Annotated in this window: 52 protein-coding genes, 1 tRNA gene and 2 pseudogenes (1 of these 55 only partly in view); 27 read left to right on the top strand and 28 right to left on the bottom strand. The window is 70.0% G+C overall.

Annotated elements, in window-relative coordinates; genetic code table 11:
* Positions 1-308, bottom strand: partial view of a hypothetical protein gene (locus tag ACZ69M_RS42595; RefSeq protein WP_382181972.1) — the 5' portion only. It extends 127 nt beyond the left edge of the window; the window shows 308 of its 435 coding nt (coding positions 1-308); it begins with the start codon at positions 306-308; its stop codon lies beyond the left edge, outside the window.
* A gap of 200 nt (positions 309-508) precedes the next feature.
* Positions 509-1,366: a 16S rRNA (cytidine(1402)-2'-O)-methyltransferase gene (gene rsmI / locus ACZ69M_RS42590; protein WP_382034787.1), complete on the bottom strand. Its 858-nt coding sequence runs from the start codon at positions 1,364-1,366 to the stop codon at positions 509-511.
* A gap of 94 nt (positions 1,367-1,460) precedes the next feature.
* Here rsmI and ACZ69M_RS42585 point away from each other — a divergent pair, with 94 nt between their 5' ends.
* Positions 1,461-3,200, top strand: a complete 1,740-nt coding sequence (locus ACZ69M_RS42585) for a dolichyl-phosphate-mannose--protein mannosyltransferase (protein WP_470058607.1) — start codon at positions 1,461-1,463, stop codon at positions 3,198-3,200.
* A gap of 123 nt (positions 3,201-3,323) precedes the next feature.
* Here ACZ69M_RS42585 and ACZ69M_RS42580 read toward each other — a convergent pair whose 3' ends face one another.
* Both ACZ69M_RS42580 and ACZ69M_RS42575 read right to left on the bottom strand, forming a co-directional pair.
* Positions 3,324-4,619: a hypothetical protein gene (locus ACZ69M_RS42580; RefSeq protein WP_470058605.1), complete on the bottom strand. Its 1,296-nt coding sequence runs from the start codon at positions 4,617-4,619 to the stop codon at positions 3,324-3,326.
* 950 nt (positions 4,620-5,569) lie between these two features.
* The gene (locus ACZ69M_RS42575; RefSeq protein WP_470058603.1) at positions 5,570-8,431 is read right to left on the bottom strand and encodes a PKD domain-containing protein; all 2,862 of its coding nucleotides are present in this window, start codon (positions 8,429-8,431) and stop codon (positions 5,570-5,572) included.
* 525 nt (positions 8,432-8,956) lie between these two features.
* On the opposite strand from ACZ69M_RS42575, the gene ACZ69M_RS42570 reads away from it, so the two are divergent.
* The 5 genes and pseudogenes from ACZ69M_RS42570 to ACZ69M_RS42550 all read left to right on the top strand — a co-directional run.
* Entirely contained in the window at positions 8,957-10,597 is a 1,641-nt protein-coding gene (locus ACZ69M_RS42570) for a penicillin-binding transpeptidase domain-containing protein (RefSeq protein ID WP_470058601.1), read from the top strand.
* 97 nt (positions 10,598-10,694) lie between these two features.
* The gene (locus tag ACZ69M_RS42565) at positions 10,695-12,365 is read left to right on the top strand and encodes a penicillin-binding transpeptidase domain-containing protein (RefSeq protein WP_470058599.1); all 1,671 of its coding nucleotides are present in this window, start codon (positions 10,695-10,697) and stop codon (positions 12,363-12,365) included.
* A 126-nt stretch (positions 12,366-12,491) separates the two neighbouring features.
* Positions 12,492-13,304 (top strand): DUF4253 domain-containing protein, encoded by an 813-nt coding sequence (locus ACZ69M_RS42560; RefSeq protein WP_470058597.1) that lies wholly within the window; start codon positions 12,492-12,494, stop codon positions 13,302-13,304.
* A gap of 77 nt (positions 13,305-13,381) precedes the next feature.
* Complete coding sequence (locus tag ACZ69M_RS42555; RefSeq protein WP_470058595.1) at positions 13,382-13,888, top strand: YbaK/EbsC family protein; 507 nt, start codon at positions 13,382-13,384, stop codon at positions 13,886-13,888.
* Positions 13,885-13,971: pseudogene (locus tag ACZ69M_RS42550) on the top strand (EamA family transporter); the annotation flags it as partial. The gene ACZ69M_RS42555 and the pseudogene ACZ69M_RS42550, both read left to right, overlap by 4 nt.
* A 51-nt stretch (positions 13,972-14,022) precedes the next feature.
* Here the strand turns inward: ACZ69M_RS42550 and ACZ69M_RS42545 are convergent.
* Positions 14,023-14,706, bottom strand: a complete 684-nt coding sequence (locus ACZ69M_RS42545) for a maleylpyruvate isomerase family mycothiol-dependent enzyme (protein ID WP_470058593.1) — start codon at positions 14,704-14,706, stop codon at positions 14,023-14,025.
* Between the two features lie 171 nt (positions 14,707-14,877).
* Between ACZ69M_RS42545 and ACZ69M_RS42540 the strand changes: the two genes are divergently transcribed.
* Positions 14,878-15,912 carry a GNAT family N-acetyltransferase gene (locus ACZ69M_RS42540; protein WP_470058591.1) on the top strand — a complete coding sequence of 345 codons (1,035 nt, stop codon included), beginning with the start codon at positions 14,878-14,880 and terminating at the stop codon, positions 15,910-15,912.
* 170 nt (positions 15,913-16,082) lie between these two features.
* A pseudogene (locus ACZ69M_RS42535) lies at positions 16,083-16,286 on the top strand (IS1380 family transposase); the annotation flags it as partial.
* Positions 16,287-16,431: 145 nt separating this feature from the next.
* Here the strand turns inward: ACZ69M_RS42535 and ACZ69M_RS42530 are convergent.
* Entirely contained in the window at positions 16,432-17,052 is a 621-nt protein-coding gene (locus ACZ69M_RS42530) for a TetR/AcrR family transcriptional regulator (RefSeq protein ID WP_470058589.1), read from the bottom strand.
* A gap of 147 nt (positions 17,053-17,199) precedes the next feature.
* Between ACZ69M_RS42530 and ACZ69M_RS42525 the strand changes: the two genes are divergently transcribed.
* The 3 genes from ACZ69M_RS42525 to ACZ69M_RS42515 all read left to right on the top strand — a co-directional run bounded on the left by ACZ69M_RS42525 (position 17,200) and on the right by ACZ69M_RS42515 (position 19,070).
* Positions 17,200-17,661, top strand: a complete 462-nt coding sequence (locus tag ACZ69M_RS42525) for a cupin domain-containing protein (RefSeq protein WP_470058587.1) — start codon at positions 17,200-17,202, stop codon at positions 17,659-17,661.
* Positions 17,658-18,002: a hypothetical protein gene (locus tag ACZ69M_RS42520; RefSeq protein WP_470058585.1), complete on the top strand. Its 345-nt coding sequence runs from the start codon at positions 17,658-17,660 to the stop codon at positions 18,000-18,002. Before ACZ69M_RS42525 ends, ACZ69M_RS42520 begins: the two co-directional genes overlap by 4 nt.
* Before the next feature lie 318 nt (positions 18,003-18,320).
* Entirely contained in the window at positions 18,321-19,070 is a 750-nt protein-coding gene (locus ACZ69M_RS42515) for an MBL fold metallo-hydrolase (protein WP_470058583.1), read from the top strand.
* A 308-nt stretch (positions 19,071-19,378) separates the two neighbouring features.
* Here the strand turns inward: ACZ69M_RS42515 and ACZ69M_RS42510 are convergent, their stop codons facing one another.
* The 4 genes from ACZ69M_RS42510 to ACZ69M_RS42495 form a co-directional block, all read right to left on the bottom strand.
* Entirely contained in the window at positions 19,379-19,633 is a 255-nt protein-coding gene (locus ACZ69M_RS42510) for a hypothetical protein (RefSeq protein WP_470058581.1), read from the bottom strand.
* Between the two features lie 7 nt (positions 19,634-19,640).
* Positions 19,641-19,994 carry a hypothetical protein gene (locus ACZ69M_RS42505; protein WP_470058579.1) on the bottom strand — a complete coding sequence of 118 codons (354 nt, stop codon included), beginning with the start codon at positions 19,992-19,994 and terminating at the stop codon, positions 19,641-19,643.
* On the bottom strand, positions 19,961-20,725 hold the full coding sequence (gene snpA, locus ACZ69M_RS42500; protein ID WP_470058577.1) for a snapalysin: 765 nt from the start codon (positions 20,723-20,725) through the stop codon (positions 19,961-19,963). Before snpA ends, ACZ69M_RS42505 begins: the two co-directional genes overlap by 34 nt.
* Positions 20,726-21,219: 494 nt before the next feature.
* Positions 21,220-21,483, bottom strand: coding sequence for a hypothetical protein (locus tag ACZ69M_RS42495; RefSeq protein ID WP_470058575.1), 264 nt, complete (start codon positions 21,481-21,483; stop codon positions 21,220-21,222).
* A gap of 163 nt (positions 21,484-21,646) precedes the next feature.
* Between ACZ69M_RS42495 and ACZ69M_RS42490 the strand changes: the two genes are divergently transcribed.
* Entirely contained in the window at positions 21,647-21,802 is a 156-nt protein-coding gene (locus ACZ69M_RS42490) for a hypothetical protein (RefSeq protein WP_470058573.1), read from the top strand.
* Positions 21,803-21,886: 84 nt separating this feature from the next.
* On the opposite strand, the gene ACZ69M_RS42485 is transcribed toward ACZ69M_RS42490, so the two are convergent.
* Positions 21,887-22,243 carry an SsgA family sporulation/cell division regulator gene (locus ACZ69M_RS42485; RefSeq protein WP_470058571.1) on the bottom strand — a complete coding sequence of 119 codons (357 nt, stop codon included), beginning with the start codon at positions 22,241-22,243 and terminating at the stop codon, positions 21,887-21,889.
* A gap of 225 nt (positions 22,244-22,468) precedes the next feature.
* Here ACZ69M_RS42485 and ACZ69M_RS42480 point away from each other — a divergent pair, with 225 nt between their 5' ends.
* The 6 genes from ACZ69M_RS42480 to ACZ69M_RS42455 all read left to right on the top strand — a co-directional run bounded on the left by ACZ69M_RS42480 (position 22,469) and on the right by ACZ69M_RS42455 (position 27,326).
* On the top strand, positions 22,469-23,512 hold the full coding sequence (locus tag ACZ69M_RS42480) for an energy-coupling factor ABC transporter permease (RefSeq protein ID WP_470058569.1): 1,044 nt from the start codon (positions 22,469-22,471) through the stop codon (positions 23,510-23,512).
* Between the two features lies 1 nt (position 23,513).
* A complete protein-coding gene (gene cbiQ, locus ACZ69M_RS42475) occupies positions 23,514-24,275 on the top strand; it encodes a cobalt ECF transporter T component CbiQ (protein ID WP_450482407.1) in 762 nt (253 codons plus the stop codon).
* On the top strand, positions 24,263-25,024 hold the full coding sequence (locus tag ACZ69M_RS42470) for an energy-coupling factor ABC transporter ATP-binding protein (protein ID WP_352044308.1): 762 nt from the start codon (positions 24,263-24,265) through the stop codon (positions 25,022-25,024). Before cbiQ ends, ACZ69M_RS42470 begins: the two co-directional genes overlap by 13 nt.
* A 10-nt stretch (positions 25,025-25,034) precedes the next feature.
* Positions 25,035-25,514, top strand: a complete 480-nt coding sequence (locus ACZ69M_RS42465; protein ID WP_470058567.1) for a MarR family winged helix-turn-helix transcriptional regulator — start codon at positions 25,035-25,037, stop codon at positions 25,512-25,514.
* A gap of 125 nt (positions 25,515-25,639) precedes the next feature.
* On the top strand, positions 25,640-26,086 hold the full coding sequence (locus ACZ69M_RS42460) for an organic hydroperoxide resistance protein (protein ID WP_352044306.1): 447 nt from the start codon (positions 25,640-25,642) through the stop codon (positions 26,084-26,086).
* A gap of 67 nt (positions 26,087-26,153) precedes the next feature.
* The gene (locus ACZ69M_RS42455; RefSeq protein WP_470058565.1) at positions 26,154-27,326 is read left to right on the top strand and encodes a serine hydrolase domain-containing protein; all 1,173 of its coding nucleotides are present in this window, start codon (positions 26,154-26,156) and stop codon (positions 27,324-27,326) included.
* Between the two features lie 213 nt (positions 27,327-27,539).
* Here the strand turns inward: ACZ69M_RS42455 and ACZ69M_RS42450 are convergent, their stop codons facing one another.
* Positions 27,540-28,550, bottom strand: a complete 1,011-nt coding sequence (locus ACZ69M_RS42450; protein WP_470058563.1) for a helix-turn-helix domain-containing protein — start codon at positions 28,548-28,550, stop codon at positions 27,540-27,542.
* Between the two features lie 2 nt (positions 28,551-28,552).
* Entirely contained in the window at positions 28,553-28,675 is a 123-nt protein-coding gene (locus ACZ69M_RS42445) for a hypothetical protein (RefSeq protein WP_470058561.1), read from the bottom strand.
* 220 nt (positions 28,676-28,895) lie between these two features.
* Here ACZ69M_RS42445 and ACZ69M_RS42440 point away from each other — a divergent pair, with 220 nt between their 5' ends.
* A complete protein-coding gene (locus ACZ69M_RS42440) occupies positions 28,896-30,368 on the top strand; it encodes a purple acid phosphatase family protein (RefSeq protein WP_470058559.1) in 1,473 nt (490 codons plus the stop codon).
* A gap of 65 nt (positions 30,369-30,433) precedes the next feature.
* Here the strand turns inward: ACZ69M_RS42440 and ACZ69M_RS42435 are convergent, their stop codons facing one another.
* A complete protein-coding gene (locus ACZ69M_RS42435; protein ID WP_470058557.1) occupies positions 30,434-32,659 on the bottom strand; it encodes an MMPL family transporter in 2,226 nt (741 codons plus the stop codon).
* Positions 32,660-32,771: 112 nt separating this feature from the next.
* A complete protein-coding gene (locus ACZ69M_RS42430) occupies positions 32,772-33,359 on the bottom strand; it encodes a TetR/AcrR family transcriptional regulator (RefSeq protein ID WP_470058555.1) in 588 nt (195 codons plus the stop codon).
* 165 nt (positions 33,360-33,524) lie between these two features.
* Between ACZ69M_RS42430 and ACZ69M_RS42425 the strand changes: the two genes are divergently transcribed.
* Positions 33,525-36,950, top strand: a complete 3,426-nt coding sequence (locus tag ACZ69M_RS42425) for a S41 family peptidase (RefSeq protein ID WP_470058553.1) — start codon at positions 33,525-33,527, stop codon at positions 36,948-36,950.
* 161 nt (positions 36,951-37,111) lie between these two features.
* Here ACZ69M_RS42425 and ACZ69M_RS42420 read toward each other — a convergent pair whose 3' ends face one another.
* From ACZ69M_RS42420 to ACZ69M_RS42405, 4 genes are all read right to left on the bottom strand, one after another.
* On the bottom strand, positions 37,112-37,372 hold the full coding sequence (locus ACZ69M_RS42420) for a hypothetical protein (protein WP_319749014.1): 261 nt from the start codon (positions 37,370-37,372) through the stop codon (positions 37,112-37,114).
* Between the two features lie 86 nt (positions 37,373-37,458).
* Positions 37,459-38,343: an SDR family oxidoreductase gene (locus ACZ69M_RS42415; protein ID WP_470058551.1), complete on the bottom strand. Its 885-nt coding sequence runs from the start codon at positions 38,341-38,343 to the stop codon at positions 37,459-37,461.
* On the bottom strand, positions 38,340-39,269 hold the full coding sequence (locus ACZ69M_RS42410; protein ID WP_403689011.1) for an alpha/beta fold hydrolase: 930 nt from the start codon (positions 39,267-39,269) through the stop codon (positions 38,340-38,342). Before ACZ69M_RS42410 ends, ACZ69M_RS42415 begins: the two co-directional genes overlap by 4 nt.
* Positions 39,266-40,825, bottom strand: a complete 1,560-nt coding sequence (locus tag ACZ69M_RS42405; protein WP_470058694.1) for a flavin-containing monooxygenase — start codon at positions 40,823-40,825, stop codon at positions 39,266-39,268. The genes ACZ69M_RS42410 and ACZ69M_RS42405 overlap by 4 nt, the downstream gene beginning before the upstream one ends.
* 161 nt (positions 40,826-40,986) lie before the next feature.
* Between ACZ69M_RS42405 and ACZ69M_RS42400 the strand changes: the two genes are divergently transcribed.
* A complete protein-coding gene (locus ACZ69M_RS42400) occupies positions 40,987-41,613 on the top strand; it encodes a MerR family transcriptional regulator (RefSeq protein ID WP_470058692.1) in 627 nt (208 codons plus the stop codon).
* Between the two features lie 25 nt (positions 41,614-41,638).
* Here the strand turns inward: ACZ69M_RS42400 and ACZ69M_RS42395 are convergent, their stop codons facing one another.
* On the bottom strand, positions 41,639-42,442 hold the full coding sequence (locus tag ACZ69M_RS42395; protein WP_470058549.1) for an exodeoxyribonuclease III: 804 nt from the start codon (positions 42,440-42,442) through the stop codon (positions 41,639-41,641).
* A 58-nt stretch (positions 42,443-42,500) separates the two neighbouring features.
* Here ACZ69M_RS42395 and ACZ69M_RS42390 point away from each other — a divergent pair, with 58 nt between their 5' ends.
* The gene (locus ACZ69M_RS42390) at positions 42,501-42,986 is read left to right on the top strand and encodes a GNAT family N-acetyltransferase (RefSeq protein WP_470058547.1); all 486 of its coding nucleotides are present in this window, start codon (positions 42,501-42,503) and stop codon (positions 42,984-42,986) included.
* 66 nt (positions 42,987-43,052) lie between these two features.
* Here ACZ69M_RS42390 and ACZ69M_RS42385 read toward each other — a convergent pair.
* The 7 genes from ACZ69M_RS42385 to galU form a co-directional block, all read right to left on the bottom strand.
* Positions 43,053-43,126: transfer RNA gene (locus tag ACZ69M_RS42385), tRNA-Ala, on the bottom strand.
* An 85-nt stretch (positions 43,127-43,211) separates the two neighbouring features.
* The gene (sepX, locus tag ACZ69M_RS42380) at positions 43,212-44,474 is read right to left on the bottom strand and encodes a divisome protein SepX/GlpR (protein WP_470058545.1); all 1,263 of its coding nucleotides are present in this window, start codon (positions 44,472-44,474) and stop codon (positions 43,212-43,214) included.
* Between the two features lie 177 nt (positions 44,475-44,651).
* Positions 44,652-45,305 carry a GNAT family N-acetyltransferase gene (locus tag ACZ69M_RS42375; protein ID WP_054233071.1) on the bottom strand — a complete coding sequence of 218 codons (654 nt, stop codon included), beginning with the start codon at positions 45,303-45,305 and terminating at the stop codon, positions 44,652-44,654.
* Positions 45,302-45,814, bottom strand: coding sequence for a MogA/MoaB family molybdenum cofactor biosynthesis protein (locus ACZ69M_RS42370; protein ID WP_470058543.1), 513 nt, complete (start codon positions 45,812-45,814; stop codon positions 45,302-45,304). The genes ACZ69M_RS42375 and ACZ69M_RS42370 overlap by 4 nt, the downstream gene beginning before the upstream one ends.
* Complete coding sequence (moaC, locus tag ACZ69M_RS42365; RefSeq protein WP_470058542.1) at positions 45,811-46,290, bottom strand: cyclic pyranopterin monophosphate synthase MoaC; 480 nt, start codon at positions 46,288-46,290, stop codon at positions 45,811-45,813. The genes ACZ69M_RS42370 and moaC overlap by 4 nt, the downstream gene beginning before the upstream one ends.
* Positions 46,291-46,351: 61 nt before the next feature.
* Positions 46,352-47,674, bottom strand: a complete 1,323-nt coding sequence (glp, locus tag ACZ69M_RS42360; RefSeq protein ID WP_470058540.1) for a molybdotransferase-like divisome protein Glp — start codon at positions 47,672-47,674, stop codon at positions 46,352-46,354.
* A 4-nt stretch (positions 47,675-47,678) separates the two neighbouring features.
* A complete protein-coding gene (gene galU, locus ACZ69M_RS42355; RefSeq protein WP_470058538.1) occupies positions 47,679-48,581 on the bottom strand; it encodes a UTP--glucose-1-phosphate uridylyltransferase GalU in 903 nt (300 codons plus the stop codon).
* Positions 48,582-48,713: 132 nt separating this feature from the next.
* On the opposite strand from galU, the gene ACZ69M_RS42350 reads away from it, so the two are divergent.
* Positions 48,714-49,289 (top strand): 5-formyltetrahydrofolate cyclo-ligase, encoded by a 576-nt coding sequence (locus ACZ69M_RS42350; protein ID WP_470058536.1) that lies wholly within the window; start codon positions 48,714-48,716, stop codon positions 49,287-49,289.
* Positions 49,290-49,358: 69 nt separating this feature from the next.
* Here ACZ69M_RS42350 and ACZ69M_RS42345 read toward each other — a convergent pair whose 3' ends face one another.
* The gene (locus ACZ69M_RS42345; RefSeq protein WP_470058534.1) at positions 49,359-52,124 is read right to left on the bottom strand and encodes a penicillin acylase family protein; all 2,766 of its coding nucleotides are present in this window, start codon (positions 52,122-52,124) and stop codon (positions 49,359-49,361) included.
* Between the two features lie 304 nt (positions 52,125-52,428).
* Here ACZ69M_RS42345 and ACZ69M_RS42340 point away from each other — a divergent pair, with 304 nt between their 5' ends.
* From ACZ69M_RS42340 to ACZ69M_RS42325, 4 genes are all read left to right on the top strand, one after another.
* Entirely contained in the window at positions 52,429-53,985 is a 1,557-nt protein-coding gene (locus tag ACZ69M_RS42340) for a potassium/proton antiporter (protein WP_470058532.1), read from the top strand.
* Positions 53,986-54,253: 268 nt separating this feature from the next.
* On the top strand, positions 54,254-55,516 hold the full coding sequence (locus tag ACZ69M_RS42335; RefSeq protein WP_470058530.1) for an MFS transporter: 1,263 nt from the start codon (positions 54,254-54,256) through the stop codon (positions 55,514-55,516).
* 68 nt (positions 55,517-55,584) lie between these two features.
* The gene (locus ACZ69M_RS42330) at positions 55,585-55,896 is read left to right on the top strand and encodes an FmdB family zinc ribbon protein (protein ID WP_470058528.1); all 312 of its coding nucleotides are present in this window, start codon (positions 55,585-55,587) and stop codon (positions 55,894-55,896) included.
* A gap of 189 nt (positions 55,897-56,085) precedes the next feature.
* The gene (locus ACZ69M_RS42325) at positions 56,086-56,919 is read left to right on the top strand and encodes an S-methyl-5'-thioadenosine phosphorylase (RefSeq protein ID WP_470058526.1); all 834 of its coding nucleotides are present in this window, start codon (positions 56,086-56,088) and stop codon (positions 56,917-56,919) included.
* The last annotated feature ends 5 nt before the right edge of the window (positions 56,920-56,924 follow it).

Genomic DNA, 56,924 nt, shown 5'->3' with positions numbered 1-56,924 from the left:
TGGGCCGGCACCGGTCGGTGCGTGTGCTGGTGCATGGAGTTCTGGACGGAGGACACCTGTCCGGCGCGCATGATGCGCACCACGTGTCCGTCGCAGTTCTGGCAGGAGGGCCGACTCAGCGGCGACGGCACGACATGGCCGTCCGCCACGTACATCACGAACTCGCCGCCCTCGGCGTCGCGGTGGTGCTCTATCTCGAACGACTGCTCCCAGCCGTGCCCGCAGCGCATGCATGCGAAGGAATACGACTCGTTGACGACGGCGGTCGCCGCGCTGCGGTTGCCGGTCTGCCCTGCGATCTCACTCATGCCAGCTCCTGCTGTTCCGCTGGACAAGCGCCCCCGGTCGGCGGGGGCGAGGGACGGGTACGTCCCTTCAACCAGTGGACGCTTCTCCGGGCGGAAACGCATCAGGCCTGTCGACTATTGGAGTCGTTTTGGCCTTTCCTTGTCGGAATGCCTCGAAGACACGGCCTGAGCTTTGCTTTCCGTGCGGGCCCTTTGCTCTTCTATGGGGCGCTGTGCGCCGCGTTCTTTGCCGCGACCACCGCATCGAAGACGTCGCGCTTGGGAATTCCGGCCTCGGCCGCGACCGCCGCGATGGCCTCCTTGCGGCGCTCTCCCGCCTCCTCCCGCACCCGCACCCTGCGCACCAGCTCGCCCGCGTCCAGTTCCTCGGCGCCCTTCTCCGGCGCGCCCTCGACCACCACCGTGATCTCCCCGCGTACGCCCTCGGCGGCCCAGGCCGCCAGCTCGCCCAGCGGTCCGCGCTTGACCTCCTCGTACGTCTTGGTCAGCTCGCGGCAGACGGCGGCCCGCCGCCCGTCCCCGAAGACCTCGGCCATCGCGGCGAGGGTGTCGTCGAGGCGGTGCGGGGCCTCGAAGTAGACCATCGTGCGGCGCTCGCCCTCGACCTCCCGCAGCCGGGACAGCCGCTCGCCCGCCTTCCTCGGCAGGAACCCCTCGAAGCAGAACCGGTCGACGGGCAGCCCGGACAGCGCGAGCGCGGTGAGCACGGCGGACGGGCCGGGTACGGCGGTGACCTTGATGTCCTTCTCGACGGCCGCGGCGACCAGCCGGTACCCGGGGTCGGAGACGGACGGCATCCCGGCGTCGGTCACCAGCAGCACGCGCGCGCCGCCGGCCAGCGCCTCGACGAGTTCGGGCGTGCGGGCGGCCTCGTTCCCCTCGAAGTACGACACCACGCGCCCGGTGGGCTGCACGCCCAGCGCCTGGGTCAGCCGGCGCAGCCTGCGGGTGTCCTCGGCGGCGACGACGTCCGCGCCCGCCAGCTCCTGGGCGAGCCGCGGCGGGGCGTCGGCCACGTCGCCGATGGGGGTGCCGGCCAAAACAAGGGTTCCTGTCACAGTTCCATCCTCGCAGGGGCATTCGGCGGCAGCCGCATCCACCCATTAGGCCCGTGCACGGGACTCCCACAGACCTGTTCCCTACGATGGCGCGGTGACCAGTACCGCGTCCTCCACGGACACCCGGCAGGGCCAGGCAGCCGAAGAACGGCGGCCGTCGTGGCAGCAGCGGCTGCGCCGCTTCGGATACAACGCGCCACCCAGAAGCGATGTGCGTGATCGGCTCGTGCCGCCGTACGCCGAGCCCAGTCCCCGGATCTGGGCTGCGTTCGGGCTGCGCCACGCGGTCGCGGAGCGCATCACGCGCTGGTCGGGCTGGGGCGGCCCGCTGCTCGTGACCCTGATGGCGGGGCTGATGCGGTTCTGGAACCTGGGCAGCCCGAAGGCGGTGATATTCGACGAGACGTACTACGCCAAGGACGCCTGGGCGCTGATCCACCGCGGGTACGAGGTCAACTGGGACAAGAACGCCAATGACCTGATCCTGCAGAACAACGGGCACGTCGGCATCCCCTCCGACGCCGCCTACGTGGTGCATCCCCCGGTCGGCAAGTACGTCATCGGGCTCGGCGAGTGGATGTTCGGCTTCAATCCGTTCGGCTGGCGTTTCATGACGGCGCTGCTCGGCACGCTGTCGGTGCTGCTGCTGTGCCGGATCGGGCGCCGGATGTTCCGCTCGACGTTCCTGGGCTGTCTCGCGGGCGCGCTGATGGCGGTGGACGGGCTGCACTTCGTGATGAGCCGCACCTCGCTGCTCGACGGTGTGCTGATGTTCTTCGTACTGGCGGCCTTCGGCTGTCTGATCGTGGACCGCGACCGCGCGCGTGCCCGGCTGGCGGCCGCCCTGCCCACGGACGCGGACGGTCTCGTACGCCCCGACGCGCACATCGCCGAGTCCACCCGCCTCGGCTGGCGCCCCTGGCGCTGGACGGCCGGTCTGATGCTGGGCCTGGCCCTCGGCACCAAGTGGAGCGGCCTGTACGTCCTCTTCGCGTTCTGCCTGATGGCGGTCCTGTGGGACGTCGGCGCGCGCCGGGTCGCGGGCGCCCGTCACCCGTACGTGGCGGCCCTCAAGCACGACACGGGCATCACGTTCCTCGCGACGGTCCCGGTGGCGATCGTCACCTACTTCATCTCCTGGACCGGCTGGATCCTCTCCCCCACCAACGGCAAGGGCGGCTACTTCCGCAACTGGGCCGCGACCGACGGCAAGGGCGGCAACTGGACCTTCCTGCCCGACTGGCTGCGCAGCCTGTGGCACTACGAGCACGAGGTGTACGAGTTCCACGTCGGTCTCTCGTCCCCGCACACCTACCAGTCGAACCCGTGGAGCTGGCTCGTCCTGGGCCGCCCGGTCTCGTACTTCTACGAGTCCCCGCTGCCCGGCAAGGACGGCTGCCCGGCGGACGCGGGCGACAAGTGCGCCCGCGAGGTCCTGGCCCTGGGCACGCCCCTCCTCTGGTGGGCCGCCTGCTTCGCGATCGTCTACGTCCTGTGGCGCTGGGCGTTCCGCCGCGACTGGCGGGCGGGCGCGATCGCCTGCGGCATCGCGGCCGGCTACCTCCCCTGGTTCATGTACCAGGAGCGCACGATCTTCTTCTTCTACGCCATCATCTTCGTCCCGTTCCTGTGCCTGGCGGTCGCCATGATGATCGGCGCGATCCTCGGCCCACCCGGCTCCACGGAACGCCGCCGCGTCATCGGCGCGGCGAGCGCGGGCGTCCTGGTCCTCCTGATCGCCTGGAACTTCATCTACTTCTGGCCCCTGTACACGGGCACGGCGATCCCCATGGACCAGTGGCGGTCGCGGATGTGGCTGGACACCTGGGTCTAGCTGCACGGACACAGCACGAGGGCGCGGCTGTCAGCCGCGCCCTCGTGGTCGTTGTTGGTCGCCATGGTCGCCGGCAGTTGCGCCGGCCGTGAAAGGTCTGGAAGGTCTGGAAGACACCAAGCCTCACCGGCCCTTCCTCAACGCCTCTGTCGGCATCTCGGCAAACCCGCTGTCGATCGTTTCAAGTCCGTACCGCGCAAGGAGGGTGCTCATATCTCGCGCACTCGGCCTCACATTCTCTCCCTCCTTCGAAGGGGAGACGGTCACCGCAATGTTCGGATTCTTCAGCATCCACCACGTGGTGAGATGTTTCTGCCTTCTTGTCGCCGCAGTCAGATAACTTCCCTCGCGCAGAGGAAACGTCCACTTCAGAAAATCAACGCCAGAGGGTGCACCACCTCTCACCCATTCCGGGGCATCACTGATGTGTTTGAGTGATGATTCATCCCAGGACTTTTGCACGTCGGGAGTGTCGAGAGATACTCGATCCTTCCTTACCAGAATGGCTTCGGCGTAAGCCATGAGGGTCTGATACTTGATATCCTTTGGCAGCCGGATGACGCGATCCACCGTCCGAGTTTCTCCGGGGTCCAACCACGTGTCCGTGCCGGGATAGAAGATCATGCCATTCTCGATCACGGTCGCGCCCTTGATCTGGAAATCATCCCGGACAACACCGTTCGATGCGCCATACAGCCAGTCCTTGCGAGTTCCCGGCACCCGGCTTGTTTCCTCATATTGCCCCTGGACCACATAGATACTCTGGGGGACATATGCAGAGACTTTCCCGCCATTCTTCAGCGTCAGACGCAGCGGCACCGTGGTGCCGCCGGTGGCATCGTTCGCCACAGGCTTTTCAAACTCCGCCGTAACCGACACGAGCATAGGGGTGGAATAGGGTAGATAAACCTGCGAGTACGCAAAGTTACCGAACGCCAAAAGCGTCGTCGCCAGGGCCCCCACGGCGAACGCGCGGGGCGCCGGAATATCTTTCCAGACTTTTTCGCGCCGCAGGAGCACCCATAACGCCCAGCCCGACCAGGCTATAAGAGCAATCCAGGCGATCAGCCAGTTCGTGAGTTCGCGTCCCTCTATCTGCATCGCCAAAAGTCCGGCGTTGGTGATCAGGACAAGCAGAACGGCAGCCAGGACGAGCATTCCCGATGCCCTGAAACTCCGCCCTCCCCAGTAGTCCCAAGCGGCAACTACGGCAAGAAACATCACCAGGGCGACGATCAATGCGGAGAAGCCGGTTGTCCGGCCCGCGAACGACAGCGCCTCACTGACATCCTTCAACCCGAACCAGGCGAGTATGCCGCCGCCGGTCACCAGACCTGCGGCCATCACGATCGCTACCGGAAGGTTTCGGAGCCGTCCACTTGCCTCGTCATGCGGCGGAACGACATTCGGTTCTTCCATAAATCCACCATGAGCGCAACCGTTGGGCAGAGCGCGCCGAATTGTGCCATCCGTGACATGCGCACGGTCCTGGTCGTGTCTGCGTTGGCGCCGTCATCCCAGGATGTTGTGCGTGTTGTTCGTGTTGGGAATTCCGCCGCCGGGGCGGCCCGGGGTGTTCGTGGCAGTCGGCGTGTTGGGCGTGTTGGGAATGTGCCCGCCGCCCCTCCCTCCATCCGGCGTATTTTGTGTATGTGAAGGGAGCGGTGGGCGCGGGTTGCCGACCGAATGCACCGCTGCCCCGTTCCGGGTTGTGGTCACAGCCTCGGCGCTGGCCGAGCCGGCTGTTCCAGCGAGCAGCACAGCGGCACAGGAAACCCCTACTACGCGCGCGATTCGATTTCGATCAATAAACACGAGAGCCTCACTATCCGCCCTTGAGGCCATTTGCGGGTGCGCCCGTGCAGACCAGCCGACGGCATCACGCCGAAAGGCGGGTGCACCAGAACAAGGGGCAGAGGTCCAGGAGAGTTCGAACTTCGACGATCACCACCGGAAGCCCGCTCTGGAATCCGCAGATACCATCCTGGCACGGGAAACGGGCGAGCGCGACGTGTCAGCCCCCGAGGACCGAATGCGCACGTGCTCAGGCACTTCTACGCGTCCATACCGCTGGACGCCGGCGAGGGAATCCCGGCCCTGAGTTCCCGCCTCGGTCAAGCCGACCCGGGCTTCACTCTCCGGGCCTACACGCACCTCATGCCGAGCAACGAGGGATTTCCCGGAAGGCGGTCGAAAGCCTCTGTCCGGCGTCACCCCCTCAAGATCACGACCCGGAGACGGCCCAAGCCGCCCAAGCCGCCCGAGACGGCCCCGGCCAGAGGCTGACGCCCTGGCCGGGGCTCTACTGGGCCGGATCACGCGCGGCGGATGCCGCGCCGTCGTCGTTGCCGTTGGTGGTCGTCGGGCGGTCAGCCCGCCGGGTGGACGGTGTAGTCGCCGAGGAGGTCGGCATAGACGTCGACAGCGGTGGAGCCCGCGTTGTACAGGTCGATCTCGCCGTCGGTGCCGACCTTGACCAGCGCGCGGCTGGCCACGGTGTGTCCGGCGGTGAAGTCGACCGAGTGCACGCCGGGGCGGGCGGTCCCGTCGGCGTAGGCGATGAGGTAGCCGGTGCCGGACGGCGAGGGCACGGTGAGGTTGAGGTCCACGGCGCTCACCCCGCTCGCAGGGACCCCGTGCGCACCAGTGACCTTGAGCTTCAGCGTGGCGTGGGCACCGAGCTTGGCGGTTTTGCCGCTTCCGGTGCCGGTGCGGGTGTTCAGGATCCGTGCCGGGCCGACCGGCTGGAACTCCGCACCGCTCGCGGTCGGGCCGTACCAGCCGACGAGGTCCGCTGCGAGGTTCGCCGACGCCCTGCTGGTGTTGCGCAGGACGACCTTGCCGTCCACCAGCGGGAGCACGATCTGGTCGGAGGCAGTCTGCCCGGTCGTCCAGTACGGGCCCGTCACGCTGGAGCCGGAGGTGCCGTGGGTGGAGACGGTGAGGCTGCCGGAGGCCTTGGTGGTGGTCGCCGCGACGTTGAGCACCACCGCGTTCGCCCCGGTCGGGACGCCGTGGGTGCCGGCGACTGTCAGTGTCACCGCGCGGCCGCCGGCGACCGGGCCGGTGCCACTTCGGGTGTCGAGGAGGCGGACCGGCGTGGCCGGGTGGTAGGTCCGGGCGAACTGGGCGTGCGATTGGAGGCCGACCGTGGCGACCTCGACGGTCACCGGGCCGGAACTGCCGTTGTAGACGTCGACCGAACCGGTCGGAGTGACCTTGACGGTCGCCTCGTTGGTGGCCGTCCGGCCGGGCTCGAAGTTGATGCTGGAGGTGCCCGGCCGGGTGGTGCCGTCGGTGTAGAGCGTCAGGGAGCCGCCCGCCCTGGCCGCCCTGGCGACGATCTGCAGTTGGGCCGCGTCCACGCCGTCGGAGTCGGCCTGCACGGTGGCCGCCGAGAGCTTCAGGACCCCGTGGGCCGCGATGGTCTTCTCCGTGTCGAACTGCGGGGCCATGGGGACGAAGGCGTCCGCGGCGTGGAAGGTCGTTCTGGCGGTGGCGACCCGGCCGAGCGCGTCCGTCTGCGTCAGCGTGGCGGTGTACGTGCCGGGGGCGGGGTACTGGTGCGGCACCTCCTGCGCGCCGTTGGCCAGGTTCTGCTCGCTGCCGTCGCCGAACGTCAGGGACCGGTACGCGACCTCCCACACGTCCGCCGGTTGCGGAACAGTGAACCGCGCGTACCCCGCGTTGACCTCCCCGTCGCTCGTGGTGTCCGCAACGCCGGACAGCGACGCGGCGGGCGGTGTGGCCGTAGCCGCTACGAGCGGGACGTACCGCCCTGTCCGGCTCGACCCGTCGGTATCAGTCACCGTGATGCTCGGGGTGTACCTGCCCGGCGTGGTGTAGGTGTGGGTGACCGGGGCGCCCGCGGCGCCGGTGACCGGGACGCCGCCGTCGCCGAAGTCGACCGAGTACGTGAATGCCTCGCCCCACGAACTGGTGGCGCCATCGGTCCTCAGCGAGGTGACGAACGGTGCGAGCCCGCTCGTCGGCGAGGGCGTGTCGCCGCCCCGGAGCGAGATGGTGTCCTGCCGCTCGATGGCGCCCCGGTCGGGGCGGGTGCTCGCGCTGGTGCCGGTGTCGGCGACGAGCGGGTCGTCGACGCGCGAGGCGCCTTTGATGTCGGTGGTGAGTTCGCCGGGCGCGTCGGCGTCGGCCGAGTCGATGAGGGCGGAGTGTTCGTTCGGTGCCGTCAGGGACAGCATGTTGAGTCCGTCGATGTCGTGCGCACCCTGCCCGGTCGCGTCCCGCAGCGCCGCGGTGGTGGAGTAGGGGCTGCCGGCCCAGGAGTACTCGGGGCGCGGCCGGGTGCCACCGGGTGCACCGTTCGCCGCCACGTTGTAGTCGCCGGTGACCTGGGTCGCCGAGTCGGCCGAGACCGTGTAGAGCGGAGCGGTGGGTGCCGGGCACGTGTCGCTCTGCCTCGCCGTCGTGGAGGCGACCACGTTGTTCTCCACCGCCCCGGAGCTCCCGCCGTCCAGCGAGATTCCGGTGGCGCAGGGCGCAATGACCGTATTGCTCGTCACGTTCGCGCCGGTCGTCCCCTTCACCACGATGCCGCCCAGCCCCGGGGTGGTCACCACGTTGGTCGTCGCGGTGACCCGCGCCGCTCCCGGCTCCACCCGCACGCCGTAGGCGTATCCGTCGCCGATCCAGTTCCGCGACACGGTCACGTCCGAGGACGCGCCGTCCACGGTGACCGCGGTGCCCGCGCTGGGGGCTCGCACTGCGGGGCGGGGGAACGACAGCCGGTCGAGGCCGACGCCTTCGGAGCCCGTCACCGCCACCCCGTCCCCGCCGCGGTACCAGACCCCCAGGTATTCGACCCGTACGTCGTGCACCGCTTTGAGCGTCAGCGCCGGCGCGGAGCCGGTGGACGCGAGCTCCGCCCACGAACCGCCCGCTTTGACGGGCGCCCCGGTGAACGTGATCGGGGCGTCCTTGGTGCCCGACCTGGTCAAGGTCACCGACTCCGAGTACGTCTGATCGTCCACCGACTCGATCCGGACCGTCTGCCCCGGTTCCACCACGTCCGCCGCCGCCTGCACCGTGCAGAAGGGCGCGCTCTGTGTGCCCGCGCCCGTGTCGCTGCACGCCACGTCGTGGTTCACGTACAACGTCCCGGCCGAACCCGCGTCCGCCGTCGCCCTACCGGCACCCCCGCCGCTCATCACCCCCACCACGATGAGCACGGCCACGGACACCCCGACAGCGGGGCGAGGTCTATGCATGAGGTCTCCACGAAGCGTTCGCGGTGGGGGCGGTGAGCCCCTGGGCGGCGTGCTGGGGTGCTGAGGTTCAGTGCCGGGTCGTCGACCGACGTCGACCGACCGAGCGCGCGACGAGAATGCCGGTTGAGGGTGAACGGTCCCTGGAGGTCCGCCAGTTGGCCGTCGCAGGTCGCCACTCGAGCACGGACACGCAGCCGTCATCGTGTCAGTCCCCGTCTCAAGAAACGGCCATGATCCACCCTTGCCTTGCCCAAGACCGGTCCGTCCAGGGCGTGTTGGGGCGAGCCGTTCATCCCGGCCACAGCGGGCCGGTCTCCGTGGCCCGGCTCTCCGGCCACGAGCAGATCGCACCGGTCCGTCCTGATCGTTGACCAGCGTTCACGGATGCGACTGGATGTCTGGTCTAACGATTCGGAGAACCTCCACCCCACTCGCCACTCCTCCCGCATACAGTGCCCTGCAGACCGGCTTTTCTGAACGCGTTCAGAAGTTCGGGGGAGGGGTCCACGGGGAGGGTTTCGCGCGATGCGCAAGGGGGCAAAGGCCGCCGTCATCGGCAGTGTGTTCGCCGTGATGGTGGGGGGTGCCGGGTACGGCGCCTTCAATGTGATGTCGGCGCTCAGCGGGAGCGAGGGCGGGGGCTCGGGGAGCGGCGGACCCGCGGCCGTGAAGACGGGGCCGCCGAGCAGCGCGGAGGTCAAGGAGACCTCGACGAAGTTCTTCGCCGCCTGGGAGCGGGGGGACGCCGCCAAGGCCGCCGCGTACACCAACTTCGCCCAGAAGGCGCAGGAGTTGCTGGCCGGATACCGCGACGACGCACACCTCACCGGTGTGAAGATCATCCCGGGGGCGGCGACGGGAGTCACCGTGCCGTTCTCCGTCAAGGCGACGGTGTCGTTCGAAGGGAAGTCCAAGCCCTTCGCGTACGACTCCCGGCTGACCGTCGTACGCGGCGAGACCACCGGGAAGGCGCTGGTCGACTGGAAGCCGTCCGTCGTGCATCCCGAGCTGCGGGAGGGGGACACGCTGGTCACGGGCGATTCGGCGAGCCCGCCCATCGAGGCCGTGGACCGGAACAACGTTGTCCTGACGAAGGAGAAGTACCCCTCGCTGGGACCGATCCTGGACGCGCTGCGCGAGAAGTACGGCGACACGGCGGGCGGTACGGCCGGAGTCGAGCTGGCGATCCATCACGCGACCGAGGGCGCGGGGGACACCGCCCTGGTGACCCTCGCCAAGGGCAAGGCCGGCAAGCTGCGCACCACCCTCAGCGCGAGCGTGCAGGCCGCGGCGGAGAAGGCGGTCGCCCGGTACGCCGAGTCCTCCGTGGTGGCCGTGCAGCCGAGCAGCGGTGAGGTGCTGGCGGTCGCCAACCACCGTGCGGACGGCTTCAACGCGGCCTTCCAGGGCACCCTGGCCCCCGGCTCCACGATGAAGATCATCACCGCGGCGATGCTCATCGACAACGGCGTGACCACCATGAACGGCCCGGCGCCCTGCCCGGAGACCGCGACCTGGCAGAGCCAGACCTTCCACAACCTCACCAACCTCGCGCCGAACGAGAAGGCGAGCCTCGCCAACAGCTTCATGCGGTCCTGCAACACGGCCTTCGTGAAACTGATCGACGAGAAGCCGCTCACGGACGAGTCCCTGACGACCGAGGCACAGACCCGCTTCGGCCTCGGCCAGAACAACTGGAAGACCGGCATCCCCTCCTTCGACGGCAGCGTCCCCGCCTCCGGCGGCCCGGACCGCGCCGCGAACGCGATCGGCCAGGGCCAGGTCCAGATGAGCCCGCTGAACATGGCGTCGGTCACGGCGACGGCGATGACAGGCACCTTCCGGCAGCCGGTCATCGTCTCGCCCAAGCTCGACGACCGGGAACTGGCGACGGCGAAGGGCCTGCCCAGCAGTACGTCGGCGCAGCTGCGCGCGATGATGAACCTCACCGCGACCAGCGGCACCGCCGCCCAGGTGATGGCGGGGATCCGCGGCGACATCGGCGCCAAGACCGGCTCGGCCGAGGTCGACGCCCAGTCCAAGTCGAACAGCTGGTTCACCGGCTATCGGAACGACATCGCGGCCGCCGCGATGACCCAGGGAGGCGGTCACGGGGTGGACGCGGCCGGTCCGATCGTCGCAGCTGTGCTACGAACGGGCGGCTGAAGTCACCCTTGACAGGGCGGGACCCTAGGGTAGGGGTTCTCGTTGAGGAGCATGAGGGTGCCGGGGGACTTGGGGAACAGGCGGAGGATCGAAAGCTGTGGGGAACAGAAGGCGCGTCGCCGAGCGACGAAAGACGAAGCCCGCCGTGGTCGGCGGGCTGATCGCGGTGGTCGTCGGCGGCGGGGCGTTCGGCGCCTACAGCCTGTACGGCGGCGGGGCGTCGGCCGAGGACCGTACGTCGGAGACCGCCGCCCACAAGGCCGTGAAGACCGGTCCGCCGTCGGCGGCCGAGGTCACGGCGCTGTCCACGCGGTTCCTGACCGCCTGGCAGAGCGGTGACGTCGCGAAGGCGGCCGCGGCCACCGACGACTCGGCGGCCGCGACGACCTTGCTGACCGGCTACGGCAAGGACGCCCACATCACCGGCGTCAAGCTGACTCCGGGCACGGCGTCCGGGTCCTCCGTCCCCTTCTCCGTCAAGGCCACCGTCACGTACAAGGGCAAGAGCAAGCCCCTGGCGTACGACTCGAAGCTGACCGTCGTGCGGCGCGCCAAGGACGGTGTGGCGCTGGTCGGCTGGAAGGCGTCGGTCGTGCACCCCGACCTCCAGGACGGCGACCGTCTGGTCACCGGTCCTGCGGGCACTCCCCCGGTCACCGCTCTCGACCGCGACGGCGGCGAGATCACCACGGCCAAGTACCCCTCGCTGGGCACGGTGTTGGACGGGCTGCGCGAGAAGTACGGAAAGATCGCCGGCGGCAAGGCGGGCATCGAACTGCGCGTGGTCCGCAAGGCCGCCACCAAGGGCACCCAGAAGACCCCCGACAAGACCCTGGTGACCCTCAGCGAGGGCACCCCGGGGACCGTGAAGACCACGCTCAGCCCGACCCTCCAGGCCGACGCCGAGCAGCAGGTCGCCAAGAAGGACCGGGCGTCCGTGGTCCTGATGCGCCCCTCGACGGGCGAGATCCTCGCGGTCGCCAACACCAGCCACGGCTTCAACACGGCCTTCCAGGGCTCGCTGGCCCCCGGCTCCACCATGAAGGTCATCACGTCGTCGCTGCTCATCGACAAGGGGCTCGCCTCGGCCGACAAGCAGCATCCGTGCCCGAAGTACGTGACGTACGGCGGCTGGAAGTTCCAGAACGACGACAAGTTCGAGATCAAGGGCGGCACGTTCAAGGCGAGCTTCGCGCGCTCCTGCAACACCGCTTTCATCAGCCAGGCCAAGAAGCTGTCGAACTCCGACCTGACGAACCAGGCGCAGCAGTACTTCGGCCTGTCCATGAACAACTGGGCCATCGGCGTCCCGTCCTTCGACGGCTCGGTCCCGGTCCAGTCGGCGGCCCAGATGGCGGCCTCGCTGATCGGTCAGGGCGGGGTCCGCATGAACCCGCTGAACATGGCCTCGGTCGCCTCCACGGTCAAGACGGGCGCCTTCCACCAGCCGTACCTGGTGTCTCCGACGGTCGACCACCGCAAGCTGGCGACGGCCTCCCGCACCCTCTCCGCCACCACCCTCGCCCAGCTCCGCGAACTCATGCAGTACACGGCGTCGTCCGGCACCGCCGCCGAGGCGATGTCCGGCCTCGGCCCCGACTACGGCGCGAAGACCGGCTCCGCGGAGGTCGACGGCCAGAAGAAGCCCAACGGCTGGTTCACCGCGTGGAAGGGCGACCTCGCCGCGGCGGGCGTCGTCCAGCAGGGCGGCCACGGCGGCGACACGGCGGGCCCGATCGTGGCGGCACTCCTGAAGGCGGGAAGCTAGCCAGGCGGGGGACCAGGACCTGTCCGGGCGGGGCGCGGGTCGGCCCGGAAGCGACTCGGGAGTGACTCGAGACCGGCTCGGGAACGACTCGGGAGCCATGTCAGTGGGGTCCTCTACGCTCCGCGCATGACGTTCTCCCTTCCCGCAGGGCTGCCCGCGGGACTGCCCGCAGGCCGTGCCGTCCCCGACGGCTCCCCCGTCATGTGGCGCTCCGACACACCTCCGTCGGACCCCCTGGCCTGGTGGACACGTTGCCAGCGGCAGCAGGGCGAGACCGGTCTGCTGCCCATCCTCTGTTACGGGGACGACGACCGGCCCCGCTCGCTCGACCTCGCCGAGACAGCCGCCGTCGACCTCGAAGCCGAGCTGGAGCAGAGCTGGCGCGCGTACCGGCGTGACCAACTCGCCCGGCTCTCCGCCCCGTCCGAGCCGCTCGAACTGCCCGAGGACATCGCGCCGTTCGTGGAGCCGTGGGAGGACGACCCCGGCGCGCCCTTCGACCACTGGCCCGGGCTGGCCCCCGCCACCCTCGCCTCCTGCGGCGTCGACCCTGACGAGGCCGCCCGCTCGGCCTTCGCCCACCTCATGGCCGACGACCCGTACAACGCGACGGACGCCCGTCTCGGCCTCGTCGCCGCCGCGCGCAGCGCCGACATCCCCGCCGTCCTCGGCTGGCGTGCACAGGCACCACTGCCCCTGCTCTGCGCTCTCCTGCGCAGTTGGGAGGACCGCTTCGGCGCCCGTGTCCTCACCGTCGTCGGAGCGACGCTGTACGTCTCCGTCGCGAGCCCGCCGCGCGACGAACAGCAGGCCGCCCACATCGCGCTCGAACACCTCCTGACCACCGCCGACAACATCGTCAACGACCCCCCGACCCCCTTCCCCCGTTACGCCGCGTCCCTGGTCGATGCCCCGCTGTGGCGCTTCTGGTGGGACTAGGACCGGTACGAGACCCGGCACCCGGCGCGCCGGAACTCGCTCGCGTGCCTCCTACACCGACCGATAGCGTGCCGCCCATGACGACCGACACCGCCGAAGAGTCCGGAGCCCACCCCCGTTTCGCCGAGGCACTGGCGGAGCTGGGCCTCGCTGATCTGCTGCCGCGCATCCGCCGCTTCCCGGACGCGACCCGTACCGCCGAGGAGGCCGCCGCCGCGATCGGCTGCGAGCTGGACCAGATCTGCAAGTCGCTGATCTTCGCCGCGGACGGCGTGCCGGTGCTGGTGCTGATGGACGGGGCGTCGCGCGTGGACGTGGATCTCGTGCGGCGGGAGCTCGGGGCCGGGAAGGTGACGCGGGCCAGGGTCGAGCTCGTACGGGAGACGACCGGGTACGCGATCGGCGGGGTGCCGCCCTTCGGCCACCTTACGAGGACGCGGGTGCTCGCGGACCGTTCGCTGCTCGACCACGACGTGGTGTGGGCCGCGGCCGGCACCCCGTACACCGTGTTCCCCATGGACCCCAAGACGCTGGTCGCGCATGCGGGCGGCACGCTGGTGGACGTGCGCGAGCAGCACCCGTGACCCCGCTGGTCACCACGGCGGTGCTGCTCGCCGCGGTGACCCACGCCAGTTGGAACGCGATCGCGCACCGCATCACCGACAAGGCGCTCCCGGCTCGTCCCCGTCCTGCTCGCTGACGTCAGTTGCCGACGTTCTCAACCCAGCGTGAGCCATCGGATGTCCAGGCGGCTGACGTCCGATGCTTCCTCCTTGGTGATCGGCTCGCGCCCCGTCGCCTTGCGCAGGAAGCGAAGCTGACCCCAGCTCAGCTTCTCCAGTGCCGTTGCCCCATCCGGTCCGAGCAGAAGATCCTGCACCAAATCTGCTGCCTGGGAGGTCAGCCACGGCTCGCGTCCCAGGGCGTCGGCCAGGTCCAGGCCGTGCACGGCGACCTCAACCACGCGCGTCAGCAGGAACTCCGACAGGAGCATCGGATCGCCGTGCCGGGTGCGCACCACACGCCCTTCGGGCTCGGCCCGGCACAGTCGGTCCACCTGTCGCCACGTGGCGTTGAAGTCCTCGGCAAGCACGGCACCGTTGAGCTGCTCGGCCGCATGATCCTGGGCCAGGGCGATCCGAGCCGCGTTGGTGTCCGGAGCGAAACGGTCGTCGGGCCGGTAGTACTCCACTGCCGAGACCTCGGCACGGTTCGGCGCCGGCGCGGCCAGCATGCCCGGCAGCCAGGCGATCACCACCCGGACATGCGCCAGCAACTCGCTCACCGTCCACGGCGCGCACCGCGTCGGCAGACGCCACTCGGCCCCCGAGACCCCCGTCATCGCCCGCGCGAGCTGCCCCGCCTCAAGACGAAACGCTGCAACCACCCGCCCCTGCTCCATGCCGATCAAGCTACCCAACCCAAACCGGCGCAGCAGTTGATCTCAAACCCGCACCGGTTGCCGACCCGATTGCTCCGAAGGTCGCCGGGTACTCTCCTCCCGTCGTTGGCTGAGGGGAGTCGCCGAGTGGCTCGGTCACGTGGACCTGTTCTGCGCACGCGGAGGCTGGTGATGGAGCCGATCCGCCGCGAGGACAGCGACGATCTGTTTGAGGCTGTGGTCAGTGAGGACAGCGTCATGCGGTGGCTGGCGACCGGCCGTGCGGACAGCCGGTCGGCGGCCGAGGCCATGTGCGACGATCACGTCGCTCATTGGGCCAGGCACGGCTACGGCGACTTTGCGGTCAGGGACGCGGCAACCCATGCCTTCCTCGGGCGGGTGGGACTGCGCAACCGGGCCTGGTACGGGACCGACCTCGGCTTCGCCGTGCATCCACGGGCGCAGGGCCGCGGCATCGCAGGAGAGGCAGGCCGTGCCTGCTTGGACCTGGCGTTTCGTCGACTCGCACTCCCGGTCGTCTTCGCGTTCGTCCTGCCCGGCAACACGGCCTCGATCGCGGCGCTGCGCCGCCTGGGCGCTCAGGAGGCAGGAACCGTCCAGTCCAGCGGCCTGCACTGTCTGCGGTACCGGTTCGACCCCACAGCCGGCCCGGCCGCGGCGGGGCATGCGGTGCACGACGGTGATGACGGTGACGCAGACCTCCGACTGCGCTATGCGCCCGGCCCCGGCGCCCGGGAGGACAACGCCGCACTCCACGACGGTCTGCCCGACCCCTTCGGAGTCGACGGACTCGGTCTGGTCCGGGCGGACAAGGAACACACGCTCACGGCCGTCTGTGACGGACGGCTGGTGGCTTCTACGGGGTGGCTGCTGCGGGAGATGGCATTCGATGGGGCACCGCGCCGTGTCGCCGGGCTGGGCAGCGTGCTGGTGCACCCTGCCCATCGGGACCGGAGCATCGCCAAGACCATGATCAGCGTCGCGGTCGAACACGCACGGGCGGCCGGGGCCGAAACGGTGATGCTGCTCTGCCACCCGGATCTGGTCCCGCTCTACACGCAGTCCGGATGGCGCCGGATGTCTGCGCCGGTCACCTTCCGGCAGCCTGTCGGCACCCGGCTCCGCCCGCCGGCCACCATGACGTACGACCTGGCCGAGCTGCCCCGGCCCACCGTCGGCGTGGACCTACAGGGCCTGCCCTTCTGACGTGCTGGGCAGGGGTTCACCGATGGGTCAGGCCGCCCCGGCAAGAGAGCGTCCGCTGGGGTGGCGAGCAGTGGGCTCGGGCAGATCAGAAACACAGAAAGTGCTTTTGAGCTGCAACGACAGGACTTGCCGAGGGTCCTGTTGGCTGCAAGGGAAAGAGCGCTTTCCAGGTGAGAGGGCCTGTCTCGTCGTACCCGCACGTCCGTGTCCCTGCCCGTGTCCGTGTCCGGGGAGACGGTCGACACGTGGTCGCGCGGGCCGGTGCGGTCCTGCTCCTGGAGACGGTCCGCAAGACGGGCCTTGACCAGGCGATATCCGCGGCACCGGCGCCCTGGCGGAAGCCCCGGGCCGTCCACGATCCCGGGAAGATCCTCTGGACCTCGCGCCGGCGGTCGCGCCGGGCGTCCCGGAAGCCGCTCGCGGGCCCCTTCGGCTCGCGGCTTGCCGTATGGGCTGCGGTGTGGCGCAGTGCGCAATATCTCTCGTGCAGCTAGGCCCTGTCGGTCGGCATTCGGCGGTTCAGTCGGTGGCGGGTCTCGTGGGGATGGCCGCGACTGCCGCTGCGGTCATCTGCCGTGCGGTGGTCACGAGGCTGGCGATCGCGTCGTCGGGGGTCAGACCACAGAGGTCGATCAGGGCGAACAGCGACTCGGCGCTGATCACGAGGGCGAGACCGCGGACCAGTTGTTCCACGTCCGCGCGCTGCGCGGAGCCGCACCTGTCGGTCCACGGGGCAAGAGCGTGCTCGATGAGTCCGAAGCGGTGGGCGGGACGGTCCTTGGACATCGAGGGTTTCGCGATGGTCGAGGCGACTACCACCCGGACGGCACCCTGCCTGCGCAGCACCGCCCGGCCGAGGATCTCCGCGGCCTGACCGATCCGTTCGACCGGGTCGTCGCCGCGCGTCGCCGATCGCAGGACCGCGACCAGATCCTCCGTCATCACGGCGGCGCGCAAGAGTGAGAGGAGGTCGGGGAAGTAGCGATAGGCGGTCGCTTCGGAGACCCGTGCCTCGGCCGCGACTGCCGGCATCGTGATCTCCGCCCCGGTGTCGGCGAGGTCGCGGGCGGCCGTGACGATCGCCGACCTGGTGCGTTCCATCTGGTTGCTGAGCCCGTTCGGGCGACTCCGCTCGGCCATGATCATCCTTCCGTGCCGACCGAAAGCATATCGGGCGAGGCCACCGAACAAGAGGGAACTATTTTTTTAAGAGTCGACTTGCATGGATGTTCGGATCGACCATAAGGTCCTGGCGTTGGCAACCCCACCAGTCAGGGAGAAGACTTCATGGCCAAGGTGTCGATCACCGGTCCCGGCGAGGGCGAGCTCATCGTCAACGGCCCGTCGACGATCCGGATCCTTGAGGACGGCAGCAACACCAACCACCGCCTGGGGATGGGTGAAATCACCATCCCCCCGCACACCGCTGGTCCTCCGCAGCACCGCCATGCACAGCACGACGAGGGCTTCTACATACTTTCGGGCAGCGTGCGGTTCACCGTCGGGCAGGACGACTACGACGCCGGAGCCGGTACGTGGGTCATGGTCCCGCCGGGCGCACCGCACACGTTCGCCAACGTGACCGACGACACGGCGGTCATGCTCAACACCTTCACTCCGGACCTGTACGTGCAGTACTTCCGTGACCTCAAGGCCATGGTCGAGTCCGGGCGGCCGTTGTCACACGACGCCGTCGCAGAGGTCTGGACGAAATACGGCACCGAACCGTCGACCGAGTACGCCTCGTGAACGTTCTCCTGGGGGCCAACGCTGTCGCCGCAGTCGCCGGCATCGCTTTCGCGCTGGTGGGAGGTGTACGCCCGGCGGCGCTGAGTGAGAGCGGTACGCCGACCGCCGGCGAACGCTTCTACGGCTGGATGTACGCGACCAGGGGGGTGCCACTGGGGGTGGCGGCCCTCGTCGCGCCGCTCGCGTGGTCGGGTCCCGCCGGCGCGCTCATCCTGTGCGCGGCCGCCGCGGCCCAGGTGGGCGACGCCGTCATCGGAGTCGCCACTCGGAAGGGGACGATGATCGCGGGTGCCTCGCTGCTGACCGCGATACACGTCGCAACGGCTTTCGCCACCGCGTGAGCGCGGCTCACTCTCGAGGAGTTCCGCAACCGGCACTGCTGATCGTGGTGCCGGGACCCAGCCCGGTCCCATGTCCCGGGCCCGGAGGAACATCGTGATCGCGACGATCCTGCTGGGACTGTCGTGGAAGCCGACCGGGTGAACCGACGGACCTCGCAACGACAGAAGTCGCACCGACAGACCTCGAACCCGACGGAACTCGAACTCGACGATCGAGTGCGGGTGGCCCTCCGCCCTGTCGCCCGTCGCGTCGTGACCAAAGACCCAAGGGGTCGCGACTGCTCGAATCCGTATGCGTCCACCAAGGGAGACAAGCGCATGCCCACCACCCTCGAACGTGTCGTACACGCCTGCGTCCTGCTCGACTTCGACGGCGCGAAGATCCTTACCGACCCCTGGTTCTCCGAGCGGGTGCTGTACCGCCAGGGCGAGCCGCGCAGCATCGCCACCGCGGCCGACCTGCCTCGGCTGGACGGCATTCTCATCAGTCACGCCCATGACGACCACTGCGACCTGGGCGCGTTGGCCCGTTACCCCGACAAGAGCGTGCCCATCGTGGTCAACCGGGGGACCGGGAAGAAGGTCCGGGCAAAAGGGTGGCGCAACGTCACCGAGCTCGACCCCTGGCAGTCCACCCGCCTCGGCCCGGTACGCGTCACCACCGCGCCGGCCGGCCACGGCGTGCCTGAGGTCACTTACCTTCTGGAGGCTGACGGCACGACGGTCTTCTTCGGCGCCGACACCCGCCGCATACCCCAACTCAACGAGATCGCCCGGCGTTTCCCCGACATCGACCTGGCCCTGATGCCGATCAACGAGCTCTCCTCCCGTCCGCAAGGCAACCGCCAAGAGGTCATGGACGCAGCTCGGGCCGCGGAACTCACCGCCCTGTTGCGCCCCAAGCTGGCGGTCCCGATCCACTACGCGTACACCCCCGGCGCGATCGGCGACCGGATCCTCGTGAAGCTCGACCGCAACCATCCCGAGCACTACAAAGACGCTGCCGGCGATCTGGCTCCCGACACCGACGTGCGCATTCTGCCCACCGGCCAGGTACTCACGCTGTGACCCGTGCACAGTCAGCACCGAGCCAACCCGTCCGACAGCTCAGCCGGTCCGGAGCGGGCCTTCTGCGAGTTCTCGGCCGACTCGCGGAACTTGAGGGCGAGTTGGCCGGTTCCTTCCGTGAAGCGGGCCGTCCGCCAGGTGATCAGGACAGAAGCGCATCGGGTGGTACCCGCGTGTCCGCGCTGAGGGCGGCGGACGCGGGGTGGTCCTGCCAAACCCCGGCCGACCAGCACGTTCCCGTCCCCGCGAGCAGCACCACCCAACCGGAGCCGTGGAACCCGGCGCCCGTCCGACGCGTTCCCAGGGGCTCAGCGGCGGCCTCGCCTGTCCTCGTAGGTGACGAAGTAGCTCACAACAACGAACAAGCCGAAAATCCCCAGGGCGAAGGTACCGAGGATCGTCCAGATCCCCCTCCCGTCCAACGCAGAGCGCACCCCACCACCGAGCCCGCCGACGGCCAGGCAGAAGCCGAAGACGAGCATCTGTGAACTTTGGGGTCTCAGCCAGTGCCGCAGGTCCGGGCGGCGGCGCCCGCGCGTGGGCGGGCCTGCGGAGTGCGTCATCGCCACCTCACCTTCCCGGTTCCGCCAGGGCGTCCACATGGGTGTCGCTCGGCCCCTTGGGCGCCTCGGGCGTGCGGGAGAAGCCGACCCCGTCGTAACCGAGGCCCCAGGAACAGGTCGAGTCCACTTCCGCTGCCCGAACGATGATCGCATCGATACGCCGCTGCAGGGCGCCGCCGTGCGAGCGGCTTCGCCCTCCCAGGACAGCCGACAGCCGACAGAAGACCAGCGTCTGTCGGCCGGCCCGGAAGAGTGCTCGGACGGCCGTCTTGACCATGTGGCTGAAGCCATCCTCGACAGCGAGCCGCTTCCCGCTCGGGAACGCGATCAACTCCAGGGCGCGCCGTGAAGGCGATGCCACGGACCGTGGCTCGGCGGCACGGTCGTTACCGGCGGTGCAGCGCTCGGGGGTGCAGCGGGCCCGGTCGCCGTGCCCGGGGCCTGCGCGACTCCGGAGGCCCACAGCTGGTCGACACGCGAGCGCTCGGTGCTGTTCGGGTAGCGGCTGGTGCAGGACGGGCCGGGGCTGCCGCCCGACATCAGTTCACTGCACGGCCCGCTGTAGTCGTCCGGCAGGCCCAGCACGTGCCCGGTCTCGTGGGTGACGACGCGGACCGAGTCGTACTGCTGGTTCTGGGTGTAGTCGAGGAAGACGTAACCACTTCCGTGGCCGTCGGTGGAGGCGTAGGACCCGCGCGCGTCGTTGCCCTCCTGGTAGGAGAAGTCGGCACCGCTCGACGCCTCCTGGAGCTTGACGTTGGACTCGGAGCTGTTCCAGATCGAGGCCGCGCTCGCTATCTGCGAACGGAAGCTCGGTGCCTGGGAGGCGTTGTAGTAGACAGTCACCGCCTGCCCGTTCGGCTGGGCGGCGCGCTTCTCGGCGACCGACTTGAGCACGGCCTGGAAGAACGCCTTGTTGTTCGCGGCCTCCCCAGCCGACCCGTCGTACCGCGCCACGGGGGTACCGGCGTCAGCGGACGGGGTGGCGGCCGTCTGGGCACTCGCCGGCACCGCCGCGCCCAGCGCGCTGGAGGCCAGACCCAGGCCGAGAGCGAGAGCGAGGTGTCTCGCGGACATTCGGGACGACTTCATGTGGGGGGCTCCTACTCACTCGGTGACGCCGAGCACCCGGTGCGCGGTCGGCTCTGCGTGAACACCGGTTCCGAACTGCGGCGACGTCCTGTGGGTCGACATTCTTAGAACGGCTCGACAGGGAGCGCAAAGGGTCCCGCCACTACGTCGCCTCGTAGGTCCCGGGACCTCGCCAGGGCAGTGCCCACGGGTCTCGGGTCCGCACATGGCGGCAGGAGGAAAGCTGTCGCGGCGTCAGAAGCCTTACCTCACACGGCAACAGGCGTGCGGGCCGACCGGGCGGAATCCCGGGACGCGCGGCGGGATCCACATCCGGGCCAAGACGGACAAATCCTCAGATGTCCGCCATGCCTCGTCTACTAAGCGTGCAGGTTGGTTGGTGGGGCACCGTGACCGACGTCATAGAACGTCCCGGAATATGATCTTCCGCTTCTTCCGCACCCCACCGATCCCGGGGCCCCAGGGAGTCACCCTCGGCGCCGGGCGGCACTCCCTCACCGCTGAGCCGCCGCCGCTCCGTCCCGATCAGGACGGAGGCCGGGCCCGCCGTGCAGCCCCGCGAGCGGCACGGGGGAGAGGTCGGCGGGCCCCTCGCCCGCCTCCAGCAGCGGGCCCCACCGCACCCGGTGGCTTCGGGACCATGCGGGCCGGGCTGTCGTCAGCCACGCGAACGCGGTGCGTGCCCGGCCATGGAGCGCGAGCCGCACTCCGGCCCCCTCCGCCGGCACCAGCACCACCCACTCGTCTTCCATGTCCATGCCCGGGACGTGTCCACCTTCATCCACTTGAGGACGACGGCGCGCATGGCGTGGAACTCGAGGGTCGTGAAGTCGCCGTCGGTGAGCCACAGTTGTCCTCGCGGGCCTTGCCCTTCAGGGCGCTCTTCAGCCGTCGTGACGAGTCGCCGGAGGAGCGGCACGCGTGAGCCACCTCAATGCGGAGGATGAGCCGGTCGTCGGGGTCCGACAGGTCGCGCCGGTCGGCCTCGCCGCGCAGGAGCACGCGCTTGCCGTCGACTGTCGAGAGAAGCTCTTCGAAATGTGCGCCACCTCGACACGGAGCCCGAATTTGATCTAGACATGACAAAACGCCGCGCAGGCTATACCGCACACGCGCCGATGTCGCACACGGAGCGACGCCGCACGCGGGGTGGACCGATCGTCAGTGAGCCACCGGAGTCACCGCTGTGTACGTGCGGCGCAGGAAGCGGATCAGGACCTTCGAGTCGAACTGCACCACCGACACGCCTTGCGCGGAGTGGAACTCCACGACCGCCTGCACCCGGCCGCACGGCCACACACGCACGCCGCCGGACTCGACCGGACCACGCAGGCCCCGTTCGAGGAGCTCCCGGGGGAAGACCCACTCGTGGGGGCCGGGCAGCGTCATGTGAACCTGGCGGGGATCAGCGTCGGGGTCGTAACTGAGGGCCACCGGGACGACCTGGTGTTCGTCCTCGGCGGAGTCTGCCGTGTCGGTGACGATGTGGGCTCGTGCGTACTGTTCGACGGCGGACATGAACCGACTCCTTGCGCTGCGTTACCTGTGGGGAATACATGAATCCGCCACCTCTCCAATGTCGCACATTTCGGAGATTTCGCCCACGGACTCCCTTATCCACCGGGCTCCCGGATCCGTCCACCGGGTTCCCGGATCAGCCCTCGCCATGCGTCACCGCCCCGCCGCTATTCATGGGCCCCTCGCTCTTGCAAGCTGTTCGCAACAAGGCACTATCATCGAACGGTGCATGTGCCTGACGGATTCATCAACGCCCCGGTCTCCGCGGTCACCGGAGTGGTCGCCGCCGGCGCCATCGCCGTGAGCCTGCGGGGCGCCCGCCGCGAACTCGACGAGAAGACCGCGCCACTCGCCGGCCTGGTCGCCGCCTTCATCTTCGCCGTACAGATGCTGAACTTCCCGGTCGCCGCCGGGACCAGCGGACATCTGCTCGGCGGTGCGCTCGCGGCGATACTCGTCGGCCCCTTCACCGGGGTCCTCTGTGTCTCCGTGGTCCTGCTGATGCAGGGCATCCTCTTCGCCGACGGCGGCCTGACCGCACTCGGCGTGAACATCACCGACATGGCGATCGTCACGACGGTCGTCTCGTACGCCGTCTTCCGGGGCCTGGTGAAGGTCCTGCCGCGCAAGAAGCGCTCCATCACCGTGGCGGCCTTCGTCTCCGCGCTCCTCTCCGTCCCGGCCGCCGCCGTCGCCTTCACCCTCATCTACGCCCTCGGCGGCACCACCGACGTCCCGATCACGAAGGTCGCCACCGCGATGATCGGCGTACACGTCCTCATCGGCATCGGCGAGGCCACCATCACCGCGCTCACGGTCGGCGCGGTCATCGCCGTACGACCTGACCTCGTGTACGGGGCCCGCGGTCTGCAGCAGCGGCTGAAGCTGCGCGTCGGCGGCGAACTGGTCGACGCACCCGCGACCGCCGCCGTCCCCGTGGCCGCCCGGACCTCCCGCCGCAAGGTGTGGGCGGTCGGCCTCGTCACCTCCCTCGTCCTCGCGGGCTTCGTCAGCTTCTACGCCTCCGCGAGCCCCGACGGCCTGGAGAAGGTCGCCAAGGACCAGGGCATCGACCAGAACACCAAGAAACACCACACCGAGGACTCCCCGCTCGCCGGGTACGGCGTCAAGGACATCTCCGACGCCCGGATCTCCGGCGGCCTCGCGGGCGTGATCGGCGTCGGCGTCACCGTCGTCGCGGGCACGGGGATCTTCTGGGCGGTGCGCAGGCGCCGCACCGCCGACGTCTCCCCCTCGCAGGTGGCCTGAGGTGGGCGCGGGTCACGCCCACCGGCTCTACCGGCACGGGCACTCCCCTGTGCACGCCCTGCCTCCGCACACCAAACTCGCCGCGACGTTCGCCTTCGTCGTCGTGGTCGTCTCCACCCCGCGCGAGGCGATGTGGGCCTTCGCGCTGTACGCCACGCTGCTGGCGACGGTGGCGTACAAGGCCCGGGTGCCGGCCGCCTTCCTGCTCAAGCGGCTGCTGATCGAGATCCCGTTCGTCGCCTTCGCCGTGCTCATGCCGTTCGTGGCGCAGGGCGAGCGGGTGGACGTCCTCGGTCTGTCGCTCAGTGTGAACGGCCTGTGGGGCGCCTGGAACGTTCTGGCCAAGGGCACCCTGGGCGTCGCCGCCTCCGTGCTCCTCGCCTCGACGACCGAACTGCGCGAACTGCTGCTGGGGCTCCAGCGGTTGAAGCTGCCCCCGCTCCTCGTGCAGATCGCCTCCTTCATGATCCGCTACGGCGATGTCATCACGGACGAGATGCGGCGGATGCGGATCGCGCGGGAGTCGCGGGGCTTCGAGGCCCGGGGTGTACGGCACTGGGGCGTCCTCGCGAAGTCGGCGGGCGCGCTGTTCATCCGCTCCTACGAGCGCGGGGAGCGTGTCCACCTCGCCATGGTGAGCCGGGGATACGCCGGTTCGATGCCGGTCATCGACGAGGTGACCGCGTCCCGGGCGCAGTGGTCGTACGCCCTCGCCCTCCCGTTCGCCGCCCTTGTCGTCTGCCTGCTGGGATGGACCCTGTGACCCCCTCTCTTGAAGTGGCCGGACTGGCCTTCGCCTACCCCGACGGCCACCAGGCCCTCTTCGGCGTCGACTTCCGCATCGGACGCGGCGAGCGTGTCGCGCTGCTCGGCCCGAACGGTGCGGGCAAGACCACGCTCGTCCTCCATCTCAACGGCATCCTGACCGGCGGCGCCGGAACCGTGACGGTGGCCGGACTCCCGGTCGGCAAGCGGCACATGGCGGAGATCCGGCGCAAGGTCGGCATCGTCTTCCAGGACCCCGACGACCAGTTGTTCATGCCGACCGTGCGCGAGGACGTGGCCTTCGGGCCGGCCGCGTCGGGCCTCAAGGGCGCCGAGCTGGAGGACCGCGTCCGTACGGCCCTGGAGCGGGTCGGCATGGCGGACTTCGCCGACCGTCCCCCGCACCATCTGTCGTTCGGGCAGCGACGCCGGGTGGCCGTCGCGACCGTCCTCGCGATGGAACCGGAGATCCTCGTCCTCGACGAGCCGTCCTCCAACCTGGACCCGGCCTCACGCCGCGAACTCGCCGACATCCTGCGGTCGTTGGACGTGACCGTCCTCATGGTCACGCACGACCTGCCGTACGCCCTCGAACTGTGCCCCCGGGCGCTGATCCTGAGCGACGGCGCGATCGCGGCGGACGGGAAGACCGGCGAACTGCTCTCCGACGACGAGCTGATGCGCACCCACCGACTGGAGCTGCCCTTCGGTTTCGATCCGCGCTCGACAGCTGTGCGTACTCCGTGACAATGGGCGCGTGACGAAACAAGGGGACCAAGAGGACTTCGGATCGGCCGGGTCGCTGTTCCTCGACGACCAGTTGTGCTTCGCGCTGTACGCGGCCCAGCGCGCGGTGACCGCCGCGTACCGCCCGCTGCTGGAGGAGCTGGGCCTCACCTACCCGCAGTACCTCGTCCTGCTGTTCCTCTGGGAGCGCGGCGAGACCACGGTCAAGGAGCTGGCGGGCGCGCTGCGGCTGGACTACGGCACGATGTCGCCGCTGCTCAAGCGCCTGGAGTCGGCCGGTCTGGTCCACCGTGACCGCTCGCCGCGCGACGAGCGGTCAGTGCTGGTGGCGGTCACCGGGCGCGGTGCGGCGCTGCGGGAGCGCGCGGCGGGCGTACCGCGGGCACTGCTGGCGTCGACCGGCCTCGCCGGGGACGAGGTGGCCAGGCTGCGGCAGGAGCTGTGGGGGCTGGCCGAGCGCGCGGAGGGTGCGGCGGGACGCGGGCGCTGACCTGCCCGGGCGGGGGTTACCGACGGTTTCTGCCCCCTGGCAGGCACACCCTCCGTACCGGCCGGTACCTTGTGCACGATGTACTTGCGCACTCCTGTGTTTTCCGTCCTGGGGGAGGTCCCGCCATGATCGACGGCACCGCTGTCGACACCCGCCCGACGAAGATCATGTACGTCGCCGAGGCCACCGCGCACGGCGGCCGGGACGGCTACGTCACCAGCCAGGACGGCCAGATCGAGCTGAAGGTCGCGATGCCGCCCGCGCTCGGCGGTGACGGCAACGGCACCAACCCCGAGCAGCTCTTCGCGGCCGGGTACAGCGCCTGCTTCCACAACGCGCTGGTGCTGGTGGGCCGCCGCGCCGGACTGGACCTGACCGGCTCCACCGTCGCCGCGAAGGTCGGCATCGGACCCAACAAGCAGCGCGGCTACGGCCTCGCGGTCGCCCTGAGCGTCTCGCTGCCCGTCCTCGACCAGGACGTCGCGACCAAGCTCGTGGACGCGGCGCACGAGGTCTGCCCGTACTCGAACGCGACCCGGAACAACATCGAGGTCACGATCCTGCTCGGTTAGGAATCGAGCCTTCCGCGTGTGTGTTACACCCACTGTTGAGGGTGGCCGGGCGACAGGGAGTACGGACGTGAACGTGAACGGCGAAGTGGCCGAGGGCTTCGAGCCGGTCAGGGAAGCGTTCGCACGCAACTTCGAGACGCTCGGGGAACGGGGTGCGGCGGTCTCCGTGTACCGGCACGGGCGCAAGGTCGTCGACCTGTGGGGCGGCACGCGGGACGTGGACGGTACGGCCGATTCGGCGCCCTGGGAGCACGACACGGCCCACGTCATGCACTCGGCGACGAAGGGTGTCGGGGCCGCCGTACTCCTGATGCTGCACGAGTGCGGCGAGCTGGACCTGGACGCACCGGTCGGGAAGTACTGGCCCGAGTTCAAGGCTCGGGGCAAGGAACACCTCCTGGTCCGGCATGTGCTGTCGCACCGGGCGGGCGTGCCCGTGGTCGACGCGCCGCTGACGCCGGCCGAGGCGGCGGACCCGGACCGTACGGCCGAGTCGATCGCGGCGCAGACCCCCCTCTGGGAGCCGGGCACGGACCACGGCTACCACCCCCACACCTTCGGCTGGATACTCTCCGAACTGGTCCGCCGCGTCACCGGCGGCCGGGGCGTGGGCGAGTTCATCGCGACGGAGATCGCCGCCCCGCTCGGCCTGGACCTCTGGGTCGGCCTGCCGCGGGCCGAGGCCCACCGGGTGGGCCGCGCGGGCCGAGTCGACGCGCCCGAGCCGTCGAGCGCCCTGCGCACCCGCCCGAAGCGGTCGGTGGCCGAGGCCTACATGGACCCGGACTCGACGACCGTCCGCGCCTTCGCCGCGATCACCCCGCCGCCCGACGACAACGACCCCGCCTATCGCGCGGCGGCCCTCCCCGCCTCGAACGGCATCGCCACGGCCGACGGTCTCGCCCGTTTCTACGCCGCCCTGACCGGCGAGCTGGACGGCACCCGGCTGGTCACCCCGGCCACGGTCGACCTGGCCCGCGCCGAGGCGTCCGCGGGACCGGACCGCACCCTGGTCATCACCACACGTTTCGGCCTCGGCTACATGCTCCACGGCACGGCCTCCCCGCTGCTGGGCCCGGCCTCGTTCGGCCACCCCGGCCGCGGCGGCCCCCTGGGCTTCGCGGACCCCGAGTCGGGCATCGCCTTCGGCTACATCACGAACGGCTTCCGCAAGACGGTGACGGCGGATCCACGGGCGCAGGCACTGGTCCGGGCGGTACGGTCGGCGCTGTCGTCGTAGCCGAGCGGGCCGGGTGCGTGTCGTAGCCGAACGGCTCGGGACCGCGTCGTAGCAGGTCCGGACGGGGCCGCGGCGTAGTCGATCCGGCCAGGGCCGTGCCAGGACACCCCCGCGATCCTGGCCCGCCCCTTCCGGTCCGCCCGTCCCTCGCCGCGCGGCGATCACCAGAATGCGCGGCCGACCGCCCGCCTGTCGTTGGCTCACAGTCGCCACCTACTTGGCGCAGCGTCCACGGCCTTCCGTACGTACCTCACGCTCCTCGGCCACCGCCTGCCTCCGGAGTTCACTCGGCGGGACGCCATGGGCGGCACGGAAGGCCCGGGTGAACTCGGCGGCGCGGGGGAAGCCCCAGCGGGCGGCGACGGCATGGACCGGCGTCGCGCGCAGTGCCGGGTCGGCGAGGTCGCGGCGGGCGTTCTCCAGCCGCTGATCGCGGATGTAGGAGGCCACGGTGAGGCCCTCGGCCTGGAAGAGGCGGTACAGATGGCTGCGCGAGATGTGGTGCGCGGCGGCGATCCGGGCGGGGGTCAGCTCCTGGTCGCCCAGATGCCGGCGGATGAACGCCTTGATGCGCAGGGTCAGCCTCCGGCCGCGGGTCTCCGGCGGCAGCAGGGCCTCGGCGTCCAGGGCGCCCGCGAAGACGGCCGTGACCAGATCGGCGAGGACCGTTCCCAGCCGGGGTCCGTCCGACGACTGGTAGGAGCCGGTGTCCGAGGCCAGCTGGACGAGGAACTGCGCCAGGAGCGCGCCGACTCCCTCACGGCCCGAGATCCGGCTGCCGATCACCTGGTCGGCCCGGTTCGCGGGCAGCGCCACCAGCGACCGCGGGATCTCGACTCCCACGAGGCTGACCGGGTCGGCGCCGGTGTGTATCTCGTACGACCGCGAGGAACAGTTCGTGTGGATGTCGTTGACCCGGTACGCGGCCTGTTGTCTGTCCCAGACCGCCGCTCCCTCTCCCCTCAGCAGGAGGGACAGGTGGTACACCTCGGGATCGGACTGGCGGATCAGCTTCGGCGTCCGACGGAAGACCAGATGGTCGAAGGTCGCCGGCCAGACCACGACCTCCCCCAGTCCGATCATGCGCTGGTGCGCGCGGTAGTCCGCCGCGCGGTCGCTGGCCAGCTGCATGGGCGCGTGCGTACGGCCCATGCGCTGCGTCCACGCCTCGAACCGGTCACCGACCGGCAGGTCCGCGGATCTGAAGACCGACTCCTGCAACACGGTCAGCGGACGGACACGTGCGCCACGAACCGCCCCCGGGTGGCGGCGGCTGCCCCGACGCGGCCGCCGGCCTCGGGACCGCTGCTGTGGCCGCTCTTGAACCAGTGGAGTTCCGAAGTGCTCACAGTTCCCCCAGGCTTGTTCGACGAAGGCCGGCGACTCCCCTGGTGAGAGAGCCTGAGACCGGATGATGCCATAGCGTAGTTCGAGGATTCGGAGCTGCCACGGGTCCGGGACCCGGCTCCGAGCCGGGGCGGCGCTGGCGGGCCGAGTTGTCGCGCCCCATACCTGGTGCCGCCCCCGCCACCACGGCCGCCGTTCACTGCCGGGGGGCACCTACCCGGCATGCGCTGCTGTCTCCCCGCTCCCCTCGCCGCCCTGTCGGCTCTCCCCTCCCCCTGCGACGTCCTGCGCTCCGGCGCCCTCCTCGTCCCCGCCCTGCTGCGGACCGCCGCCGCGCGCAGGGCGGGCCGCCGGCACCCCGACTCCCTGATCGCGGTCCACCTGGAACTGGTCACCCTCACCGAGGACCGCGCCGTCATCACCTGGTACACCGGCATACCCGGCACCGACGACGGGTTCGGTCATCCGCTGCCCGCGGTGACGGAGGGCGAGGTCGTCTACGGCACCCACCCCGCCCGGCTGAACCGCACCGCGGCCGAGGACGGGCCCACCGCACACCACTACGTGGAGCTCACGGACCTGGAACCGGGCCAGACCTACTACTACCGGGCCGGCTCGCGGGGCGTGGCCGCCACACCCACACCCCTGCACCTCGTGCGCGGCAACGCCGTCGGCACCTCCCTCCACGGGCTCGGCTCCGTCGGCGGCCCGTACTCCTTCACCACGCCCCAGCCCCCGCCCGGCCGCCATCTCCTGTCCATCGCGCTCTGCAACGACCTGCATCTCGGCGAGACCGCCGCGGGCCTGGTGGCCGGGATCCCCCTGATACGCGGGGTGTCGCAGGCACCGGGGCTCGCGCCGTACCCGGAGACCATGAGCCGGGCCCTGGTCGAGGAGGCGCGTCGGCGGGGGGCGGACCTGCTGCTGGCCGCCGGGGACGTCTCGGCCGGCGGGGCCCCGCGGGACCTGGCCGAGGCCAGGCGGATCATGGACGGTTTCGGCACCCACGGGCAGGACTACTTCGTCGTACGCGGCAACCACGACCGGCCCGGCCAGCCCGGTGCCGCCTTCCACGACGCCTTCCTCGACACCTTCCACGACGGTGACGGGCCCGCCTACTTCGCCCGTGACCTCGGCGGGCTGGGGATCATCGGCCTCGACACCTACGAGAAAGAGGGCGCCGGCGGTGACGCGGGCGGGCTCGGCGCCGAGCAACTCTCCTGGTTCCGGGCCCGGTTGAAGGAGCGCGGCGACCAGCCGACCGTGGTGTTCGGCCACCATCCACTGGCCGTGCGGGACTCCGTCTTCCCCATGGGCCGCGGGCAGCGCCTCGACCGCCGCCAGGCGCGCGCGATCCTCGACGCCTACGCCGCCGCCCCGGGCGTCTTCCTCCACCACGCGGGCCACACCCACCGCAACAAACGCACCGTCCTGCCGCAAGCGCCGCACGTCACCCAGCAGGAGGTCAGCGCCGTCAAGGACTACCCCGGGGGCTTCTGCCTGCTACGGATCCACTCCGGAGGCTTCGCCCTCAACCACTACAAGCCCGGCGGTGCCCCCGCCCGCGAGTGGGCCGAGCGCAGCCGCCGGGTGGCCGGGGGCCTGTGGCCCCACCACGCCCTCGGCCGCTCGGTCACCGACCGCAACAGCGTGACCGTCCGCGACCTGTCCGGCGTCACCGGCCCTTTGCAGTGAGGGGCACCCTGCAACAACGCAGGGTGCCCCTCACCATCTCAGCCAGACAGCCGGTCAGTCAGGCCTCAGACCCGTACCAGCTCCCGGTCCTCGTCCCGGCCCCCGTCGCCGCGGCCCTTCTCCTCCGCCGTGCGCAGGCCCTCGCCCTCGACATCCACGTTGGGAAGCGCCCGGTCCAGCCACCTCGGCAGCCACCAGGCCTTCTTCCCGAGCAGGGCCAGCACCGCCGGGACGATCGCCATGCGGACCACGAACGCGTCGAAGAAGACCGCGATCGCGAGGCCGAAGCCGATCATCTTGATCATCGACTCGCTGGAGCCGATGAAGCCGGAGAAGACGGCGATCATGATGACCGCGGCCGCCGTGACGACCCGTGCGCCGTGCCTGAACCCGGTCACGATCGCCTGGTGGGGCTTCTCCCCGTGGACGTACGCCTCGCGCATCCGGGTCACGAGGAACACCTCGTAGTCCATCGCGAGACCGAAGACGACACCCACCATGAAGATCGGCATCATCGACATGATCGGGCCGGTTTCCTCGACGCCCAGGAGGCCGGACAGCCAGCCCCACTGGAAGACGGCGACGACCGCGCCGAGTGCCGCCATCACGCTCAGCAGGAAGCCGAGCGCCGCCTTCAGCGGGACCAGGATCGAGCGGAAGACCACGATCAGGAGGAGGAAGGCGAGGCCGACGACCAGCGCGAGATACGGGATCAGCGCGTCGTTCAGCTTCTGCGAGAAGTCGATGTTCATCGCGGTGGTACCGGTGACCAGCACCTTCGCGTCGGTCTTCGCCGTGATGCTGCCGCCCGCGTCACGGATGGCGTGCACCAGGTTCTCGGTCTTGACGGAGGACGGCTTGGAGTCGGGGATGACCGTGATCGTCGCGGTGTCCCCGGCCTTGTTGAACGCCGCCGGGCTGACCGACACGACGTCCTTCATGTCCTTGACCGTGTTGGTGACCTTGGTGGCCGCGGCCTTGGGGTCGTCGCTGGACTTGCCGTCGACGACGAGCATCAGGGGACCGTTGAAGCCGGGACCGAAGCCGTCGGACAGCGCGTCGTACGCCCGGCGCTGCGTGGTCGACGTCGGCTGCGAACCGTCGTCGGGCAGACCCAGTTCGAGCGAGGCCGCCGGGAGCGCGGCGGCGCCCAGGCCGATCACACCGAGCACCAGCACGGCGAGCGGCCGGCGCACGACGAAGCTCGCCCAGCGGGTGCCCATGTTGGGCTTGCCCTCCTTCTTCGCGGCGCGCCCGCCGCCGAGCAGCTTGCTCTTCTTGCCCGCGGGCTGGACCTTGCGGCCCGCGTAACCCAGCAGGGCCGGAATCAGCGACAGCGCGATCAGTACCGCGATGGCGACCGTGCCCGCCGCCGCGACCCCCATCTTCGTCAGCATCGGGATGTTCACGACCGACAGACCGACCAGCGCGATCACGACCGTCAGACCGGCGAAGACGACCGCCGAACCCGCCGTGCCCACGGCCCGTCCGGCCGCCTCCTCGCGCTCCCGGCCCTCGGCCAGTTCGGCGCGGTAGCGGGAGACGATGAAGAGGGCGTAGTCGATGCCGACCGCGAGGCCGATCATCATCGCCAGGGTGGAGGTGGTGGTGCCCAGGTCCAGCGCGTTCGCCAGCGCCGTGATCGTCGAGACGCCGATACCGACGCCGACCAGCGCGGTCAGCAGCGGCAGCCCGGCCGCGATCAGCGAACCGAAGGTGATGACGAGCACGACCGCGGCGACCGCGATACCGATGACCTCGGTCGACCCGGTCTCGGGCGTCGCCTGGAGCGCGTCACCGCCGACCTCGACGCTCAGCCCGGCGTCCCGCGCCTGCTGCGCGGCCTCCTCCAGGGCGGTCTTCGAGGAGTCCTTCAACTCCATGCCGGACACCTTGTACTTCACCGAGGTGTAGGCGACCGACCCGTTCTTGCTCACCGCGTGGGACTTGAAGGGGTCGGAGACGGAGGTGACCTCGGAGCCGTCGCCGAGCGCCTTGACGGTCTTCTCGACGGTCGCCTTGTTGGCCTTGTCGCCCATCTTCTCGCCGGCGGGCGCCTTGAAGACCACACGGGCGGTCGCGCCGTCGGCGCTCATTCCGGGGAAGCGCTGTTCGAGCAGGTCGAAAGCTTTCTGCGCCTCGGTGCCCGGGATCGAGAAAGAGGACGCCCCCGCGGTGGGCGCGGAGGCGGCGCCGACACCCGCCAGCGTCAGCAGGGCCACCCATATGAGGGCGACGAAATGGCGTCGCCTGAAGGCGAATCGGCCGAGTTTGTAAAGGAATGTGGCCACGAGGGCGTACTCCCGGTCAGGTCGTTTGCTGGCAGCTGGGCAAGGGAGATCAGCCCGACGACGTGAGCGGTCGCGTCAGGTGCACGTAGGCGTTACTGAAGGTCGGGCAGGCTCAGGCGCCGAGAGCGGGGAGGATCACGGCGTCCATGTACGAGGTGAGGAAGTCCTGGGTCGGCGGCTGCTGGTCGATGATGCTGCGGACCGCGAAGGCGCCGATCACCATGTGCAGCACATAGTCCTTCGCGGGGTTGTCCGCACGGATCTCACCCCGGTCGACGGCGCGCTGCAACATCGCGTCCAGCTCCTCGATCTCCGGCTCGATGATCAGTTCCCTGAACGCGCGCAGGAGATCGGGGTTCTCATGGGTCGCCGTGGCCAGACCCCGCATCAGCGCGGAGTTCTGTTCCATCTGGCAGTCGTCCTCACGGCGCGCCATCGCGTGGAAGTCGCCCCGCAGGGATCCGGTGTCGACGCCGCCGGCGGTCGGCTTCTGGTGCCGCAGCGCCTTGACGACGAGCTCGGCCTTGCCGCCCCACTGGCGGTAGAGAGTGGCCTTGCTCGACCGGGTACGGGCGGCGACGGCGTCCATGGTCAGGGCGTCGTAGCCGACCTCCCGGAGCAGTTCGAGCACGGCCGTGTAGAGCTCGGCCTCACGCTCGGGGGTGATCCGACTGCGGCGCACCGTTGCGGCTTCAGCCATCCCACTCACCTTCTCTGCTCCGGACGACACTGTTTCGTACACCTATGAAGATACCCCGAGATCAAGCGAAACGAAACCGTTTCGTACGTGTGCTGGGTCACGCCCTCCCGAAAGGACACCTACTCACAAGTTGCCAGGGGCCTCCGGGAGGAAAAGCATGGGTAGGTGAGCGACGCGTATGAGAAGGCGACCACTGACCATGCGCCCCCCGGGGACAACGCGACCACCGGGGGCAACGCATCCGGCTATCTCCGCTTCCCCCATCTCAGCGGCGACCATCTCTGCTTCGCCGCCGAGGACGACCTGTGGATGGCCCCCCTCGACGGGCCGGGCCGCGCCTGGCGGCTCACCGTCGACCGGACCAAGGTCGGCCACCCCCGCTTCTCCCCCGACGGCCGGCTGATCGCGTACACGAGCTGGCGCAGCCTCGTGCCGGAGATCCATCTGGTGCCGGTGGACGGCGGCCCCTCCCGCCGGCTCACCTACTGGGGCAGCGCGGACACCCAGGTCTGCGGCTGGTCGCCGCCCGAGAAGGACGGGCACAGCGACATCCTCGCCGTCGCCTCCCACGGCCAGCCCTTCTCGTACTTCACCTGGGCCTACAAGGTCCCCACCGACGGCGACCCCGGCGGCGCGCTGCCCTGGGGCCCGGTCTCCGCCATCCAGGTCGCCGACCTCGACGGCGAACACAAGACACTCCTGCTCACCGGCACCCCGCCGCACGAGCCCGCCTCCTGGAAGCGCTACCGGGGCGGCGCCACCGGGCGGCTCTGGCTGCACGGACGGCGACTGCTCGCCGATCTCGACGGCCACCTCGACTCCCCCATGTTCGTCGGCGGGCGTATCGCCTTCCTCTCCGACCACGAGGGCATCGGGAACCTGTACTCGTGCGCGTACGACGGCGGGGACCTGCGCCGCCACACCGACCACGACGCCTTCTACGCCCGGCACGCCTCCAGTGACGGCACCCGGGTCGTCTACCAGTGCGCCGGGGACCTGTGGATCGTCGACGACCTGTCCCCGGACTCGGTCCCGCGCCGCCTCGACGTCCGCCTCGGAGGTCCACGCGCGGGACGCCGTACGTACCAGGTGCCCGCGGCGCAGCACGTGGACGGTCTCTCGATCGACGAGACGGGCCGGGCCAGCGCCGTCGTCGTACGCGGCAGCCTGCACTGGCTCACCCACCGCGACGGCCCCGCGCGCACCATCGCGGACACCCCCGGCGTACGCGTCCGGCTCCCCGAGATGCTCGGCTCCGGCGGTCGGATCGCCTACGTCACCGACGCGGACGGCGAGGACGCCGTCGAGATCGCCTTCCTCCCCCGTGCCTCCGGCCAGCGCGAGCCGCGCCGGCTCGCCTCCGGCGAACTGGGGCGCGTGCTGGAGATGGTCTCCGACCCGCAGGGCGAACGCCTCGCGATCGCCTCGAACGACGGACGCCTGCTGATCCTCGACGCGACGGAGGAGTCCGGGGACACGTCCCCGTCCCGGGCGGAGCCCGAGGAAGCCGACCGGACGGAGCCCGACAGCACCCCCTCGGAACCGGAGTCCGAGGACACCTCACCGGCCGAGTCGGGAGGAGGCGAGGTCACTGAGCTGATCACCTCGATCAACGGGCCGGTCCGGGACCTCGCCTTCTCCCCGGACGGGGCCTGGCTGACCTGGTCGCACCCGGGGATCGGCCGCTCCCTGCGCCAGATCAAGATCGCGCGCATAAAGGACCGGCTCATCGTCGACGTCACCAACGGCCGCTTCGAGGACGAGAACCCCGTGTTCACCCGCGACGGCCGCTACCTCGCCTTCCTCTCCTGGCGCGGCTTCGACCCGGTGTACGACGTCCACACCGGCGACCTCTCCTTCCCGCTCGGCTGCCGCCCCTACCTCGTCCCGCTGTCCTCCGCCACCCCCTCCCCCTTCGCGCTCAACCCCGACGGGCGGCCGGTCGCCGGAGGCCTGGACCCGATCGAGGACGAGAGCGCGGACGGCGCCGTGAGCGTCGAACTGGAAGGCCTGGAGAGCCGGGTGACCCCCTTCCCGGTCACCGCCTCCAAGTACTCGGCGCTGTACCCGGTCGCGGGCGGCGGCCTGGTCTGGCTGCGCTGGCCGATCTCGGGCGCCCTCGGCGAGACCTTCGTCAACCCCGACGACACCTCCGGCCGCCCGACGCTGGAGTTCTTCAACATCAGCAAGGCGAAGAAGTCCGAACTCGTCCAGCACCTGGACTGGTTCGCGGTCAGCGGCGACGGCTCCCGGCTGGTCGTCGTGGACGAGGGCGACCTGCGAGCGGTCCCCTCGACCGAGGCCGGAGACTCCGACTCGACGGTCTGGATCGATCTGCGGCGCATCATCCACGAGGTGGACCCGCCCGCCGAGTGGCGCCAGGCCTACGCGGAAGCGGGCCGCCTCACCCGCGCCTACTTCTGGGAACCCCACATGTGCGGCATCGACTGGGACGGTGTGCTCGCCCAGTACCGCCCGCTGGTCGAACGGGTCGCCTCCCCCGACGACTTCGCCGACCTCCTGCGCGAGGTCCTCGGCGAACTCGGCACCTCCCACGCGTACGTCGCCGCTGCCCGCCGCAACGAGGGCCCCGCCCACTACCAGCGCTGGCAGGGCCTGCTCGGCGCCAACTTCGTCCGGCGTGACGGCGGCTGGACGCTGAAGCGGATCCTCCCCGGCGACTCCTCCGACTCCAAGGCACGCTCACCGCTCGCCGGTACCGGCATCCGCGAGGGCGCGGTCCTCACCCACGTCGACGGCCGCCCGGTCGACCCGGTCACCGGCCCCTATCCCCTCCTCGCGGGCGCGGGCGGTACGACGGTGGAGCTCACGTTCACCCCTGAAGCAGGCGAGGGCCGCTCACGCCGGGTGGCCGTGGTCCCGCTGATCGACGAGCGCCCCCTGCGCTACCAGGACTGGGTGGCCAAACGCCGGGAGGTCGTGCGGGAGTTGAGCGGGGGCCGGTGCGGCTACCTCCACATCCCGGACATGGGCGGCTCGGGCTGGGCCCAGTTCAACCGCGACCTGCGCCTCGAGGTCTCGCGCCCCGCACTGATCGTCGACGTGCGCGGCAACGCGGGCGGCCACATCAGCGAACTCGTCGTGGAGAAACTCACCCGCACGATCCTCGGCTGGGACCTGACACGCAACGCCCAGCCGGTGTCGTACGCCTCGAACGCCCCGCGCGGTCCGATCGTCGCCCTCGCCGACGAGGCGACCGCCTCCGACGGCGACATGATCACGGCCGCGTTCAAGCTGCTGAAACTCGGCCCCGTCGTCGGCCAGCGCACCTGGGGCGGAGTCGTCGGCATGACCGGCCGTCACCGCCTCGGCGACGGCACGGTGATCACGGTGCCGATGAACGCGGCCTGGTTCGACGCGTACGGCTGGTCCGTCGAGAACCAGGGCGTTCCCCCGGACCTGGCGGTCCTGCGCACCCCCCTGGACTGGGCGGAGGGCCACCACACCGAAATGGACACCGCCATCCAACTGGCCCTGGACCTCCTGACCACCCACCACGCAGCCTCCCCACCCGACTACTCGAACGCCCCCGACAGATCAAGACCAAAACTCCCCCCACGATCTCAATAGGGGGGCGGGGAAAGCGCCCCTGCAAGGGGCGCGGGGAACTGCGCGCCCAGCCACATCAAACCCGCACCCGACCACGCACCCCCGACGCCAACCAAAAGCGTGGGGCGCCCCCAACAAGCAGGGGCGCCCCACAACTCGGCCTAAGCCGGCGCAGCGAACCGTCAGACGTCGTAGTCCTGGTCGAGCCGGTCCTTCGCCTCACGCTGCATGCGCTCGGCCTCCGGGATCGTCCGGTCGCCCCTCTGCGGGGAGCGCTCACCCGACTGCGGGGAACGCGCGCCCTGCTGCGAGGTGCGGGCACCCGGCTGCGGGGAGTGCTCGCCGGGACGGGCCTTCTCGTGGCCGATGTCCTGGCCCATCTTCTTCTTGCCCTGCTGCTTCATCTGCTCGGCCTTGTTCTGCATCTGGTCCTTCTTGCCCATGAGGTTTCACTCCCATTTGTGGGTGAGGGGGATCGGGCTCGACCAGACTTACACGCACGGACTACGCACGCATTTCGATCACTCACTCACGGTGATATCCCCTGCTGGCGCTGCTCGTCGGCCGCCCCGCCGGCACCCACGAGCCCCGTACTCACGCCTTTGAGCCGCGGCTCGAACCGCCGCATCTCCCGTTGTCCCACCGCCCCGATGATCCCCGGGAGGTAGCCCCGGACGCCCTGCATCCCGCGCAGCCACCACTGCGCGTACACGTGGACGGACCGCCGCTCGATCCCCGCGACGATACGGTCGACGGCCGGCCCCAGCGGATACGTCTTGTTGGACGGCCACGGCAGCCGCTGCCTCAACTCCCGCATCACCTCGTCCTGATCGGCCCCGCGCACCATGTCGGTGTCGGTCCAGGACAGGTAACCGATCCCGACCCGTACGCCCTTGTGGCCGACCTCGGCACGCAGACTGTGCGCGTACGCCTCCACGCCCGACTTGGACGCGCAGTACGCCGTCATCATCGGCGCCGGGGTGATGGCCGCGAGCGAGGCGATCTGCAGCAGATACCCCCGGCTCTCCATGAGCACGGGCAGGAACGCCCGCGCGGTGACCGCCGATCCGATGAGGTTGACCTCGATGACCCGCCGCCAGGCGACGGGATCGGACTCGACGAAGGGACCGCCGTTCGCCACACCGGCGTTGGCGACGACGATGTCGACCTTCCCGAACCGTTCCTTCACCTCGGCCGCGACCTGGGCCATCGCCTCGTGGTCGGTGACATCGGCATGCCAGAAGCCGCTTTCGCCGTGCAGCCGGTCCGAGACCTGCTTGAGCGCGTCCGGCTCCAGACCGACCAGCGCGACCTTGGCACCGCGCGCGGAGAGCTTGCGGGCGAGGAGTTCGCCGACGCCCCGCGCGGCCCCCGTGACGACCGCGACCTGCCCTTCCAGGCTCACCTTGGTCATGCGCTGCCCTCCTTGATCTCTGCGTAGGTGGAGACGAGTTCGCGTATGCGGGCAGTGACCAGTTCCGGCGCCTCCACCGGTGTCATGTGCCCGAGCCCGGTCAGTTCGGTGACGCCGACACAGTTCGGCAGGGCCGCGACCAGGGCGCGTGCGTGCACCACGGGCGTCAGCCGGTCCGCCGTACCCACCACCACGGCCGTCGGCACCGCCAACGCCCGTACGCCGTGGTCGAGATCGAGCAGGTCGAGCACCTTCGACCAGGCGTGCCGCACCGTGCGCGGACAGGCGTGCACGATCCGCGCGCACGCCTCCACCATGCCCGGTGACGAACCGGCGCCCATGGTCGCGTACTTGAGGATCCGCCGGGCGAGCGGGGTGACGGGCCCGAGCGGCGCGGCCGACCCGAGGATCCTCTTGGTCACCTGGGTCCGCAGCCACCCGGCCGGCATCGGCACCACCCGCGCCTCGGCCACCAGTCGCGAACTGCCCGTGCTGCACAGCAGGGCCGCCACCGCGTGCTCCCGGAAACGCGGCCGCGCCGAGGCCGCCATCAGCGTCATCCCGCCCATGGAGTGCCCGACGAGCACGGCCTTCTCGCCGGGGGCGAGCGTGGCCGCGAGCACGGCTTCCAGGTCGTCGGCGAGCGCGTCCGCGGTGCACGTCTCGCTCGCGGGACTGCGGCCGTGCCCGCGCTGGTCGTACGCGATCACCCGGTGGTCGACGGCGAGGTCCCGTATCTGCGCGGCCCAGAAGGCGGTCGAACAGGTCCAGCCGTGCGCGAGGACGACGACAGGCGCGGCCGGGTTGTCCTCGGGACCGTGCACCTCCACGTGCAACCGGGCGCCGTCGGCGGAGACGGCGGTCAGTTCACGCGCCGGCGCGGGCGGCGCGTACGCCCCGTGCTCCACATGCGTCAGTCGACTCACGCTCCCGCCTCCACCTTCTCGGCACCCTTTGTGCCGGGGTTCTTGGTGCGCGACTCGGGTGTGCGCGGCCCGGATGTGTTCGGCCCGGGGGCGCGCAGCACCTCGTACTCTCCCAGGTCGACCCGCCGGGTGGCGCTACGGAACTCGGTCGTCGTGCCGGGCCAGATGGTGGTGTTGCGGCCGTTCGCGTCGAGGTACCAGCTCGTGCAGCCGCCGGTGTTCCACACGGTGCGCAGCATCCGCTTCTGGACCTTGTCGTTCCAGCCCTCCACAGCGTCGGGGCGCGCGTCGAGAGCCGCGCGTCCGCCCAGGACGTCCAACTGCCGCACGTAGTCGGCCATGTAGTTCAGCTGGGACTCGATCATCAGGATCATGCTGGAGTTCCCGAGCCCGGTGTTGGGACCGATGATCGTCATCCAGTTGGGGAATCCGGCCGCGGTGGCCCCGCGCAGCGACTTCATGCCGTCGCGCCACACCTCCGCGAGCGTCCTGCCCTCCGTTCCGACGACCCGGTCCGCGATCGGCATGTCGGTGACGTGGAAGCCCGTACCGAAGATGATCGCGTCGACCTCGGCCGTGCTGCCGTCGGCGGCGACGAGCGTGGAGCCGTCGATCTTGGCGAGCCCGGAGGCCACGACGTCGACGTTGGCCCGGGTGAGCGCCGGATAGTAGGTGTTGGAAAGCAGGATCCGCTTGCACCCGATCCGGTAGTCGGGGGTCAACTTGGCCCGCAGCTCCGGATCCCGGACGGCCCGTGCCATGTTCCGCCTGGCCAGCCGCTCGACGAGACCCAGCTCGTCGGGACGCTTCGTGAACGCCTGGACCTGCAGCTCCCTGATCCCCCACAGCAGTCCGCGCCGGGCCTGTGTGGTGAAGGGCAGCTGCTTGTGCAGCCACCGTTCGGCACCGGTGATGGCACGGTCGACCCGGGGCATCACCCACGGCGGCGTGCGCTGGAAGAGGGTCAGCCGGGACACGTCGGGCTGGATGGCGGGCACGATCTGGATGGCGGAGGCGCCCGTGCCGATCATGGCGACGCGCTTGCCGCGCAGGTCGTAGTCGTGGTCCCAGCGGGCCGAGTGGAAGACCTTGCCGGGGAAGGAGTCGATCCCCGGTATGTCGGGGATCTTGGGATCGGAGAGCGGCCCGGTCGCGGACACGACGACATCGGCGGTGAGGAAGCCACGGCTGGTCTCGATCCCCCACCGGAGCTTCTCCTGGTCCCACGTCATCATCTTCACTTCGGAGTCGAAGCGCAGATGCGGGCGCAGCCCGAAGACGTCGGTGACGTGCTCCAGGTAGGCCCGGATGTGCTCCTGCCCCGAGAAGGTGCGCGGCCAGTCGGGGTGGGGCGCGAACGAGAACGAGTACAGGTGCGAGGGCACATCGCAGGCGCACCCCGGGTAACTGTTGTCCCGCCACGTACCCCCGACGCTTGCGGCCCGTTCCAGGACGACGAAGTCGGTGATCCCTTCGCGGCGCAGCCGCACCGCGGCCCCCAGACCGCCGAACCCGGACCCGATCACCGCGACGCGCACATGCTCGTGCTCGGTCATCCCGACCATCCCACGCCTCCCTAGCCGCCCGACTCTGCCAGTGAACACTGGCGCAGTGGGAGCGTAGAGCAGCTCCGTACTGATGGGTAGGGTTGCGACCACGAAAGTTACCGACGGTACGACGTAGGGTTTCGCACGTGGCGGAGAAGCGTGAGTACCGGATGGAGGAGCTGGCCAAGGAGGCCGGCATCACCGTGCGCACCCTGCGCTTCTACCGGGAGCGCAAGCTGATACCGCCGCCCCGCCGCGAGGGCCGTATCGCCTGGTACGACCACACGCACCTGGCCCGCCTGCGCACGATCTCGGCGCTGCTCGAACGCGGCCACACCCTCAGCGGCATCGCGGAGCTGGCCGAGGCCTTCGACCACGGCCGTGACGTCGGCGAACTCCTCGGCCTGGGCGAGCCCACCGAGGAGACCCCCGTCCGCCTCTCCCCCGAGGAGCTGGCCGACGCCTTCGCCGGCCAGGCCACCCCGGAGAACCTCGCCGCGGCCCTCGACCTCGGCTATCTCGGCACCGACGGCGGCGAGATCGTCCACATCAGCCGCCGCCTGCTCGACGTCTCGGCGGCTCTGGTCCGCGAGGGCATCCCCCTGGCCGACGTCCTCACCGCCGCCCGCCGCGTCCGCGACCACGCCGACGCCCTCGCCGACCTCTTCGCCCGCATCGTCCTCACGGAGAACCGCACCACCGAGGACCTCAAACGCCTACGCCCCCTGGCGAAGAGCGTGGTGGAGGCGGAAGTGTCGATGGCCCTGGACCGGCGGCTGCGGGACTACGGCTCGTAGACGACCGTCACGGGCGGTCGCGGGACTACAGCTCGTAGACGACCGTCACCGGCGCATGGTCGGACCAGCGCTCCCCGTGCGTCGCCGCCCGCTCCACGAACCCCTTCACGGCCTTGCCCGCGAGCCCCGGCGTCGAGACGTGGTAGTCGATGCGCCATCCGCTGTCGTTGTCGAAGGCCCGCCCCCGGTACGACCACCACGAGTACGGTCCCTCGGCGTCCGGATGCAGTGACCGTACGACGTCGACGTACCCGCCGTCGTCCGCGTCCAGGACCCGCCCCAGCCACGCGCGCTCCTCGGGCAGGAAGCCGGAGTTCTTCTTGTTGGCGCGCCAGTTCTTGAGGTCGGCCTCCTGGTGGGCGATGTTCCAGTCGCCGCAGACGACGACCTCGCGCCCGTCGGCGGCGGCGCGCACGCGCAGCTCCTTCAGGTGGGCGAGGAACTCGTCCATGAACCGGATCTTCTCGTCCTGCCGTTCGGTTCCGACCTCGCCGGAGGGCAGGTAGAGGCTGGCGACGGTGACACCGGGGAGGTCGGCCTCGACGTACCGTCCGCTGGAGTCGAACTCCTCGGACCCGAAACCGATCCGCACCCGGTCGGGCTCGCGCCGGGTGTACAGGGAGACGCCCGCGCGCCCCTTGGCCGCCGCGGGGGCGTGCACGACGTGCCACCCCTCCGGCGCCCGCACCTCCTCGGGCAGCTGTCCGGGCTCGGCCCGCACCTCCTGAAGGCACAGCACGTCCGCGGAGGTCTCCGCGAGCCACTCCACGAAGCCCTTCTTCGCGGCGGCCCGGAGCCCGTTCACATTCACCGAGGTAACAGTCAGCACCCGGGCACGATACTTAATCCATTCCACCCAGAGGGCGCATAGATGTACGATACCTCGCATGAGTATCCGCCCGGTCCCGTACGACCACCCCGACGCCGTCAAGCTCAACGACCAGGTGCAGGCCGAATACGCCGAGCGCTACGGCGATGAGGGCGATGTCACACCGCTCGACGCGTCGATGTTCAAACCGCCGCTCGGCCTGTACCTCCTCGCCTACGACGAGCGGGACCGCCCGATCGCGTCCGGCGGCTGGCGCAGCCAGGACAGGAACGACGAGGAGTACGCGGACGGCGACGCGGAGCTCAAGCGCATGTACGTGACCCCGGAGGCCCGCGGTCTCGGCCTCGCCCGCCGCATCCTGGCCGCCCTGGAGGACGACGCCCGCGCGGCCGGCCGCACCCGCATGGTCCTGGAGACCGGCGCCAAGCAGCCCGAGGCGGTCGCCCTCTACCTCTCCAGCGGCTACGAGCCCTGTGCCAAGTTTGGCTACTACCGCTTCCACGAACTGAGCCTCTGCTACGCCAAGCCGCTGACCGTTCGGTGAACGAGAGAGTGTGGCCGAACAGGCAAGAACCCCGCCGGACGAATCCGACGGGGTTCTGAATTGCAGTGGACCTGAGGGGATTTGAACCCCTGGCCCCCTCGATGCGAACGAGGTGCGCTACCGGACTGCGCCACAGGCCCTTGCAACGAGTGAAACTCTAGCATCCCCGTCGGGGTGCTTGGAAATCCGTTCCTGGCAGGTCAGCCGGGGCTCCCGAGCGCCTGGTCATTCATTGGCGGCGCGCGGCCGTTCGCCGTCCTCGTACTGGTCGAACAGCGGAGTGCGACCGCGCTCACGGGCCCGCCGGGCGGACGCGGCGCGCCGGGCGTCACTGCGACCGTCGTCGGCGGCCTCGGCCGTCTCGGCGGCTTCGTGGCCCTCCTCGGCGGCAGGCTCCGCCTCCGGCTCGCTCGGCTCGGCGGCGCTGGAACGCGCCGAGCTCCACGCGTCCGGCGCCCCCAGATCGACACTGGACGTGGCCCGGGGCGCGACCGGCGCGGTCACGTACGTAGGCAGCGGAACCGGCACCGGATCCCAGCTGTCGCCCCGGCCGGGGCCCCGCTGGCGCTCACGCTGCTGGTCGACCCACTCGGCGTGGTCGGTCTGCTCGACGAGGGCTCGGCGGTCGGCCGCGAGCGCGGACAGACCGGGGTCGGTCTCCGGCTCGGGACTGTCGTCGGGCTCGTCGGCGCCGGGGTCGAGGGTGGGCCGCCGGCGCGGCTGCCGCTCCCTGAGCCGCTGCGCCGCGGCCTCGGCCCGGCGCCGGTCCATGGTGTACGTGAAGCGCCGTCGTTCCTGGGCGCGCAGGTACACGATGTACGAGCTCAGCATCACGGCGGGCACGCCGGGCGCCCACAGGAACGCGAGCCCGCCGACGGCCGCCACGATCGCGCCGAGCGTGAAGGCGAGGAAGAGCATCACGGTCGTACGCCGTCGGCGCGCGAGCACCTTCGAGCGCCGGGCGCGCGCCGCGGCCTCCGCCGCGGAGGCCCGCCGCGCGGCTGGAACCCTGGGGGCCCCGGAGTTGGCCGAATCCGGTCCCGGTCCCGGTCCCGAACCCGAGGCCGGGTTCGGCTCGGGCTGGGCCGACTGCTGCGGCACCGCCCGGCCGGCCGCCGAGGAGCCCTGTGGGGCACCCTGCCGGGCGGCGGCCTGTGGCGCCTGCTGCGGTCCGGGCTGGGCGGGCGGCGGGAGTTGGGCCTTGGTCTGCCGCCGGACCGGAGGCATGGCGAAGGCCCGGACGTCCACCGAGTCGGTGACGGCGTCCGGCCCGGCGCTGGGCTCCCCCTCTTCGGTGGAGCGCGCCCGCAGGTCCTTGGCGTACCGGCGCTCCATTCCCGCCCGTCCGGACAGCAGCCGGATGGCGGTGCTGAAGCGTTCCGTCGGACGGGCTTCGTTCAGCTCGTCCTGCCTACGGAGCCACATCGGCACCAAGTAGGCGGCCCAGGCCCCGACGATGACTGCGTAGATGAGGCCGCTGCTGCTCACGCCTCACACGGTAGAGGGGTTTGCATGAGGCCATCTGCCAATTCGGCCGGTGTGTCGCACGATCCGGCTGATATTTCGAGCTTTTTTTGTGACCGATGCGATCAGCAGGCCGCAGCGAGCGCGAATTTAATGCCCTGAGCCGATCACGCACCGATCAATTTCGAACACACATTTCATTTACTGAGTGCCGGGCTTGCTCTGGTTCTCCGAACGGGCCTGCATCGATCGTGCCCGCCGCCAACGCCCCAGCAACCCCTCCGGCACCTCTTCCGCGGTGAGCGCGAAGACGAGATGGTCCCGCCAGGCCCCGTCGATGTGCAGATAGCGGGGCCTGAGCCCTTCCTCGCGGAATCCGAGTTTCTCCACCACTCGGCGGCTCGGCCCGTTCTCCGGGCGAATGCAGACTTCGATGCGGTGCAGTCCGACCGTGCGGAAGCAGTGGTCGGTCACCATCGCCACGGCCGTCGGCATCACTCCGCGCCCCGCGACCGACTGGTCCACCCAGTAGCCGATGTGCCCGGAGCACATCGATCCCCAGGTGATGCCGGCGACGGTCAGCTGCCCGACCAGACGGCCCTGGTACTCGATGACGAAGGGCAGCATCCGGCCCGCGTTGGCCTCGGCGCGCAGATGCCGGACCATCTGACGGTAGGTCGGCCGGTGCGCTATCGGACCGCTGGGCGTGGGTGGCGGGATCGTCGCCTCCCAGGGCCGCAGCCAGTCCCGGTTGCGCCGGTTCACCTCGCGCCAGGCCCGCTGGTCGCGCACCTTTATCGGCCGAAGGACGACATCGCCGTCCACCAGCTCGACGGGCCAGGATGGGCTGTTCAGCTCGCACCCCCACTGCCGCTGGGTCTGGGGTGGTCGCCGCCACGGATCTGGTCGACGGCGTGGATCAGAAGGGGCTCCAGAACGGCCAGGCCGTCCTTCACCCCGCCGGTGGAACCCGGCAGGTTGACGATCAACGTCCGTCCCGCGACTCCGGCGAGCCCTCGGGACAGCGCCGCCGTGGGCACCTTCTCTCTCCCGAACGCCCTGATGGACTCGGGAATGCCCGGCACCTCGTGATCGAGTACGCGCCGGGTCGCCTCGGGCGTCCGGTCGGTGGGCGAGATCCCCGTACCGCCCGTCGTCACGATCACGTCGTACCCGGCGTCGACGCCCGCGCGCAGTGCCGCCTCCACGGGGTCGCCGTCCGGCACCACCCGGGGGCCGTCGACCTCGAAGCCGTACGCCGTGAGCCCCTCGGCGATCAAGGGGCCACCCTTGTCCTCGTAGACGCCCGCGGCGGCTCTGTTCGAGGCCGTGACCACGAGCGCGCGGTACGACGGTGCCGTCATGCCCGGCTCCAGTCGCCCGACTTTCCGCCCGTCTTCTCTTCCACCCGTACGTCCGTGATGACCGCCCCCTTGTCGACCGCCTTGACCATGTCGATCACGGTGAGGGCCGCCACGCTGACCGCGGTGAGGGCCTCCATCTCGACGCCCGTACGGTCGGTGGTCTTCACGGTGGCGAGGATCTCGACGGCGTCGTCCTCGACCGACAGATCAAGCTTGACACCCGAGACCGACAACGGATGACAGAGCGGGATCAGATCCGGGGTGCGCTTGGCGCCCATGATGCCGGCGATGCGCGCGGTGGCCAGGGCGTCGCCCTTGGGGACGCCCTCACCGCGCAGCAGTTCGATCACACGGGGCGAAACCAGGACACGGCCGCTGGCGCGGGCGGTGCGCGCGGTCACGTCCTTCCCGGAGACGTCGACCATGCGGGCGGCGCCCGCCTCGTCGATGTGGGTCAGTCGGTCCTGCGTACTCATGTCTGCGCGGCGCTCCCGGTCGGGCCTCTTGTGCGCGACACGGTACCGCCACTCGGGGCACTCAGCCGAGCAGGACCACTTCGACCTCGGTGCCGGGCTCGACCGAGGTGACGTCCTCGGGGACGACGATCAGTGCGTCGGCCTGGGCCAGGGCCGCGACCAGGTGGGATCCGGCGCCGCCGACCGGGGTCACCTTGCCGTCGACGTACCTCCCGCGCAGGAACTGCCGGCGGCCGTCCGGCGAGGTCAGCGCCTTGCCCGTCTCCAGGGTCGCCCTGGTGGTGGGGCGGTGGATGTCGTCCAGGCCCGACAGGGTGCGGATCGCGGGGCGGACGAACAGCTCGAAGGAGACGTACGAGGAGACGGGGTTGCCGGGGAGCGCGAGCAGCGGGGTGTGCTCGGGGCCGATCGTGCCGAAGCCCTGGGGCTTGCCGGGCTGCATGGCGAGCTTGCGGAAGTCGATGCCGCTGCCCTCCTCGTCCTCGTCGCCCACCGAGGACAGGGCCTCCTTGACGACGTCGTACGCGCCGACGCTCACGCCGCCCGTGGTGACCAGCAGGTCCGCGCGGATGAGCTGGTCCTCGATGGTGGCGCGGAGCGTCTCGGCGTCGTCGGCGACCGCGCCCACCCGGTAGGCGATGGCCCCGGCGTCGCGGGCGGCGGCGCACAGGGCGAAGCTGTTGGAGTCGTAAATCTGGCCGGCGCCCAACGGCTCGTCGGGCTGGACGAGTTCGCTGCCGGTGGACAGGACGACCACGCGCGGGCGCGGGCGCACGCGTACGGTGCCGCGGCCGATCGCGGCGAGCAGGCCGATCTGCGGCGGCCCGAGGATCGTGCCTGCTTCGAGGGCGCGGTCCCCCGCCTTCACGTCGCTGCCCTTCGCGCGCACATGCGCGCGTGCCTCGGCCGGGCGGTGGACGTGCACCTGGCCAAAGGCGCCCTCGGGGGCCGCGCTGTGGGCGCGCATCCCGGAGACGGGGCCCTCCCCCAGCCCGCCGTCGGTCCACTCCACCGGGACGACGGCCTCGGCGCCGGGCGGCAGCGGGGCGCCGGTCATGATGCGGGCGGCCTCACCGGGGCCCACATGGGGCTGCTTGCCCTGGCCGGCCGCGACGTCGCCGACGACCGTGAGGACCGCCGGGTACTCCTCGCTCGCGCCCGCGACATCGGCGACCCGGACCGCGTACCCGTCCATCGAGCTGTTGTCGAACGGCGGCAGGGATACCGGCACCGTGACGTCCTCGACCAGGACACAGCCCTGGGCGTCGAGGAGTTGCAGCTCGATGGGTTCGAGAGGGCGAACGGTCGCGAGGATGTCCTCCAGGTGCTCGGTCACCGACCAGAGGTGGTCCTGGCCGGTGACACGGGTCGCGGCGCTGCTCAAGTTCCTACATCTCCTCGGCTACGTAACTGCGAAGCCAGGTCCGGAAGTCCGGGCCCAGGTCATCACGTTCGCACGCGAGCCTGACAATGGCACGCAGATAGTCGCCGCGGTCGCCGGTGTCATAGCGGCGGCCCTTGAAGACGACGCCGTGCACGGGGCCGCCGACCTTCTCGTCCTGCGCGAGCTGCTGGAGGGCGTCGGTGAGCTGGATCTCACCGCCGCGGCCCGGCTCGGTCTTGCGGAGTATGTCGAAGATGTGCGGGTCGAGGACGTAGCGCCCGATGATCGCGTAGTTGCTGGGCGCGTCCGCCGGGTCCGGCTTCTCGACCAGGCCCGTCACCTTGACGAGGTCGTCCTCGACGGTGGTCTCGACGGCCGCGCACCCGTAGAGATGGATCTGCTCGGGCGCGACCTCCATGAGCGCGATGACGCTGCCGCCGTGCTGCTCCTGGACCTCGACCATGCGGGCGAGGAGGGGGTCGCGGGGGTCGATCAGGTCGTCGCCGAGGAGTACGGCGAAGGGCTCGTGTCCGACGTGCGGCGCCGCACACAGGACGGCGTGGCCGAGGCCCTTGGGGTCGCCCTGGCGCACGTAGTGCATGGTGGCCAGGTCGCTGGACTCCTGGACCTTGGCGAGCCGGTTGGCGTCGCCCTTCTTCTGAAGGGCGGACTCCAGCTCGTAGTTGCGGTCGAAGTGGTCCTCGAGGGGGCGCTTGTTGCGGCCGGTGATCATCAGGACGTCGTCGAGACCCGCCGACGCGGCCTCTTCGACCACGTACTGGATCGCCGGCTTGTCCACGACCGGCAGCATCTCTTTGGGAGTGGCTTTGGTGGCCGGCAGGAACCGGGTGCCGAGGCCTGCTGCGGGGATGACAGCCTTGCTGATCCTGGGGTGCGACTCAGTCATGCGCGTAACCATATCCGGTGGCTATGAGCGCAATCTGTTGGTCCCGTTAAATAGCTCTCATATGAGCGCATAAGGAACGGTACGGAGTGAGCTGTGAGTCACGTGGGACGTGCGGCAGAGCCTGACAAGCGAATGTTGCGGCGAGGATTCCTCGCGGTGAGAAGCAGGTTGACACCCTACGACCTGCGGGTATCCGCCGGAACCCTGGCCCTGCGGGCGCTGGAGCTGCCGGAGCTGGCGCACGCGCGCACGGTGGCGGCGTACGTCTCCGTGGGGAGCGAGCCGGGCACCCTCGCGCTCCTGGACGCGCTCCGCACACGCGGGGTGCGCGTGCTGCTGCCGGTCCTGATGGCGGACAACGACCTGGACTGGGGCGCGTACGCCGGAGAGGGCTCCCTGGAGCGTGTCCGACACGGCGGCAGGATGGCTCTCTTGGAGCCGGCGGGTGAGCGGCTCGGCCCCGAGGCCGTCCAGGACGCCGACGCCGTCCTGCTGCCCGGCCTGGCCGTGGACCGGCGCGGAATGCGTCTGGGGCGCGGCGGCGGCTCGTACGACCGCGTCCTGGCCCGTCTGGAGCGCGCGGGGGCCGATCCCGCGCTGGTGGTGCTGCTGTACGACGCGGAGGTCGTCGAGCACGTCCCGGCGGAACCTCACGACCGTCCCGTACACGCGGTGGTGACGCCTTCGGGGGTGCGCCGCTTCGGCTGAGGGGTCCAGGCAGACGAAAGGGCCCTCCACGCGTGTGTGGAGGGCCCTTTCACCTGTCGCGTCAGTGACTCACGGCTTGAGCACCAGGGTGTCGCTCGTGCTCTTGTCGACCGCCTTGTCCGAGAAGGACCACGACAGCAGCTCGCCCTTGGCCCACTTGTCCGTCTGGTCCGTGTAGTGGGCGCTGTAGGCGTGCCCGGAGGCGCCGGAGAGGTTGATCCACTTCGACTTGTCGAAGTCGTCGAGGTTGACCACCATCCGCATGGACGGCACCCAGACCACTCCGTAGCCGCCCGCGGCGTTCCAGCCGGTCGCGTTGACCGTCGCCTCGCCGCCGCTGAGCTTCCAGGGGCCGCGGTTGAGCATGTACTGCAGGAAGCCGGGGCCTTCGGTGCCCAGGGTCTGGTTCTTCAGGAACAGGCGGTGCAGCCGGCCCCAGCTCCAGGTGTCCATGTCCTTGCCGAGCTTGGCGGTCAGCTCCCAGCGGGCGTCCTTCATGGCTCGCGCGAAGAGTTCGTCCCGGTTGTCGGCCGCCTTGTCGAGGCGCGTCTTGGGCGCCTTCCACCAGTCGTTGTTCTGGTCGTCGATGATCTTGCGGACCACCTCGAACCAGCGGTCGCCGCCGTCCGGCTGCGCCTGGTCCGCCTCACGCTGGCCGCACTCGCGCACGGTCTGGTTCTCGTCCGCGGGGCCGGTGGTGTCGACCGGGGCGACGTTCAGGCACTGGCCCTTGACCCGCAGCTCCTTGGGCAGCTTGTTGCCGAAGGCGAGCTTGAGGATGTTGCGCCAGGTCGCGTTGAAGTACGCGGCCGCCGCGGAGTCGGCGTCCTGGGTGTAGTCCCAGCCCTCCAGGAGCTTCTGCGCGTCGCGGACGTTCTTGTCGGCGACGTCGATCTTGAGCAGCTTGGGCACGATCAGCTTGGCGATCTCACTGCTGTCGTCGAGCTGCATCTGGCGCATGTCGTCGGTCGAGATCTTGCCGCCGCCCTTGATCTTCGCCTCGATGAGGTCGGTGATCCGCTGGCTGCGCGTCCCGTAACCCCAGTCCGTGGTGAGCGTGTAGGGGTACTTGTCCTTGTCGACGACCGCCTGGTTGGCGGTCACGATGTAGCCGCGATTCGGGTCGTACTCGTAGGGCAGTTCGGACTGCTTGATGTAGCCGGTCCACTTGTACTTGGAGTCCCAGCCGGGCGACGGGAGCGAGCCGTCGTCGCCCTTCGACCGGGTCGGGATCTTGCCGGGCAGCTGGTAGCCGATGTGGTTCTCGGTGTCGGCGTAGATCAGGTTCTGCGAGGGCACGTCGAAGGACGCGGACGCCGTGCGGAACTCTGCCCAGTTCGACGCCTTGTCCAACTGGAAGACGGCGTCCATGGAGTTGCCCGGGTCAAGAGCGGTCCAGCGCAGCGCGATGGCGTAGCCGTCGCCGCGGTCGGGGGCCCCGCTGTCGACGGTGGCCTTCTTGCCGACCTTGACCAGTTCGTCGTCGCGGTCGGAGAGCAGCGGCATCCCGTCCTTGGTCTCCCGGACGACGATCGTCTTGCTCGCACCGCCCGCGACCTTGATCGTTTCCTTGCGGGTCGTGAAGGGCAGCACCTTGCCGTCGTACTCGTAGCCCTCGCCGGTGATCTTCTCCAGGTATAGGTCGGTGACGTCGACCCCGGAGTTGGTCATGCCCCAGGCGATGTCCTGGTTGTGGCCGATGACCACGCCGGGCATGCCCGCGAAGGTGTAGCCGGAGACGTCGTACTGGCACTTGCTGGAGACGCTCGTGCAGTGCAGGCCCATCTGGTACCAGACCGAGGGCAGCGAGGCCGACAGGTGCGGGTCGTTGGCCAGCAGCGGCTTACCGGTGATCGTGTACTTGCCCGCGACGACCCAGGAGTTCGAACCGATGCCGTTGCCGTTCACGCCGACGGCGGTGGGCACGTTGTCGAGCACGTTGTAGAGCTTGGAGAGCTGGCTCTGCAGGCCGGCTGGCGCCGTGGTGTTCCCCGCGAGGCCGGTGCCCGCCGTGGACTGCGTCCCGCTGCCCGTCGTCGTGCCGCTGCCCTGGACGTACGACCCCGTGACGGTGTCGTACTGGCCCTCCTGGGTGATCGTCTTGTTCCGGCTGTAGGGGTACTCCGGGTACAGGTCGGCGATCTGCTTCGGGCCCAGGCGGCTGGTCATCAGAGAGCGGTCGATCTCCTCCTGCATGTTGCCGCGCAGGTCCCAGGCCATCGCCTTCAGCCACGCCACCGAGTCGACCGGGGTCCACTCCTGGGGCTTGTAGTCGTTGGTGAAACCAAGGGCCGCGTACTCCAGGGAGATGTCCTTGCCGTCCTTGCCCTTCAGGTAGGCATTGACTCCCTTGGCGTACGCCTGGAGGTACTTCTTCGTGGAGGCCGACAGCTTCGTGTCGTACTCCTCCTTGGCGACCCGGTCCCAGCCCATCGTGCGCAGGAACTCGTCGTTCTTGACCTGGCCCGAGCCGAACATCTCGGACAGCCGGCCCGAGGTCATGTGACGGCGTACGTCCATCTCGTAGAACCGGTCCTGCGCCTGGACGTAACCCTGCGCCATGAACAGGTCCTCGTCGGACGAGGCGTAGATCTGCGGGATCCCGTTGCCGTCCCGCTTGACGTCCACGGGACCCGACAGCCCCTCGAGCGTGAGGGAGCCCTTGGTCTGCGGGAAGGAGGCACGGACGGTACTGACCCCCCAGTAGCCGCCATAGGCAACGCCTCCGAAGAGGGCCAGAACCAGGACGATCAGGAACAGTCGGGCCTTGCGCCCCTTCTTCCTGCCGGACTTGCCCGGCTTCTGGCCGGAAGAGGCGGTGGTGTTCGGGGGCATCGCTGTCCTTGCTGTCCTAACGCGAGCGGCAGGCGGTCCTGGAGTGCTGGAGCAACCATAGGCGCAGGGCCCGACGCGCCTTGACGCGGAGTCGGGTACAGGACGGACGAGCGTTCGATCTCGGCCCATGGAGCGTCAAGAAAGCGTCAAGAGTTAGGTAAGGTAACGAAGTACTTGGACTCATGTACCGACTTCGGGTGTTCGGATCGGCGTGCTGGGATTCGCGTGATCACCTCGATTCCGCGCGTCGACCTCGACGCGATCACATCGAATCGACGTGTTCACATCCACACGTTCGAATCCGGTGCCCGGATTGGCGAGAAGGGAACAGCCGCTGACTGTCCACCACCTCAACCAGCTCCTGCTCGTCTGCTCGCTCGTTCTGCTCGTCGCGGTGGCAGCGGTTCGTATCTCTTCGCGCAGCGGGCTCCCCAGCCTGCTCGTCTACCTCGGCATAGGCATCGCCATGGGCCAGGACGGGGTCGGCAACGTCCACTTCAGCAACGCCGAACTGACGCAGGTCATCGGGTACGCGGCCCTGGTCGTGATCCTGGCCGAAGGCGGCCTCGGCACGAAGTGGAAGGAAATCAAGCCGGCCCTGCCGGCGGCCACCTCGCTGGCGCTCGTCGGCATCGCGGTGAGCGTCGGAGTGACGGCCACCGCCGCCCACTACCTGATCGGCCTGGAATGGCGGCAGGCGCTCATCATCGGCGCGGTGGTGTCCTCGACGGACGCGGCGGCCGTCTTCTCGGTGCTGCGGAAAGTCCCCCTCCCCGCGCGCGTGACGGGCATCCTGGAGGCCGAGTCCGGCTTCAACGACGCCCCGGTGGTCATCCTCGTCGTCGCGTTCTGCACGGCGGGCCCCGTGGAGCACTGGTACGTGCTGCTGGGCGAGATCACGCTGGAGCTGGCCATCGGCGCGGCCATGGGCCTCGCGGTGGGCTGGCTCGGCTCCTGGGGGCTGCGGCACGTGGCGCTGCCCGCCTCCGGCCTCTACCCGATCGCCGTGATGGCGATCGCGGTCACCGCCTACGCCGCCGGCGCGCTCGCGCACGGCAGCGGCTTCCTCGCCGTCTACCTCGCGGCGATGATGCTCGGCAACGCCAAACTGCCGCACTGGCCCGCCACCCGGGGCTTCGCCGAAGGACTCGGCTGGATCGCCCAGATCGGCATGTTCGTCCTGCTCGGCCTGCTGGTCACCCCGCACGAGATGGGCGACGACATCGTGCCGGCCCTCGTCATCGGCCTGGTGCTCACCATGGTGGCGCGCCCCCTGAGCGTCGTGGTCGGTCTGCTGCCGTTCCGGATCCCGTGGCAGGAGCAGACGCTGCTGTCCTGGGCGGGCCTGCGCGGCGCCGTGCCCATCATCCTGGCGACCATCCCGATGGTGAGCGGCATCGCGGAGAGCCGCCGGATCTTCAACATCGTCTTCGTCCTGGTCGTCGTCTACACCCTCATCCAGGGCCCCACGCTGCCCTGGCTGGCCCGCAAGCTGCGGCTGGGTGAGTCCGAGGGCGCCGCCGACCTCGGGATCGAATCGGCACCCCTGGAGCGGCTGCGCGGCCATCTGCTGTCCGTCGCGATCCCGAAGGGCTCCCGCATGCACGGCGTGGAGGTGGCCGAGCTGCGCATGCCCTCGGGCGCCGCCGTCACCCTCGTCGTGCGCGACGGGACCTCCTTCGTGCCGCTGCCCACGACCGTCCTGCGACGCGGCGACGAGCTGCTCGTGGTGGCCACCGACCCGGTCCGGGACGCGGCCGAGCGACGGCTGCGCGCGGTGGGCCAGGGCGGCAAGCTGGCCGGCTGGCTGGGCCTCGCGGGCAACGGCGCCGAACCGCACTCCCGACATTCCGGACAGTAAACGGGGCATGAAGGGGCGATGTGTATTCACAGGCGAACACCGCCATAGTGCTCACTTTCACAGGCACCGCAGCACTCGCCCCTGTACGATGAAGGCACACCTTGATCGAACCAACTCTGCCTGACGCAGAGCTGGCGCGACCGTATGGCGGTCGTGACGCCCCCGTAGTGGGCGGCGCGGCATCTACCGCAGTTCCGCGCAAGAGGACAGCTCTCGGCGCCGCCCGACAAAAGGGGCCGCGCTACCAGGCGGCAGAAAGGCACGGGCCGTGGCATCCACGGTCACCTCCCGCCCCGGATACGGACAGCTGCTGCGCACCCGCGGCGCCTGGACGTTCCTGCTTCCCGGCTTCGCCGCACGTCAGCCCTTCGCGATGCTGACGCTCTCCCTCGTCCTCCTCGTCCAGCACACCACGGGCTCGTACGGGGCCGCCGGCGCCGTCGCCGCCGTCACCGGCGTCTCCATGGCGCTGTTCGCACCCTTCACCGGCCGTCTCGCCGACCGCCACGGCCAGCGGGCCGTCCTGCTGCCCGGCGTCCTGGTGCACGCCCTGGCAGGCCTCTCCCTGACGGCGCTGGCCCTGGCGGACGCCCCCTTGTGGGCCCTTTTCCTCGCCGCCGTGCCGACCGGCGCCTCGGTGCCCCAGGTCGGGCCCATGGTGCGCGCCCGCTGGGGCGTGAAACTCCAGGACTCGCCCCTGATGACCACCGCGGCGGCCTTCGAGTCCGTCACGGACGAGCTGACCTTCGTGTTCGGCCCGCTGCTCGCCACGGCGCTGTGCACCGCCGTGCACCCGGCCGCGGGCCTGCTGACCGAGGCCGGGCTCACCCTGATCGGCGGTCTCCTCTTCGCCGCGCAGAAGAGCACCCAGCCCGTTGTCGCAGCCGCCGGGCACACGCGCGTGGAGCACGGTTCCGCGCTGCGGGTCCCCGGAGTGCGCGTGCTGATCGTGACCTTTCTGGGCATCGGCTCCGTCTTCGGCGGTATGCAGGTCTCGCTCGCCGCGTTCAGCGAGTCGATCGGCGAGCCCGGTCTGAACGGCGTCCTGTACGGCGTCTTCGCCGCGGGCAACATGCTCTCCGGCGTCGTCTGCGGCGCCATCGCCTGGAAGGTGGCCCCGCAGCGGCGGCTCGTCATCGGCTACGCCGCCCTGGCGCTCGTCGCGTCCGGACTGTGGGCCGCGCACTCCGTGGTCGTGCTCGCCGCGGTCGGCCTCCTGGTCGGCATGTGCATCGCTCCGTCCCTGATCACCGGCTACACGCTGGTCGAGGGCCTGGTCCCGGCGGGCGCCCGCACCGAGGCCTTCACCTGGCTGACCGGCGCCGTCGCACTCGGCCAGGCGGCGGCCGTCACGGTCGCCGGACAGCTGGAGGACCGCCTGTGGGACGGTGCCGGATTCCTGGTGCCGATGGCCGGTACGGCACTGGCGCTGGTGACCCTGTTGGCCCTGCGCTCACGGCTGGCCACGGGGCCCACCGGACGCACCGTCGCACGTGGCGTCGGTCACCGAGTGCCGGTGACAGTGGACTGATCTCGCGGAATACGTCAGTATGGATCGTCGTTAGCACTCACTGAGTGAGAGTGCCAGGAGGAAGACAAGTGCCGACCTACCAGTATCAGTGCACCGAGTGTGGCGAGGGCCTCGAGGCGGTGCAGAAGTTCACCGACGATGCCCTGACCGAGTGCCCCAACTGCGGTGGACGCCTGAAGAAGGTGTTCTCGGCCGTCGGCATTGTCTTCAAGGGCTCCGGCTTCTACCGCAACGACAGCCGTGGCTCCTCGTCGAGCAGCTCGCCGGCCTCCAAGCCGTCGACCACTTCGACGTCGTCCTCGTCGTCGACGACCTCGTCGTCCTCGTCGGAGTCGAAGTCGTCGGGCAGCGGCTCGTCGAGCAGCAGCTCGGCCGCGTAGGACTTTCTCGCGGGACCCTGTCGTCGTACGACGATGGGGTCCTTGGCGTTTTCGAGGGCAGGTTCCCCCGGAGTCTTCGGAAGACGGGGTTCTCGACGTTTCCGGAGGACGGCGTCTTCGACGTTTCCGGAGGACGGCGTCCTCGACGTTTCCGGAGGCTGGCCTTCGAATCCCGCTACTGTGCTTGTCATGGCGAACGCAGAGATCGGTGTCATCGGTGGCTCGGGCTTCTACTCCTTCCTCGACGATGTGACCGAGATACAAGTCGAGACCCCCTACGGGCCGCCGAGCGACTCCGTGTTCCTCGGCGAGATCGCCGGGCGACGGGTCGCCTTCCTTCCCCGCCACGGCCGCGGCCACCATCTGCCGCCGCACCGCATCAACTACCGGGCCAACCTCTCGGCGCTGCGCTCCGTAGGCGCCCGTCAGATCCTCGGACCATGCGCGGTGGGCGGACTGCGCCCCCAGTACGGGCCGGGAACGCTGCTCGTGCCGGACCAGCTGGTCGACCGTACGAAGACGCGGACGCAGACGTTCTTCGACGGGCTGCCGCTGCCGGACGGCACCGTGCCGAACGTCGTGCACGTGTCGCTCGCCGACCCCTACTGCCCCATCGGCCGCAAGGCCGCCCTCGAAGCGGCGCGCGGGCGTGACTGGGAGCCGGTGGACGGCGGCACGCTCGTGGTGATCGAGGGGCCCCGGTTCTCCACCCGCGCCGAGTCGCTGTGGCACCAGGCGCAGGGCTGGTCCGTGGTGGGCATGACCGGTCACCCCGAGGCCGCGCTCGCCCGTGAACTCCAGCTCTGCTACACCTCGTTGACCTTGGTCACCGACCTCGACGCGGGCGCGGAGGCCGGCGAGGGCGTCTCGCACGACGACGTGCTGAAGGTGTTCGCGTCGAACGTGGACCGGCTGCGTGACGTGCTCTACGACGCGGTGGCGGCCCTGCCGGAGAACGGCACGCGGGACTGTCTGTGCACGAAGGCGCTGGGCGGCATGGATCCGGGTTTCGAGCTGCCGTGACGATG

Source organism: Streptomyces sp. NPDC107454 (genome assembly GCF_055582885.1).
Note: the sequence above shows the minus strand (reverse complement) of the source record. Positions and strands in the feature narration are given on the sequence as shown.

Coding starts and splice junctions, on each gene's coding strand:
- ACZ69M_RS42580 (WP_470058605.1), bottom strand. CDS start 4,619: ATGGAAGAACCGAATGTCGTTCCGCCGCATGACGAGGCAAGTGGACGG.
- ACZ69M_RS42575 (WP_470058603.1), bottom strand. CDS start 8,431: ATGCATAGACCTCGCCCCGCTGTCGGGGTGTCCGTGGCCGTGCTCATC.
- ACZ69M_RS42570 (WP_470058601.1), top strand. CDS start 8,957: ATGCGCAAGGGGGCAAAGGCCGCCGTCATCGGCAGTGTGTTCGCCGTG.
- ACZ69M_RS42560 (WP_470058597.1), top strand. CDS start 12,492: ATGACGTTCTCCCTTCCCGCAGGGCTGCCCGCGGGACTGCCCGCAGGC.
- ACZ69M_RS42555 (WP_470058595.1), top strand. CDS start 13,382: ATGACGACCGACACCGCCGAAGAGTCCGGAGCCCACCCCCGTTTCGCC.
- ACZ69M_RS42545 (WP_470058593.1), bottom strand. CDS start 14,706: ATGGAGCAGGGGCGGGTGGTTGCAGCGTTTCGTCTTGAGGCGGGGCAG.
- ACZ69M_RS42540 (WP_470058591.1), top strand. CDS start 14,878: ATGGAGCCGATCCGCCGCGAGGACAGCGACGATCTGTTTGAGGCTGTG.
- ACZ69M_RS42530 (WP_470058589.1), bottom strand. CDS start 17,052: ATGGCCGAGCGGAGTCGCCCGAACGGGCTCAGCAACCAGATGGAACGC.
- ACZ69M_RS42525 (WP_470058587.1), top strand. CDS start 17,200: ATGGCCAAGGTGTCGATCACCGGTCCCGGCGAGGGCGAGCTCATCGTC.
- ACZ69M_RS42515 (WP_470058583.1), top strand. CDS start 18,321: ATGCCCACCACCCTCGAACGTGTCGTACACGCCTGCGTCCTGCTCGAC.
- ACZ69M_RS42510 (WP_470058581.1), bottom strand. CDS start 19,633: ATGACGCACTCCGCAGGCCCGCCCACGCGCGGGCGCCGCCGCCCGGAC.
- snpA (WP_470058577.1), bottom strand. CDS start 20,725: ATGAAGTCGTCCCGAATGTCCGCGAGACACCTCGCTCTCGCTCTCGGC.
- ACZ69M_RS42495 (WP_470058575.1), bottom strand. CDS start 21,483: ATGGACATGGAAGACGAGTGGGTGGTGCTGGTGCCGGCGGAGGGGGCC.
- ACZ69M_RS42485 (WP_470058571.1), bottom strand. CDS start 22,243: ATGTCCGCCGTCGAACAGTACGCACGAGCCCACATCGTCACCGACACG.
- ACZ69M_RS42470 (WP_352044308.1), top strand. CDS start 24,263: ATGGACCCTGTGACCCCCTCTCTTGAAGTGGCCGGACTGGCCTTCGCC.
- ACZ69M_RS42460 (WP_352044306.1), top strand. CDS start 25,640: ATGATCGACGGCACCGCTGTCGACACCCGCCCGACGAAGATCATGTAC.
- ACZ69M_RS42440 (WP_470058559.1), top strand. CDS start 28,896: ATGCGCTGCTGTCTCCCCGCTCCCCTCGCCGCCCTGTCGGCTCTCCCC.
- ACZ69M_RS42430 (WP_470058555.1), bottom strand. CDS start 33,359: ATGGCTGAAGCCGCAACGGTGCGCCGCAGTCGGATCACCCCCGAGCGT.
- ACZ69M_RS42420 (WP_319749014.1), bottom strand. CDS start 37,372: ATGGGCAAGAAGGACCAGATGCAGAACAAGGCCGAGCAGATGAAGCAG.
- ACZ69M_RS42415 (WP_470058551.1), bottom strand. CDS start 38,343: ATGACCAAGGTGAGCCTGGAAGGGCAGGTCGCGGTCGTCACGGGGGCC.
- ACZ69M_RS42405 (WP_470058694.1), bottom strand. CDS start 40,825: ATGACCGAGCACGAGCATGTGCGCGTCGCGGTGATCGGGTCCGGGTTC.
- ACZ69M_RS42400 (WP_470058692.1), top strand. CDS start 40,987: ATGGAGGAGCTGGCCAAGGAGGCCGGCATCACCGTGCGCACCCTGCGC.
- ACZ69M_RS42390 (WP_470058547.1), top strand. CDS start 42,501: ATGAGTATCCGCCCGGTCCCGTACGACCACCCCGACGCCGTCAAGCTC.
- ACZ69M_RS42370 (WP_470058543.1), bottom strand. CDS start 45,814: ATGACGGCACCGTCGTACCGCGCGCTCGTGGTCACGGCCTCGAACAGA.
- moaC (WP_470058542.1), bottom strand. CDS start 46,290: ATGAGTACGCAGGACCGACTGACCCACATCGACGAGGCGGGCGCCGCC.
- galU (WP_470058538.1), bottom strand. CDS start 48,581: ATGACTGAGTCGCACCCCAGGATCAGCAAGGCTGTCATCCCCGCAGCA.
- ACZ69M_RS42350 (WP_470058536.1), top strand. CDS start 48,714: ATGTTGCGGCGAGGATTCCTCGCGGTGAGAAGCAGGTTGACACCCTAC.
- ACZ69M_RS42345 (WP_470058534.1), bottom strand. CDS start 52,124: ATGCCCCCGAACACCACCGCCTCTTCCGGCCAGAAGCCGGGCAAGTCC.
- ACZ69M_RS42325 (WP_470058526.1), top strand. CDS start 56,086: ATGGCGAACGCAGAGATCGGTGTCATCGGTGGCTCGGGCTTCTACTCC.